The organism is Rhodoferax lacus, from assembly GCF_003415675.1.
Lineage (GTDB): Bacteria > Pseudomonadota > Gammaproteobacteria > Burkholderiales > Burkholderiaceae_C > Allorhodoferax > Allorhodoferax lacus.
Genome location: NZ_QFZK01000027.1, coordinates 1 through 41413 on the forward strand (window position 1 = coordinate 1; position 41413 = coordinate 41413).

General features: G+C 65.0%; 41 protein-coding genes. 14 read left to right on the plus strand and 27 right to left on the minus strand.

Annotation, left to right across the window (positions count from 1 at the left end; all coding sequences use genetic code 11):
- Positions 1–1321: type II toxin-antitoxin system HipA family toxin (locus DIC66_RS21020; RefSeq protein WP_147321373.1), on the plus strand; the 1321-nt coding region annotated here is incomplete at its 5' end.
- 7 nt (positions 1322–1328) lie between these two features.
- Here DIC66_RS21020 and DIC66_RS21025 read toward each other — a convergent pair.
- The 4 genes from DIC66_RS21025 to DIC66_RS21040 form a co-directional block, all read right to left on the minus strand.
- Positions 1329–3569, minus strand: a complete 2241-nt coding sequence (locus DIC66_RS21025) for a nitric oxide reductase activation protein NorD (RefSeq protein ID WP_117180146.1) — start codon at positions 3567–3569, stop codon at positions 1329–1331.
- Positions 3566–4357, minus strand: coding sequence for a CbbQ/NirQ/NorQ/GpvN family protein (locus tag DIC66_RS21030; RefSeq protein ID WP_117180184.1), 792 nt, complete (start codon positions 4355–4357; stop codon positions 3566–3568). The genes DIC66_RS21025 and DIC66_RS21030 overlap by 4 nt, the downstream gene beginning before the upstream one ends.
- A 20-nt stretch (positions 4358–4377) precedes the next feature.
- A complete protein-coding gene (locus tag DIC66_RS21035) occupies positions 4378–5757 on the minus strand; it encodes a ribulose-bisphosphate carboxylase (RefSeq protein WP_117180147.1) in 1380 nt (459 codons plus the stop codon).
- A 129-nt stretch (positions 5758–5886) separates the two neighbouring features.
- Positions 5887–6798, minus strand: a complete 912-nt coding sequence (locus DIC66_RS21040) for a LysR family transcriptional regulator (protein ID WP_117180148.1) — start codon at positions 6796–6798, stop codon at positions 5887–5889.
- A 138-nt stretch (positions 6799–6936) separates the two neighbouring features.
- On the opposite strand from DIC66_RS21040, the gene DIC66_RS21045 reads away from it, so the two are divergent.
- From DIC66_RS21045 to DIC66_RS21095, 11 genes are all read left to right on the plus strand, one after another.
- Positions 6937–7653 carry an HAD-IA family hydrolase gene (locus tag DIC66_RS21045; RefSeq protein ID WP_117180149.1) on the plus strand — a complete coding sequence of 239 codons (717 nt, stop codon included), beginning with the start codon at positions 6937–6939 and terminating at the stop codon, positions 7651–7653.
- 8 nt (positions 7654–7661) lie between these two features.
- Positions 7662–8372 carry a ribulose-phosphate 3-epimerase gene (gene rpe, locus DIC66_RS21050; protein ID WP_117180150.1) on the plus strand — a complete coding sequence of 237 codons (711 nt, stop codon included), beginning with the start codon at positions 7662–7664 and terminating at the stop codon, positions 8370–8372.
- Positions 8373–8406: 34 nt separating this feature from the next.
- On the plus strand, positions 8407–9501 hold the full coding sequence (locus DIC66_RS21055; RefSeq protein ID WP_117180151.1) for a class 1 fructose-bisphosphatase: 1095 nt from the start codon (positions 8407–8409) through the stop codon (positions 9499–9501).
- A 39-nt stretch (positions 9502–9540) separates the two neighbouring features.
- On the plus strand, positions 9541–10416 hold the full coding sequence (locus DIC66_RS21060; protein ID WP_117180152.1) for a phosphoribulokinase: 876 nt from the start codon (positions 9541–9543) through the stop codon (positions 10414–10416).
- Position 10417: 1 nt separating this feature from the next.
- Positions 10418–12493 carry a transketolase gene (gene tkt / locus DIC66_RS21065; protein WP_117180153.1) on the plus strand — a complete coding sequence of 692 codons (2076 nt, stop codon included), beginning with the start codon at positions 10418–10420 and terminating at the stop codon, positions 12491–12493.
- Between the two features lie 10 nt (positions 12494–12503).
- Positions 12504–13178 (plus strand): HAD-IA family hydrolase, encoded by a 675-nt coding sequence (locus tag DIC66_RS21070; RefSeq protein ID WP_117180154.1) that lies wholly within the window; start codon positions 12504–12506, stop codon positions 13176–13178.
- Between the two features lie 18 nt (positions 13179–13196).
- A complete protein-coding gene (gap, locus tag DIC66_RS21075) occupies positions 13197–14213 on the plus strand; it encodes a type I glyceraldehyde-3-phosphate dehydrogenase (RefSeq protein WP_117180155.1) in 1017 nt (338 codons plus the stop codon).
- A complete protein-coding gene (locus DIC66_RS21080) occupies positions 14210–15412 on the plus strand; it encodes a phosphoglycerate kinase (protein ID WP_233506043.1) in 1203 nt (400 codons plus the stop codon). Before gap ends, DIC66_RS21080 begins: the two co-directional genes overlap by 4 nt.
- Positions 15413–15440: 28 nt before the next feature.
- Positions 15441–16478, plus strand: a complete 1038-nt coding sequence (fba, locus tag DIC66_RS21085; RefSeq protein ID WP_117180157.1) for a class II fructose-bisphosphate aldolase — start codon at positions 15441–15443, stop codon at positions 16476–16478.
- Between the two features lie 97 nt (positions 16479–16575).
- Positions 16576–16950, plus strand: a complete 375-nt coding sequence (locus DIC66_RS21090) for an antitoxin Xre/MbcA/ParS toxin-binding domain-containing protein (RefSeq protein ID WP_117180158.1) — start codon at positions 16576–16578, stop codon at positions 16948–16950.
- Positions 16947–17651, plus strand: a complete 705-nt coding sequence (locus DIC66_RS21095; protein ID WP_117180159.1) for an RES family NAD+ phosphorylase — start codon at positions 16947–16949, stop codon at positions 17649–17651. Before DIC66_RS21090 ends, DIC66_RS21095 begins: the two co-directional genes overlap by 4 nt.
- A gap of 60 nt (positions 17652–17711) precedes the next feature.
- Here DIC66_RS21095 and DIC66_RS21100 read toward each other — a convergent pair whose 3' ends face one another.
- The 23 genes from DIC66_RS21100 to DIC66_RS21210 form a co-directional block, all read right to left on the minus strand.
- Entirely contained in the window at positions 17712–18722 is a 1011-nt protein-coding gene (locus DIC66_RS21100; protein WP_117180160.1) for a sensor histidine kinase, read from the minus strand.
- Between the two features lie 18 nt (positions 18723–18740).
- A complete protein-coding gene (locus DIC66_RS21105; RefSeq protein WP_117180161.1) occupies positions 18741–20192 on the minus strand; it encodes a nickel-dependent hydrogenase large subunit in 1452 nt (483 codons plus the stop codon).
- 10 nt (positions 20193–20202) lie between these two features.
- Positions 20203–21210 carry an NADH-quinone oxidoreductase subunit B family protein gene (locus DIC66_RS21110; RefSeq protein WP_199534815.1) on the minus strand — a complete coding sequence of 336 codons (1008 nt, stop codon included), beginning with the start codon at positions 21208–21210 and terminating at the stop codon, positions 20203–20205.
- A 2-nt stretch (positions 21211–21212) separates the two neighbouring features.
- Positions 21213–22670 carry a sigma-54-dependent transcriptional regulator gene (locus DIC66_RS21115; RefSeq protein ID WP_117180162.1) on the minus strand — a complete coding sequence of 486 codons (1458 nt, stop codon included), beginning with the start codon at positions 22668–22670 and terminating at the stop codon, positions 21213–21215.
- 16 nt (positions 22671–22686) lie between these two features.
- A complete protein-coding gene (locus DIC66_RS21120; RefSeq protein ID WP_117180163.1) occupies positions 22687–24420 on the minus strand; it encodes a hydrogenase maturation protein in 1734 nt (577 codons plus the stop codon).
- A gap of 59 nt (positions 24421–24479) precedes the next feature.
- Positions 24480–25529, minus strand: coding sequence for a hydrogenase expression/formation protein HypE (gene hypE, locus DIC66_RS21125; protein ID WP_117180164.1), 1050 nt, complete (start codon positions 25527–25529; stop codon positions 24480–24482).
- Between the two features lie 8 nt (positions 25530–25537).
- A complete protein-coding gene (gene hypD / locus DIC66_RS21130; protein WP_117180165.1) occupies positions 25538–26689 on the minus strand; it encodes a hydrogenase formation protein HypD in 1152 nt (383 codons plus the stop codon).
- On the minus strand, positions 26686–26943 hold the full coding sequence (locus tag DIC66_RS21135; RefSeq protein WP_117180166.1) for a HypC/HybG/HupF family hydrogenase formation chaperone: 258 nt from the start codon (positions 26941–26943) through the stop codon (positions 26686–26688). The genes hypD and DIC66_RS21135 overlap by 4 nt, the downstream gene beginning before the upstream one ends.
- Positions 26934–28109 (minus strand): Kae1-like domain-containing protein, encoded by a 1176-nt coding sequence (locus DIC66_RS21140; protein WP_117180167.1) that lies wholly within the window; start codon positions 28107–28109, stop codon positions 26934–26936. Before DIC66_RS21140 ends, DIC66_RS21135 begins: the two co-directional genes overlap by 10 nt.
- Complete coding sequence (gene hypB, locus DIC66_RS21145) at positions 28109–29185, minus strand: hydrogenase nickel incorporation protein HypB (protein WP_117180168.1); 1077 nt, start codon at positions 29183–29185, stop codon at positions 28109–28111. Before hypB ends, DIC66_RS21140 begins: the two co-directional genes overlap by 1 nt.
- A gap of 15 nt (positions 29186–29200) precedes the next feature.
- The gene (locus tag DIC66_RS21150) at positions 29201–29602 is read right to left on the minus strand and encodes a hydrogenase maturation nickel metallochaperone HypA/HybF (protein ID WP_117180169.1); all 402 of its coding nucleotides are present in this window, start codon (positions 29600–29602) and stop codon (positions 29201–29203) included.
- Positions 29595–30839: a hydrogenase formation protein gene (locus DIC66_RS21155; protein WP_117180170.1), complete on the minus strand. Its 1245-nt coding sequence runs from the start codon at positions 30837–30839 to the stop codon at positions 29595–29597. Before DIC66_RS21155 ends, DIC66_RS21150 begins: the two co-directional genes overlap by 8 nt.
- Positions 30836–31483 (minus strand): [NiFe]-hydrogenase assembly chaperone HybE, encoded by a 648-nt coding sequence (hybE, locus tag DIC66_RS21160; RefSeq protein WP_117180171.1) that lies wholly within the window; start codon positions 31481–31483, stop codon positions 30836–30838. The genes DIC66_RS21155 and hybE overlap by 4 nt, the downstream gene beginning before the upstream one ends.
- 6 nt (positions 31484–31489) lie before the next feature.
- Positions 31490–31741 carry a rubredoxin gene (locus tag DIC66_RS21165; RefSeq protein WP_117180172.1) on the minus strand — a complete coding sequence of 84 codons (252 nt, stop codon included), beginning with the start codon at positions 31739–31741 and terminating at the stop codon, positions 31490–31492.
- The gene (locus DIC66_RS21170; RefSeq protein WP_117180173.1) at positions 31738–32604 is read right to left on the minus strand and encodes a hydrogenase expression/formation protein; all 867 of its coding nucleotides are present in this window, start codon (positions 32602–32604) and stop codon (positions 31738–31740) included. Before DIC66_RS21170 ends, DIC66_RS21165 begins: the two co-directional genes overlap by 4 nt.
- Positions 32605–32653: 49 nt before the next feature.
- The gene (locus tag DIC66_RS21175; protein WP_117180174.1) at positions 32654–33166 is read right to left on the minus strand and encodes a thioredoxin domain-containing protein; all 513 of its coding nucleotides are present in this window, start codon (positions 33164–33166) and stop codon (positions 32654–32656) included.
- Between the two features lie 17 nt (positions 33167–33183).
- The gene (locus DIC66_RS21180) at positions 33184–33495 is read right to left on the minus strand and encodes a HypC/HybG/HupF family hydrogenase formation chaperone (RefSeq protein WP_117180175.1); all 312 of its coding nucleotides are present in this window, start codon (positions 33493–33495) and stop codon (positions 33184–33186) included.
- Between the two features lie 9 nt (positions 33496–33504).
- Positions 33505–34179 (minus strand): HyaD/HybD family hydrogenase maturation endopeptidase, encoded by a 675-nt coding sequence (locus DIC66_RS21185; RefSeq protein ID WP_117180176.1) that lies wholly within the window; start codon positions 34177–34179, stop codon positions 33505–33507.
- 19 nt (positions 34180–34198) lie between these two features.
- Positions 34199–34528 carry a HigA family addiction module antitoxin gene (locus DIC66_RS21190; RefSeq protein ID WP_117180177.1) on the minus strand — a complete coding sequence of 110 codons (330 nt, stop codon included), beginning with the start codon at positions 34526–34528 and terminating at the stop codon, positions 34199–34201.
- 5 nt (positions 34529–34533) lie between these two features.
- Positions 34534–35277: a Ni/Fe-hydrogenase, b-type cytochrome subunit gene (cybH, locus tag DIC66_RS21195; protein WP_117180178.1), complete on the minus strand. Its 744-nt coding sequence runs from the start codon at positions 35275–35277 to the stop codon at positions 34534–34536.
- A 61-nt stretch (positions 35278–35338) separates the two neighbouring features.
- Positions 35339–35953, minus strand: coding sequence for a HupE/UreJ family protein (locus DIC66_RS21200; RefSeq protein WP_117180179.1), 615 nt, complete (start codon positions 35951–35953; stop codon positions 35339–35341).
- Between the two features lie 34 nt (positions 35954–35987).
- Entirely contained in the window at positions 35988–37844 is a 1857-nt protein-coding gene (locus tag DIC66_RS21205; protein WP_117180180.1) for a nickel-dependent hydrogenase large subunit, read from the minus strand.
- Between the two features lie 30 nt (positions 37845–37874).
- Positions 37875–38969 (minus strand): hydrogenase small subunit, encoded by a 1095-nt coding sequence (locus tag DIC66_RS21210; protein ID WP_117180181.1) that lies wholly within the window; start codon positions 38967–38969, stop codon positions 37875–37877.
- A 403-nt stretch (positions 38970–39372) separates the two neighbouring features.
- On the opposite strand from DIC66_RS21210, the gene DIC66_RS21215 reads away from it, so the two are divergent.
- Both DIC66_RS21215 and DIC66_RS21220 read left to right on the plus strand, forming a co-directional pair.
- Positions 39373–40569 (plus strand): methyl-accepting chemotaxis protein, encoded by a 1197-nt coding sequence (locus DIC66_RS21215; RefSeq protein ID WP_117180182.1) that lies wholly within the window; start codon positions 39373–39375, stop codon positions 40567–40569.
- Positions 40570–40733: 164 nt separating this feature from the next.
- A complete protein-coding gene (locus DIC66_RS21220) occupies positions 40734–41216 on the plus strand; it encodes a GreA/GreB family elongation factor (RefSeq protein ID WP_117180183.1) in 483 nt (160 codons plus the stop codon).
- Positions 41217–41413 lie beyond the last annotated feature (197 nt).

Sequence of the window (41413 nt, forward strand, 5' to 3'; positions counted from 1 at the left end):
CAGTCTATCCATCTGGAGCAATGGCGCCAGAGTAGGAGAGTGGACCATTCCCGCGCGCGGTGACATGCAGTTGCAATACGACAAGGCTTGGGTGCAATCCAGGCTTGGCCGGCCGTTATCGCTCTCACTCCCGTTCAACCTGGAAAACCTGCCCCATAAAGGTGAGAAAGTCCTCAATTACTTTGACAACCTGTTGCCCGACAGTGACGCTATCCGCAAGCGCATCGCTGCACGCTTCAAGACGGCATCCGTCGATCCGTTTGATCTGCTCATGGCCATCGGGCGAGATTGTGTTGGCGCAGTACAGCTACTGGGTGCGGATGAAGAACCCACAGAATTCGATCAGGTGCACGGTACGCCGCTGTCGTCAGCGCAAATAGAGCAACGGCTGAACGAAGCAAGCGCAGGGGCAGGCTTCGCAGCCGCCAGGGCTGACGATGCGGACTTTCGGATTTCGCTCGCAGGCGCCCAGGAAAAGACGGCATTCTTGTGGTGGGACGGCCGGTGGCAGCAACCCCATGGGGCAACCCCAACTACACACATTTTCAAGATGCCAATGGGGTTGGTTGGCGGACGCAAAGCGGACTTCTCCACTTCAGTGGACAACGAGTGGTTGTGTCTGCGCTTGCTCAAAGCGTATGGCCTGCCCGTGGCCGATGCCGAGATTCAGACATTCGGCGTACGGCGCATACTGGTGGTTGAGCGCTTTGACCGGCGCGTAAATGCAAGCGGCCAATGGATCATGCGCTTGCCGCAGGAAGACTTCTGTCAAGTGGAGGGCGTGTCTCCATTGCAGAAATATGAGAACGACGGCGGCCCCGGACTGCAGGCCTTGTTCAAGACCTTGCGCCAATCTGAAAATGCCGAGCAGGACATGCACACCGTAATGGCCGCGCAGTTGCTCTTCTGGTTGCTTGGCGCGCCTGATGGGCATGCCAAGAACTTCAGCGTGCACCTCCTGCCAGGCGGGCGCTTTCAACTGACCAAGCTCTACGACGTGATGTCCGCATACCCGGTCATGGGAGACGGCCCAAACTTGTGGTCTCCGCTTGAAATCAAGATGGCCATGGCGCTGCTGGGCAAGAACCGGCATTACCACATGCACAACATCCTGCGGCGCCATTTCAACAGCACGGCACGCAAGGTCGGCTACGCAGACAATGCCGAGCCCATTATTGAGGACATCTTGCAGCGCACGCCTTCTGCCATTGAGGAGGTCAATGCAAATCTGCCGCCGGGCTTCAACCAGAAGGTAGCGGATACGATTCTGGGCGGGGTGCGGGATACGGCAATGAAATTGGCGGCCATGCCTGTCACCTGACAGCCACTCACCGCGTCAAGGCCATGAAGAGTTGCGGCAACTGCTCGGGCAGTCGCTCCACGTGGTCCATCACCGTGTAGTGGTGGCCGAAGATGTCTGCCACATAGGCATCGGCCTGGGCATCGAGGTTGATGCAGTAGCTGAAGATGCCCTGCTGCTCCAACTCGCGCACCGACTGGCGTGCGTCGTCAATCAGCAGGCGCGCATCGCTGCAGTCCACATCAGCCGGTTGGCCATCGGTGAGCACCAGCATCAGCTTCTTGTCGGCCGTCTGTGCACCCAGGTAATGGGCGGCATGGCGCAGGGCCGCGCCCATGCGCGTGGAGTAACCGGCCTGCATGGCTGCCAGGCGGCTCTTTACCGTATCGCCCCAGCGCTCGCCAAAACCTTTGATGTGCAAATAGCGCACCTCGTGGCGCGTATTGGAATGGAAGCCGGCAATGGCCAGCGGGTCACCCAACTGGTCCACCGCCCAGGCCAATAGCGAAACCGCCTCCTGGCTGAGTTCCAGCACGCTTTGCTGCGAACCCGGAGCACGCGCGTTGAGCGACTCCGACAGGTCCAGCACCAACATCACGGCAATGCTGCGGCCATTGCTTTGGCTGCTCTGCTGCACGCGCGTGTCGGGCTGCAGGCCGCAGCGCAGATCAATCTGGGCCTGGCAGGCGGCGTCCAGGTCCAGCTCGCTGCCTTCTTCCTGGTGGCGCAGGCGCGCACGGTCCTGCGGCTTGAGGCTGTCGAGCAGGCGCTTGAGCCGCTTGGCCAGTGCCGTGTGTTTCTCCAGCAGCTGGTCGATGTGCGCGCCGCTGCCAGAGGGGTGCAGGCGCTCGTACAGGCTGACCCAGTCTGGCCGGTAGGACTGGCTGGCGTAGTCCCACTCCGGGTAGAGCCGCGGCGGCAAGCCCCGTTCCTCCTGCGTGCTGCGTGCAACAGGAGGCGCATCAAACATCTCCTCGTCATCGCTGCGTTCATGGAACTTCCACAGATGGCGGTTGTCATCGCGGTAGGCAATTTCGGTGTCGGTAAAAAACGTGTTGGGCAGCTGGTCGCTTTGCAGCCGCGTCTTGGCCACATAGGCAATCGCCAGATTGGCCATGGCTGCTGTGCTGGACTCGCCCTGCGCCATGGTGTCGAAAAAGGCTTTGGCAAACTGCAGCAGTGTGCCATCGGTATAGGTGTGTGAAGGGTCCAGCAGGGCGCGTGAAAGCATAGCCAGGCGGTGGCGCTGGCAGGACTGCGTGGCCGGGTCGCAGGCGCCCTCGGTGGGTGTGGCGTGCAGCGCGCAAAAAATGCGGCGCAGGCCCGGGTACAGGCGCATGGCCAGCAGGTCCACCCGGGCATCCTCAAAGAACTCTACCGCCAGGCGCTGCAGCGGGCTCCAGTTGTCGGCAAACAGGGCCTGGCTCCAGCGCCGGTGCGCAGCCATATGGGCCAGCGCTGCACGGTAGCGGTCTATGCCGCTGGTGGGGCCCAGCGCGTCATACACATCCGGCAGGCGCATGCCGCTGCTGTCCCAGTAGGGCAGGTCACGTCCCGGCCTGCCGGCCTCTGCGCTGAAGGGAACCAGCTGCTCGGTGCCGTGCCACAGGCTGCGCAGATACAGCTCCAGCTGGCGCATGTGGTCCAGCAGAAGCGTGCCCTGGCGCTCGCCCTGCAGCACGGCACGGCTGTCGGGCGACTGCAGGCTGAAATAGGCCTGCTGGCGCTCGGGGTGCTCGGGGTAGTTGCGCACGCCAAAATCAATCCAGCGCTGCAGGCCCGAAAGCGAGAGTTGGCTGAGCACCTGCGGCAGGTGCTGCAAGAGCGGTGGCAGGCAGGCACTGGCATAGGTTTTGTGCGCACCGTGGATGGAGCCGCTGGTGCGCTCCATGGTCTGCAGCACGATGTCCAGGCAGGTTTGCAATGCGGACTCTTCCGGCATGGCGGCCAGGCGCGGTGCCACGTCAGCGAGCGACTGGAGCAAGGGTGCGATGGTGCGGCCGTTGGGCGAGCGCGTCATGGTCTGCACCGCGGCCAGTACGAAGGGCAGAGCGGCCTCACCCAGGTGGGACGCCAGCCCGGGCCAGGTCTTCAAAAACACCAGCAAGGGCTCGGCCCCACGGCCCAGCTTGCCCAAGCCCCGCGCCGCATCCAGATAGGCCTCCACACCTTCGGGTGAGAGCAGCTTGCGTGCCTGCGGCAGGCAGTCCTCCAGCACCTGCGCTGCCTGCGGGAAGCCGCTGTCCAGGCGCTGCAGGGCGGTGTTCACCCCAGCACCGCGTCAATGGCGTGGGTCAGTGTGGCAATCATGTCGGCGTCATCGGAGATGGGCCGCACCAGTGCCATCACGCAGGCGTCGCGCGGGCTCACGCCCCCCTGTATCAGGGTTGCGGCGTAGACCAGCAGCCGGGTCGACAGACCTTCGGCAAGCCCGTGGCCCTTGAGCCTGCGTGCGCTGCCGGCCAGTTGCACCAGCTTGGCTGCCATGCTGGCCTGCACGCCGGTCTCGGCCATCAGCACGGTGGCTTCCAGCTCGGGCTGCGGGTAGTCAAAATCAAAGCCCACAAAGCGCTGTTTGGTGGATTGCTTGAGGTCCTTCATCAGGCTCTGGTAGCCCGGGTTGTAGGAGATCACCAGCTGAAAGTCGGGGTGCGCGTGAATCAGCTCGCCGCGTTTGTCCAGAGGCAGCTGGCGCCGGTGGTCGCACAAGGGGTGGATGACGACCGTGGTGTCCTGGCGCGCCTCCACAATTTCATCCAGGTAGCAAATGGCGCCGCTGCGCACGGCGGTGGTCAGCGGCCCGTCCAGCCAGCGCGTGCCGCCGGCCTCCAGCAGGTAGCGGCCCAGCAGATCGGACGCGGTCATGTCCTCGTTGCAGGCCACGGTGATGAGTGGCCGGCCCAGCTTCCAGGCCATGTACTCCACAAAGCGCGACTTGCCGCAACCGGTGGGGCCCTTGAGCATGACGGGAAGCCGCGCTGCGTAGGCTGCGGTGTAGAGCGCTACTTCGTTGGTCTGCTCCAGGTAGTAGGGCGGTGGGGCTGTGGGGTGTGCCATGGCTTGGGCCTCGCCCAACCTTAGCGGTGCACGCCCAGCTTCTCGCGCCAGCCCGGATACAGCTTGTCCGCGTCCCCCGGAAACGAGGCAAAGGCCCGGGCAAATTCCTGGTGCTCTTTGGCAAAGGCAATCGGGTCGGCGCCGGACTTCCAGCACTCATACGACTGGCGCAGCGAGATGGCACCGGCGGCAGGTGAATCAATGTGGCCGTAAGAGCCGCCGCCCGAGGTGTTGATCACATTGCCGTGGCCCAGGTTCTCAAAAAATCCGGGCAGGCGCAGCGCATTCATGCCGCCCGAGATGATGGGCGTGGTGGGCTTCATGCCGTACCACTTCTGGTAGTACACCGGGCCCTGGCACTCGTCGCGCTCGATCATGTAGGCGATGCCTTTGTCCTCGTTCTCGCCCTCCATCTTGCCGTAGCCCATGGTGCCCACGTGGATGCCCGATGCCCCCTGCAGGCGCGACATTTTGGCCAGCACAAAGGCGGTGTAGCCGCGCTTGGCCGAAGGCGATGTGACCATGCCGTGGCCGGCGCGGTGGTAGTGCAAATACTGGTTGGGATACTGGCGCCGCGCCGTGGTGACCATGCCGGGGCCGCCGACAAAACCGTCCACCAGAAAGGCCACCTTGTCGGCGTCCGCACCAAAGGTCTCCAGCACGAAGTCGGCGCGGGCGCACATCTCGTAATGGTCGTCGGCCGTGATGTTGGCCGAGAACAGCTTGGGCTGGCCGGTCTCATCCTGCGCGCGCTTCATGGCATCGGCCACCAGCGGCATCACCTTCTTCATGGGGGCGAAAGTCTGGTTGCCCTGGGGCTCGTCGTTCTTGATGAAGTCGCCGCCCAGCCAAAACTGGTAGGCCGCGTGCGCAAAGGGCTCGGGGCGCAGGCCCAGCTTGGGCTTGATGATGGTGCCGGCGATGTAGCCGCCGTTCTGGATGGGGCGGCCCAGAATGCGCCACATGTCGGAGATGTCCTTGGACGGGCCGTCAAACAACTGGATGGCGCGCTCGGGCATATAGAAGTCGTGGATCTTGGCGTGCGCGATGTCGCCCATGCCCTGGTTGTTGCCGATCACCAGCGTGAGGAAGGACACGATCATCATGCGGCCATCGGTGATGTTGCGGTCAAACAGGTCCAGCGGGTAGGCAATGCGCATGTCCTCGGTGGCCTCGTCGATGTAGTACACCAGCGCGTCCACACCGCGGGTGAAGTCGTCGGTGGTGCTGACCTCCACGTTGGTTCCGGTGGACGACTCGGCGGCAAAGTGGGCTGCGGCCTCCAGGTAACCGTGGCCGGACTTGGGTTTCATTTTGTAGGCCACCAGAATGTGGCGTCCGCCTGCGATGAGTTCGCTTTCCTTCAGGCTGAGGTCGGCGTAGCGGTTCGATTGGTCCATGTGTTTTCTCCAGTGGTGTGCATCAGGGGCTGTCAATGGAGTGGACTATAGGGACGGCTATTCATCATGAAAATTCAAATAAACTGATCGTCGAATCAGTTTTTTCTGATGATTTGGGGCGGCGTGCCTTCAGCTCCAGGAATCCATCAACGCCCCGCCTTGCTCAATCAAGAAGTCCTTGAACGCCTGCGTTGCAGGCGACAGCTTCTTTGAACGCAAGTGCGTCACATACCAGTGCCCTGAAGGCGGCAGGCCCTGCACATCCACAAGCGCAATATGGCCGCTGGCCAGTTCATGGCGCAAGGTGCGCAGGGACAGAAAGCTCAGCCCCATGCCGGCCATCACGGCCTGTTTGATGGTCTCGTTGCTGGGCATTTCCATCTCGATGCGCAGGGCCGTCTTGTGCTGCGCAAACAGGCGCTCCATGGCCGCGCGCGTGCCCGACCCCTCTTCGCGCACCACAAACTTGTAGTCCGCCAGAGCCGAGAACGGTAGCTGGCGGCGGCGCACCAGCGCATGGTTGGGCGCGGCCACAATGGCCAGGGGGTTGCTGGCAAAGGGTGTGGCCTCGCAGTCCAGCCCGGAGGGGCTGCGGCCCATCACCACCAGATCGGCCTCGTTGCGGGCCAGCAGGCCCAGCACGTTCTCGCGGTTGTCAATTTGCAGCTGCACATGGATGCCCTCAAACAGCTTGCCAAACTGCACCAGCAGCATCGGGATGAAGTACTTGGCAGTGCTGACCACGGCCAGGTCGATGCGGCCTTTCTTCAGGCCGATATATCCGTCCATCTGCGCCTCCAGGTCCTTGAACTGGCCCATGGCGGCCTGGGCGTGGTGCAAGAACACCTCGCCCGCATGGGTCAGTCGGATGTTGCGCCCCACCGGCTCCAGCAGGGCCAGACCAAAGGCGTCTTCGAGCTGGCGGATCTGCATGGAGACGGCGGGTTGGGTCACAAACAGGCGCTCGGCCGCCTTGGATACCGACTTTTGCCGTGCCACTTCCAAAAAGGTTTGAATCTGCTTGAGTGTGTAAGGGCGCATGCGAGCCTTATTGCATTAGTTAAAGCTGATGGATTTTTAAAAAAACGTGATTAGAGTTTATGGATTCGACCGATTAAAGTAAATCCGTGGTCACCCAAACGGGGGCCTTTTTTCACAACCCAAGCGAGGTACGCTGGCATGCTCAAGGCGCTGATTTTTGATGTGGATGGCACGCTGGCCGACACCGAGTCGGCGCACCGCGCGGCCTTCAACCAGGCCTTTGCCGAGTTCGGCCTGGACTGGCAGTGGGACGAGGCCCTGTACACCGAGCTGCTGCACATCTCCGGCGGCAAGGAGCGCATGCTGCACTACTGGAAAGCCCGGCAGCCCGACATGCGCGCCCTGAACGCCACGGCCCTCTCCGACAGCATCAATCGCCTGCACGAACTCAAGACTGCCGCCTACGAGGACAGCGTCAACAGCGGCGCCGTGCAGCTGCGCCCCGGCGTGCTGGCCCTGATGTCAGAGGCCCATGCAAACGGCCTGCAGCTGGCGATTGCCACCACCACCTCGCCGGTGAACATTGCCGCCCTGCTGCGCCGCGCGCTGGGCGCGGACTGGCGCCTGAACTTCAGCGCCATTGGCGACGCCTCCACCGCGCCCGTGAAAAAGCCCCACCCCCAGGTCTACCTGCAGATGCTGGCCGCCCTGCAACTGCCGGCCAGTGAATGCCTGGCCTTTGAAGACTCCCGCAACGGCCTGCAGGCCAGCACCGCGGCCGGCCTGGCCACGGTGGTCACGCCCACCCACTACACGGCCGACCACGACTTCAGCGGTGCCCTGTGTGTGCTGCCCGATCTGGGCCATACCGACCTGGCGCGCCTGGGCAAGCTGCATACCGAATTTTTGAACTGAAAGCTTCCATGACCCCCACGACCTTCAAGCCCGGCGTCCTGCGCCTGGCACCCAGCATTCTCTCGGCCGACTTCTCCCGCCTGGGCGAGGAGGTGCGCGCCATCGAGCGCGCCGGGGCCGACCTGGTGCACTTCGATGTGATGGACAACCACTACGTCCCCAACCTGACCATAGGCCCGCTGGTGTGCGAAGCCATCCGCCCGCATGTGAACATCCCTATCGATGTGCACCTGATGGTGGAGCCCGTGGACGCGCTGATTCCCCTGTTTGCCAAGGCCGGTGCCAACATCATCACCTTCCACCCGGAGGCCTCGCGCCACGTGGACCGCACCCTGTCCATGATCCGCGAGCTGGGCTGCAAGGCCGGCCTGGTGCTCAACCCCGCCACGCCGCTGGCGTGTCTGGACCACGTGATGGACAAGCTCGACCTGGTGCTGCTGATGAGCGTGAACCCCGGCTTTGGCGGGCAGAAGTTCATTGCCTCTACCCTCACCAAACTGCGCGCCGTGCGCCAGCGTATTGACGCCCACGTGGCGGCCGGTGGCCAGCCGATCTGGCTGGAGGTGGACGGTGGCGTGAAGACCGACAACATCCAGCACATCGTGCAGGCCGGTGCCGACACCTGTGTGGCCGGCAGCGCCGTGTTCGGTGCACCCGATGCCGACGGTGGCTACCGGAGCGTGATGGCCGAACTGCGCCGCCAGGCCCTGCCAGCTTGAACGCGCAAAGAATTAAATACCAAGAAAGAGACCCATGCCCCATACCAAAAGCGTCACCCACCGCTCCACCCTGACCCAGTTCCTGATCGAGGAGCGCAGGCGTTTTCCCGACGCCAGCGGCGACTTCAATGCCCTGATCCTGGACGTCGCCATTGCCTGCAAGGCCATTGCCCGCGCCGTGGCCTTTGGCGAGCTCGGTGGCGTCATGGGCAACCACGATGCAGAGAGCGGCGGCAGCATCAATGTGCAGGGCGAGACGCAAAAAAAGCTCGACGTGCTGAGCAACCAGGTCTTCATCCAGCGCACCGAATGGGCCGGGCACCTGGCCGGTATGGCCTCCGAGGAAATGGACCTGCCCTACCAGATCCCGGCGCAGTACCCGCGCGGCAAATACCTGCTGGTGTTTGACCCCTTGGATGGCTCCAGCAACATCGATGTGAACGTGTCGGTGGGCAGCATTTTTTCCATCCTGCGCGGCCCCGACAGCGGCGCCGATGTGTGCGAGGCCGACTTCATGCAAAGCGGCGCCAAGCAGGTGGCCGCCGGTTACGCGCTCTATGGCCCGACCACCATGCTGGTGCTCAGTGTGGGCAACGGCGTGAACGGCTTCACCCTGGACCCGAATCTGGGCGAGTTCATGCTCACCCATCCCAAGCTGCAGATTCCAGAGGACACGCAGGAGTTCGCCATCAACGCCTCCAACAGCCGCTTCTGGGAGGCGCCGGTCAAGCGCTATGTCGACGAGTGCCTGGCCGGCAAAACCGGGCCGCGCGCCAAGGACTTCAATATGCGCTGGATAGCCAGCATGGTGGCCGAGGCCCACCGCATCCTGATGCGCGGCGGTGTGTTTTTGTATCCGCGCGATACCAAGGACACGAGCAAGCCAGGGCGCCTGCGCCTGCTGTACGAGGCCAACCCCATAGGCATGCTGATGGAGCAGGCGGGAGGACGCGCCTCCACCGGAGAAATGCCCATGATGGGCGTGCAACCCACCAGCCTGCACCAGCGCATAGGCCTGGTGTTTGGTTCCAAAAACGAGGTCGAGCGCATCGAGCGCTACCACGCCGAGCCACAGCAAAAGGAATCGAACACGCCCCTGTTTGCCGAGCGCAGCCTCTTCAGAGACTGAACGTCTCCAACCCTCTTTTCAACTTCAGGAGACAGTCCCATGTCTGAACGCCATCCCATCATCGCCATCACCGGCTCCAGCGGTGCCGGCACCACCTCGGTGACGCGCACCTTCGAGAATATTTTCCGGCGCGAAAACGTGGACGCCGCCGTCATCGAAGGCGACAGCTTCCACCGCCACGACCGCAAGGAAATGAAGCTGCGCCTGGCCGAAGCCGAGGCCCAGGGCAACAAGAACTTCAGCCACTTCGGCCCCGAGAACAATATGTTCCCCGAGCTCGAAGCCCTGTTTCGCGACTACGCCGCCACCGGTACCGGCAAACGCCGCAAGTACCTGCACGACACCGAGGAGGCCGCCCCCTACAAGCAGGAGCCCGGTACCTTCACACCCTGGGAGGACGTGCCGGCGAACACCGACCTGCTGTTCTACGAAGGCCTGCACGGCGCCGTGGTCACGCCCGAGGTCAACATCGCCCAGCACCCCGACCTGCTGATCGGCGTGGTGCCGGTGATCAACCTGGAGTGGATCCAGAAGCTCTGGCGCGACAAGTCCAAACGCGGCTACAGCACCGAGGCCGTGACCGACACCATCCTGCGGCGCATGCCCGACTACGTGAACTACATCTGTCCGCAGTTCATGCACACGCATGTGAACTTCCAGCGCGTGCCCATGGTGGACACCAGCAACCCCTTCATTTCGCGCGACATACCAAGCCCCGACGAGAGCATGGTGGTGATCCGCTTTGCCAAGCCCAAGGGCATCGACTTCCAGTACCTGCGCAGCATGGTGGACGGCAGCTTCATGAGCCGCGCCAACACCATCGTGGTGCCCGGCGGAAAAATGGAACTCGCCATGCAGTTGATATTCACACCGTTCATCTGGCGCATGATGGAACGCAAGAAGCGGGGAGCCTGATATGAGCCAGCAACCCACCCCCGAGATGGCCCGCAACATGGCCAACGCGATTCGCATGCTGGCTGTGGACGCAGTCGAAAAGGCCAAGTCCGGCCACCCCGGCGCGCCCATGGGCATGGCCGATATGGCCGAGGTGCTGTGGAATCGCCACCTCAAGCACAACCCGGCCAACCCGCACTGGATGGACCGTGACCGCTTTGTCCTCTCCAACGGCCACGGCTCCATGCTGTTGTATGCGTTGTTGCACCTGACCGGCTACGACCTGCCGCTGCAGGAACTCAAAAACTTCCGCCAGCTGCACAGCAAGACGCCCGGCCACCCGGAGGTGGACGTCACACCCGGCGTGGAAACCACCACCGGCCCGCTGGGTCAGGGCCTGGCCAATGCCGTGGGCATGGCGCTGGCTGAAAAATTATTGGCCGCCGAATTCAACCAGGGCGGCCACACCGTGGTGGACCACCACACCTACGTCTTCATGGGCGACGGCTGCCTGATGGAGGGCATCAGCCACGAGGTCTGCTCGCTGGCCGGCACGCTGAAGCTGTCCAAGCTGATCGCGTTCTACGACGACAACGGCATCTCGATTGACGGCCATGTGGAAGGCTGGTTCACCGACAACACGCCGCAGCGTTTTGCCGCCTATGGCTGGAACGTCATCCCCGCGGTCAACGGCCACAGCCCGGCCGACCTGGACGCCGCCGTGCGCGCGGCCCAGGCCCAGGCGGCACGTCCCGATGGACGGCCCACGCTGATCTGCTGCAAGACCATCATCGGCATGGGCTCGCCCAACAAGGCCGGCACGCACGATGTACATGGCGCAGCCCTGGGTGCGGCAGAAGTGGCGGCCACCCGTCTCGCACTGGACTGGCCTTATGCACCCTTCGAGATTCCCGAGGACATTGCCCAAGCCTGGAATGCCGTGGCACGTGGCCAGACGGCCGAGCGCGCCTGGCGCACCCGCTTCGAGGCCTATCGCTCGGAATTCCCGGCACGCGCGGCCGAGCTGGAGCGGCGCATGGCGGGCGACCTGCTGCCCGGCTTGGCCGAGCAACTGCCCGAACTGCTGGGCGCCATTGCGGCCCGCCCAGACCCGGTGGCCACCCGCAAGGCCAGCCAGAATGCGCTGGACCTTCTGGCCCCGCTGCTGCCCGAATTCTTTGGTGGCAGTGCCGACCTCACCGGCTCCAACCTCACCAACTTCAAGGGCTGCACCAAGGCCGGTGTGGACGCGCAAGGCCACTTCCAGGCCGGCAACCACATGAGCTACGGCGTGCGCGAATTCGGCATGGCCGCCATGATGAATGGCATGGCCCTGCATGGCGGCTTCATCCCCTTTGGTGGCACGTTTCTGACCTTCAGCGACTACAGCCGCAACGCCATCCGCATGGCTGCGCTCATGAAGCGCCGCGTCATCCACGTCTTCACCCACGACAGCATTGGCCTGGGCGAAGACGGCCCCACGCACCAGAGCGTGGAGCACATTCCCTCCCTGCGCATCATCCCTGGCCTGGACGTGTGGCGCCCCGCCGACGCTCTGGAGACCGCCGTGGCCTGGGCCTGTGCCGTGCAGCGCAAAGACGGCCCCAGCGCCCTGTGCCTGTCGCGCCAGAACCTGCCGCGCGTGACCACCATCGACATGCAGGCCCGCATTGGCCAGGGCGGCTATGTGCTGTCGGACATGGAGGGTGCGCGAGCCGTGATCCTCTCCACCGGCTCCGAACTGGAGCTGGCCCTGCAGGCCCAGACCACGCTGGCCGCTGAGGGCATCGCCACACGCGTGGTCTCCATGCCCTGCAGCAATGTGTTTGACCGCCAGTCCCATGCCTACCAGGACCAGGTGCTGCCCCTGGACCTGCCCGGTGTGGCGATCGAGGCCGCGCAGCCGGACTTCTGGCGCAAGTACGTGGGCCGCAGCGGCGTGGTGGTTGGCATGGCCACGTTTGGCGAGTCGGCTCCGGCCAAGGATTTGTACAAACACTTTGGCATCACGGCCGAGCGCGTGGTCACTGCCGTACACCTGCTGGTCAACCGGGCGCACAGTGCGGCCTCTGCACGCACCCTGGCCCCGTCGAACTAGGGAACACAGTATGTCTCTTCCCTATGACCTGGTCATGTTCGACCTGGATGGCACGCTGATTGCCACCGCCCCCGAAATTTGCGACGCCGTCAACGACACCTTGCGCCGCTTTGATCTGGTGGACGTGAGCCTGCAGCAAGTCAACGACTGGATAGGCCACGGCACGGCTGCGCTCCTGGTCCAGGCGCTGGCCTCCAGTGGCGGCGTGTCTGTCGCCAGCGTGCGCATGAGCGAGACCTTGCCGGCCATCGCCGCCGAGTTCGACAGCCACTACCAGCGCCGCTGTGGCACCCGCAGCCACCTCTACCCGCAAGTGCGTGAGACGCTGACCACCTTGAAAGCGCAGGGCGTGAAGCTGGCCGTGGTGACCAACAAGGAGTCGCGCTACACCCAGACCGTGCTGGACGCGCACCAGCTCATGCCGCTTCTGGACTGGGTGGTCAGCGGTGACACCCTGTCCACCAAAAAGCCCGACCCGGCCGGCATCCTGGCCTGCCTGGACAAGTTTGATGTAGCCCGCACGCGTGCGCTGTTTGTGGGCGACTCCAGCATCGACGTGGCCACGGCGCGCAACGCTGGCGTTCCGGTCTGGGCGCTGCCCTATGGCTACAACATGGGCCACCCCATTGAAGGCTGTGGGCCGGACCGCGTGATTGCCGATTGCTCGGCGCTGATTTCCATTTAAATTTCAAGGACAGGTTTCATGGCTATCCAAATTGGCATCAACGGCTTTGGCCGTATCGGCCGCAACGTGCTGCGCTCGGCGCTGCAAAACTTCAGCGACATCGAAGTGGTCGCCATCAACGACCTGCTCGAGCCCCATTACCTGGCCTACATGCTGCAGTACGACTCGGTGCATGGCCGCTTCAAGGGCGAAGTGTCTGTTGAAGGCAATACCCTGGTGGTCAATGGCAAGAAGATCCGCCTGACCCAGGAAAAAGACCCCGTCAACCTGAAGTGGAACGAAGTCGGCGCTGACGTGGTGATCGAGTCCACCGGCATCTTCCTGGACAAGGCCGGTGGCGAAAAGCACCTGGCAGCGGGCGCCAAGAAGGTCATCTTCTCGGCCCCCTCCAAAGACGACACCCCCATGTTCGTGTTTGGCGTGAACGAGAAGACCTACAAGGGTGAGGCCATCATCTCCAACGCCTCCTGCACCACCAACTGCCTGGCCCCTTTGGCCAAGGTGGTCCATGACAAGTTCGGCATCAAGCGCGGCCTGATGACCACCGTGCACGCAGCCACTGCCACACAGAAGACCGTGGACGGCCCTTCCAACAAAGACTGGCGCGGCGGCCGCGGCATTCTGGAAAACATCATCCCCAGCAGCACCGGTGCGGCCAAGGCCGTGGGCGTGGTCATCCCCGAGCTGAACAAAAAGCTCACCGGCATGTCCTTCCGCGTGCCCACCAGCGACGTGTCGGTGGTGGACCTGACGGTGGAACTCAACACCAGCGCCACGCTGGCCGAGATCTGCGCCGAGATCAAGCTGCAAAGTGAAGGCGCGCTGAAGGGCGTGCTGGGCTACACCACCGACAAGGTCGTGGCCACCGACTTCCGTGGTGACACCCGCACCTCCATCTTCGACGCCGACGCCAGCATCGCCCTGGACGGCACCTTCGTGAAGCTGGTCAGCTGGTACGACAACGAATGGGGCTACTCGAACAAGTGCCTGGAAATGGTCCGCGTGGTGGGCGCCTTCACAGGAGCCGCGCTGTGAAGGTCCTGCGTTTTGCCGATGTGGTGGCCAGCGGCTTTGCCGTCGGCCGCCGGGTTTTTATTCGTGCCGACCTGAACGTGCCCCTGGATGCGCAAGGCCGCATCACCGAAGACACGCGCATACGCGCCAGCCTGCCCTGCATCCGCATGGCGCTGGAGGCCGGTGCAGCCGTCATGGTCACCAGCCATCTGGGGCGTCCTGTCGAGGGCATCTTCAGCGAACAGGACTCGCTGGCCCCGGTCGCCCAGCGCCTGGGCGAATTGCTGGGCCGCGAAGTGCCGCTGGTGCGCAACTGGGCCGAGGCACAGGGCCCGCTGCCGGTAGAACCCGGCCAGATCGTCCTGCTGGAAAACTGCCGCTTGAACGTCGGCGAGAAGAAGAACGACGAAACGCTGGCGCGCCGTCTGGCCGCGCTGTGCGACATCTTTGTGCACGACGCCTTCGGCACCGCCCACCGCGCCGAGGCCACCACCTACGGCATGGCGCAGTACGCGCCGATTGCCTGCGCAGGCCCCTTGTTGTCCGCAGAGATTGACGCCATCCACCTGGCTCTGCAAAACCCGGCGCGGCCGCTGGTGGCCATCGTGGCGGGCTCCAAGGTGTCCAGCAAACTCAGCATCCTCAATGCCCTGGCCAGGAATGTGGACCAGCTGATTGTGGGCGGCGGCATTGCCAACACCTTCATGCTGGCGGCCGGATTGAACATCGGCAAAAGCCTGGCCGAACCCGGCCTGGTGGACGAGGCCCGCGCCGTCATCGAGGCCATGCGCGCGCGCGGCGCCGAGGTGCCCATTCCGACCGATGTGGTCACCGCCAAAAGCTTTGGTGCCGATGCCGTGGCCACCATCAAGGCCGCCAGCGCAGTGGCCGATGATGACCTGATTCTGGACATAGGCCCCGAGACCGCTCGGCGCCTGGCCGAGCAACTGCAGCGTGCCGGCAGCATTGTGTGGAACGGCCCGGTGGGAGTGTTCGAGTTCCCCGCGTTCGAGAACGGCACGCGGGTGATCGCCCAGGCGATTGCCCAGTCTGCCGCCTTCAGCATTGCCGGCGGCGGTGACACGCTGGCAGCCATTGCCAAGTACGGCATCGAAAAAGACGTGGGCTACATCTCCACCGGCGGCGGCGCTTTTCTGGAGGTGTTGGAGGGCAAGACCTTGCCGGCGTTCCAGATTCTGCAAGCGCGCGCTGCGGCTTGATTCATTTTTTTATCCAAGGAAATTTCCCATGGCTTTTGTTTCCCTTCGCCAGGTGCTGGACCACGCCGCCGAAAACGGCTACGGCGTGCCCGCCTTCAACGTCAACAACCTGGAGCAGATCCTCGCCATCATGGAGGCCGCGCAGGAGACCGACAGCCCGGTCATCCTGCAGGCCTCGGCCGGTGCGCGCAAATACGCGGGTGAGGCCTACCTGCGCCACCTGATGCTGGCGGCAGTGGAGACGCACCCCGACATTCCGGTGGTGGTGCACCAGGACCACGGCACCTCGGCCGCGGTGTGCCAGCAAAGCATTCGCTCGGGCTTTACCAGCGTGATGATGGACGGCTCGCTCATGGGTGACGGCAAGACCCCGGCCAGCTACGACTACAACGTGGACATCACCCAGCGCGTCTGCCAGATGGCGCACCCCATCGGTGTCTCGGTGGAGGGCGAACTGGGCTGCCTGGGTTCGCTGGAAACCGGCGAGGCCGGTGAAGAAGACGGCATCGGTGCCGAGGGCAAACTCAGCCATGACATGCTGCTCACCGATCCGCTGCAGGCGCGCGACTTTGTGCAGCGCACTGGCGTGGACGCCCTGGCCATTGCGATTGGCACCAGCCACGGCGCCTACAAGTTCACACGCAAGCCCACCGGCGACATCCTGGCCATGGACCGCATTGCCGCCATCCACGCCCAGATTCCCAACACCCACCTGGTGATGCACGGCTCCAGCAGCGTACCGCAGGAATGGCTGGCCATCATTCGCCAGTTTGGCGGCGACATCAAGGAGACCTACGGCGTGCCGGTGGAAGAAATCCAGCGCGGCATCCAGAGCGGTGTGCGCAAGATCAACATCGACACCGACATCCGCCTCTCCATGACCGGTGCCATGCGCCAGGTCTTCGCCCAGCAGCCCAGTGAGTTCGATCCGCGCAAAGCCCTGGTGGCAGCCAAGAACGCGGCGCGCGGCATCGTCAAGGCCCGCTTTGAAGCCTTTGGCTGCGCCGGGCAGGCGTCCAGAATCAAGCCGGTGGCGCTGGAGGCAATGGCCAGGCGGTATCTGTAGGCCCAGGCATTGGAAGCCTGAAAGGTAGCCGCTTAAAGGTGCAAATATTTGGTTTTCATGTAAGAATATTTCCTGTGAAAGACAAACAAGGCCCTGTATGAACACCCAAGTCAAACCCAAAGTCGATCCGGGCGAAGTGCTCGCCAAGGCTACGCGCCGCGCGAGTCAGTACCTGGGGCAGTCGGGGGCTGGGCTGGCACGAACCATTGGTTTGAGCGAGCCCACCGTATCGCGTCTGTTGAAAGGTGAAATCACGCTGAATCCGGACAAGAAGGAGGGTGAGCTGTCCTTGTTGCTGGTGCGCGTGTACCGCTCCTTGGATGCCCTGGTGGGCACAGACGACCAAAAGCGGGTGTCCTGGATGACTGCTTACAACAAGGCCTTGGGTGGTGTTCCATTGCAGCTGATTGAACGGGCCGATGGGCTGGTCGCGACATTGAACTATCTGGATGGCATGCGGGCGCCGGCATGAGTGAGCGTGGCGTCTGGGATCCAGCCTGGTTCGAGGGCGGCATGGCCCCCAAGTCCATGCTAGCCTGGCGCGGCGTCGAGGCCCAACACGTGGTGTCCACCATGCGCCTGGTGGACAGCCGTGCAGAGCAGGAGGCTTTGGAGTTGTTGCTGGAGCATAGCAAGCCGCCACAGCCGGCGATGCATGCGCCCAAGCACTATCTGCTCTACACGCCGTTTCGCTACCGCCCGCCGCACCCCAGCCGCTTCCGCCGTGCAGGCGAGCGTGGTCTTTGGTACGGTGCCGAGCAGCTTTACACAGCCTGTGCAGAAGTCGCTTACTGGCGCAACCGTTTCATATTGGACAGTGCGGCGCTGGTGAAAACAGAACTGTTGACCGAACACACTTTTTTTCAGGCAGAGGTTCAAGGCTTGGCGCTGGATCTGATGCAAGTCCCCTGGGTTGAAGCACGGAGTGCCTGGACCCATGGAAGCGACTACAGCGCAACCCAGGCACTCGCTGAGGCCGCCCGCTACAAAGGCGTGCAGTGGATTTGTTACGAGTCCGTGCGTGCCCCTGGCCAGCGTTGTGCCGCCGTTCTGGACGTAGACGCGCTAGCCATGGTGGATGGGGGTAAGACCATGCAGACTTGGCACTGCAAGGCGTCCAAAGACGCGGTCATGATGGTGTGTGGGGCTGACACCCAGGTCTGGAAATTTTGATTTGCAAGGCCGGGATGTTCCCGCGCAAGGCGCGTGGTTTTCCAGGGTCGCGCCGCGACGCTAGTGGGCAGGCGCCTGGTTGTCCGCCACCGGCAGTTCCAGCACAAACTCTGCCCCGCCTTGCGCATGGTTGCGCACCGTCAAGGTTCCGCCGTGCTGCTCCACGATGCCGTAGCTGATGGACAGGCCCAGGCCGGTGCCCTGGCCCACGGGCTTGGTGGTGAAGAAGGGGTCGAAGATGCGCAGGATGTGCTCGGGTGCAATGCCGGGGCCGTTGTCGCGCACGCGCAAACAGGCGCGGCCCTTGGTCACCTCCACCGTGATCCAGATCTGCGGTGTGATGCTGCCGGCGCCGCTCACCGCATCCAGCGCGTTTTGCAACAGATTCATCAGCACCTGCTGCAGCTGCGCCGCACTGCCCGTCACGGTGCAATGCGCGCCGGGCTGCCAGTGCACTTCGAATGGCAGAGGCGAGCCCTTGCTGATCCAGTGCAGGGCGCGCTCCACCACGTCATTGAGGTTGACCGGCAGGCTGACCTCGGGGTCCATGGCAGAAAAGCGCTTCAGGTCGTTGACGATGTCGGCGGTGCGCTGCGCACCTTCGAGCGTGCCCGCAATCAGCGAGGGCAAATCGTCCAGCATGTGTTCTATGCGCAGCTGCTTGCGCAGGGCCTGCACGGCCGCAGCGTCCTGGCCCTCGTGCACCGCGTTCACATAGGTGCCCAGGCGCGCGCAGTAGCGACTCAGGGCATGCACATTGCCCAGCACAAAGCTGATCGGGTTGTTGAGCTCATGCGCCACGCCGGCCACCAGGCGCCCCAGCGAGGCCATTTTTTCCGAGTGGATGAGTTGCTGCTGGGTGCGCTTGAGCGCGTCGTGGGCGTCCTGCAACTCCTGGTTGGTGCGCTCCAGCTCGGCGTTCTTTTTCTCCAGCTCGATCTCGTCGGTGATGAGCTGCGAATACACCTCGTCCATCTTCTGGATCACGTCCAGCCAGGTGGATTCGTCCACGCCTTCGAGCCCACCAGGAGAGGGCGCGTGGGGCAGTGGCGGAGAGATGCGCGGCGGCATGCGTTGCAGTCTACGGGATCAATGCACCGTGCACACCATGCACGGATCAAAGGAGCGCACGATGTGCTGCACCGCCACCGGCGTGGTCTCGCCCGGCTGCACGGGGGCCCCCACCAGCGCCTGCTCCAGCGCACCGGGGGTTCCGGCCGCATCGCGCGGTGAAAAATTCCAGGTGGTGGGCGCCACGATCTGGTAGTTGGCAATGCGGCCTTTGCTGGCCACCACCCAATGGCCCAGGCTGCCGCGCGCGGCCTCGCTCAGGCCCACGCCCACGCCTTCGGTAAACGCGGGGGTGGGCACGCAATAGGCTTCGTTGGGGCGCAGCTCCTGCAGCCACTGCTCCATCAGGGGCACCACGCGGGCCAGCTCCAGCAGGCGCGCAAGCACGCGCGTAAACACCGTGCCACCATGGTGTGCTACGGCGTCAACGATCAAGGCGTGCTGGCTGGCCAGCTGGCGCGCAATGGCGCCGGTCTCAATCACCTCACCCGCCAGCCGCGGCGCCTTGTTCCAGGTGTAGGCCGCGGGCTTGTCCATATCGGGCAGGGTGATGCCGTCCTGCGGATGGCGCGGGCCTGCCAGGTCAGAGAGCCAGGCGTGGGTGGCATCCTCGGTGATGCTGCCTGCATCCAGAGGCGACGCTGCGCCCTGGTGCCAGACGCCACCGCCCAAAGCAAAGCTGCCATCGGGCTGCGGGTAGGCACCAAAGCTCATGTAGCGCCCCGGGCCTGGGCCCAGGCCACTCAGGCCGCAGTCCTGCACCATGCTGAGAAACAGGCGCAAGTCGCCGCGCCAGGGGTCCTGGGCATGCCACTGCCACAGCGCTTCTTCACTGTGCAGGCTGCTGATGAATTCCAGCGGCTCGGCAAACAGCTCGCGCTCCAGAAAGCGGCGGAACTCGCGCACCTTGACCAGCAGACGGCCGCGCTCGGCCACCTCGATCGGCCGCGTGGAGCCGCCGGGCTCTATGCTTTGCGTATGCGGCCACTTGCCCGCCAGCGTGCCCAGCAGGGTGAACCAGCGCTGGCGCGCGGCAATCGCAGCGCGCGTCTGCTCGCCGCTCTGCGCATCAAAGCGGCGCACGGCTTCGGCATGCCAGGCCTGGTTGGCATACACCGGCCGCGTGAAGTCCGGCATGAAGAACAGATAGAAGTGCGTCAGGTGATCGGCCAGGTTTTCCGTGGCCAGCACGATGTTGGTGGCGTGCTGGCCATTGGGCGGCATATGGATGTTGGCCAGGCTGGCCAGCGCGCGTGCGCAGGCCACCGACTGCGACACCGAGCAAATGCCGCAGATGCGCGGCACATACACCAGCGCGTCCTGCGGCTGCTTGCCCTGCAGGATCTGCTCAAAGCCCCGGTACATGGGGGAGTTGACCTGGGCCGAGCGCACCCGCCCGTCCTCCAGGTCCAGGCTGACTTCCAGGTCGCCCTCCACGCGGTTAAACGGTCCTACCAGCAAACGGGTCACGGCAATGGGTTCACTTGAGACGGGTTTTGCGGGCAATGGGTGCCACCACCAGATGGTCGGCCACGGCATTGAGTTTGACGCGCCGCGGCGTGGCCGATTTGGACAGCGAGGCCAGCGCCACAAACCAGGCCTTGGGCATGTCGGTGGGCAGGCCAATCGGTATGCCGGCAATCTTGGGTGTCGTGTGAAACGGGTGGCCGGGTTCCTGAAAACCCGGCTCGGTGCAGGCGATGCAGGCATAGCCGCCGCGCGTGCACGAGCCCTCGCCATTCCAGGGCCGCAGGTTGCAGTCGGCATGCACCTGCGTGCCCTTGCAGCCCATGTGCTCCATCATGCAACCCAGGTCCGAGGGCTTCTCGGCGCTGGCTTTGTATTCGTAGTACTCGTTGCGCGAGCAGCCGTGGTGCACCAGCTGGTCGGCATAAAAACGCGGGCGGCCCAGGCTGTCCAAGTCCTCTGCCAGAAGGGTGTTGTCTGCCAGCGCCATCAGGCTGTCCAGCACCCAGCCCGGGTGCGTGGGGCAGCCGGCGATGTTGATCACCGGCAGGCCGCTGCCCGAACGAAACGCTGCACCCAGCAAACCACCCACGCGGTCGTCTTCGTACTGCAGGCCGCAGGCATCGGTGGGGTTGCTGCCGCCCGCCGTGATGCCACCCCAGGCGGCACAGCTGCCCACGGCCACCACATGGCGCGCCCTGGCTGCCAGCTGTTCCACCCAACGGACCATGGGGATGCCAGTGCCGGCCAGCACATGAAAGCGCCCTGTGCCATTCGGGCCGCGCAAGAGTGCGCCTTCTATGCACAGCGCGTCAAGCCGCAGCGTGCCGGCCTGGATGGCGCTCAGCATGGCGATGAGCTCCTGCCCGCTTTCCAGCGACAGGGAAGGGTGCCACAGCAGATTGATATTGGCATCGCGCAGCTGGCCGTGGAAGTCGGTGGTGTCGGCGCACAGCAGCGACATGCTGCAGCCGCCGCAGCCGCCGGATTGCAGCCACAGCACATTCAGGGGTGCGCCCATGGTCAACCCTCCAACCCGAAGCGGGCCATCTTGCCGCGCAGGCCCACACGCGAGAGGCCCAGCTCGGTGGCGGAGCGGGTTTTGTTCCAGCGGTGGCGCAGCAGGGTTTCGCGCAGCACCATGGCTTCGATCGCGTCCAGCCGTTCGCTCAGGGTGCCGGTGCGGGGCAGGGCGCTGCCATGGGTGCTGGCTGCGGCGCTGGCCAGACCGGCCTGGCCGTGCAGCACGCGGGAGGACAGCGACTGGGCGGCAATGGCGTCGCTGTCGCTGATGGCGATGGCGCGCGCAATCTCGTTGCGCAGCTCGCGGATGTTGCCGGGCCAGGGGTAGCCCATCAGGCAGGCCAGGGCCTCGTCGCTCAAGCTGGCATCGGGGCGGCCCAGCTCGGCGCCCACTTCGCGCACCAGGCGCCGGGCAATCGGGGCGATGTCACCGGCGCGCTCGCGCAGCGGTGGCACGGTGATGGTGATGCCGGCAATGCGGTAGTACAGGTCTTCGCGGAACAGGCCCTCGCGCACACGCTGCTCCAGGTCGCGGTGGGTGGCGGCCACCACACGCACGTCCACCGGCACCGGGTGGGCCGCACCCACCGGGCGCACCTCGCCTTCCTGCAGTACGCGCAAGAGGCGCACCTGAAAGGCCGGCGAGGTCTCGCCAATCTCGTCCAGAAACACCGTGCCGCCGTGGGCGCGCTGGAACAGGCCCGGGTGGTCCTCATAGGCGCCGGTGAAGGCGCCGCGCTTGTGGCCAAACAGTTCGGACTCCAACAGCGTGTCCGGCATGGCCGCGCAGTTCTCCACCACAAAGGCACCGGCCGCGCGCGGGCTGGCGTAATGCACGGCGCGGGCCAGCAGCTCCTTGCCGGTGCCGGACTCGCCCAGCACCAGCACGCTCAGGTCGTAGCGGGCCACGCGCATGGCGACTTCGCAGACGGCGTCCAGCGGGCTGCCGGGCGCGCGCTCGATGCGGTCGAAATCAAACACGCTGCGCGCCTTGGAGAGCTTGGCCTGCGTGCGCTGGCGCAGCACCGGGGTGCTGGTGCGCAGCTCCAGGTGCAGGCGGTTCGTGTCGCGCTGCAGGTTTTGTGCCTCCACCGCATTGCGCACCGTGGCCAGCAGGTGGTCGGGCACCCAGGGCTTGAGGATGTACTGGTAAATGCCGGCCTCGTTGATGCCGGCAATGATGTCTTCCGAATCGGTGTAGCCGGAGATGACGATGCGCACCGTGTCCGGCCAGCGCTCGCGCACCTCTTTGAGGAACAGCACGCCGGTGAGGCCCGGCATGCGCTGGTCGCACAGGATCACGCTGATGGGGTTGCGCTCCATGCAGAGCCGTGCGGCGTCGGCGTCGCTGGCGGTGAACACCATGAAGTCTTCGTCCAGGGTGCGGCGCATGGCCTCCTGGGAGCGGACCTCGTCGTCCACCACCAGCACGCTGGGCAGGTTGTCGGGCAGGTTCATGTGCGCTTGTGCGGCTTCATGGCCTGTGGGCGGCCAGGTGGCGCGGCGTCCAGGCGTGCGGCAGCTTGTGCACAAAGTGGTAGCGCGCCACATGGTAGCTGGGGTCGAATCCGTAAAAATTGCGGTGCATGCGGTTCAACTCTTCTTTTCGGTAGTCCGCCAGGGGGCGGGTGGCTTCATCGGTGGCGCGGACCTGCTGCTTTTGCTGCAGCCGGTGCTGGAAATTGTAGGCGCTCGCCAGGGCCAGCGCACGGGGAATTACCTCGGTTTCCAGGTCCGCAGGGGTGTTCAGGCAATGGTCTATCAGGCCCCTGCGCTGCGCGTCCTGGGCCAGCAAGGGCAGACGCTGGCGCATCAGCGCCTGCGCGGCCTCCAGACCCAGGCGGCGCGGCAGCAAGTAGGTCCAGTATTCCGAGCCATACAGATTACCCATGTTGCGGTAATGCGGGTTGAGCACCGTGCCCGGTGCGGCCCAGACCTCATCGGCGGCCAGGGCCAGAAACACGCCACCGGCGCCGGCATTGCCACGCAGCACGGCCACAGTCAGGCGCGTGGTGTCTTCGATGAGGGCGCGCGCCACATCGTTCATGGCGTTGATGTTTTCCCACGAGGCGTCGGCCGCGCTGCTGCCCACCTGGTGCGCTGCGGCTTCGATGCAATTGAGGTGGATGCCGTTGCTGAAGAAGTCCTGGCCACCCAACAGCAGCAGCACGCGGGTGGGGCGGGTCTTGAGGTGTTGCAGTGCCTCCAGCAGGCGCTGGCATTGCGCCGTGGACATGGCGCCGTTGTAGAAGTCGAAGGAGAGAACACCGATGCGTGTGCCACTGTCCTCGCGCTCCCAGTAACGCAGCTCGGCCCATTCATCACCCTCGCGCTCCAGCGGCAAGTCCCACACGGGCAGGTGTGCGGCCTCTTCGGCAAAGGCCAGGGTGGCGGGCAGCTTGAAGGGGGCATCCGTGCCACAGGCGCGGGCCAGGCGCACCTGGCCCATCCAGATGCCACCGTCCACGGTGCGGCGCAGGAGCGCGCCGTCGCGTTGGGCGACGATGGCGCCGGGGGCAATGGTGGCCAGCGCCTGCAGCGCCGAGCCGCTGGCCGGGTGGGCGTCAAAGACATGGCAGCTGTGGCCGAACAGGTTGTCCTGCACGCCGGGTTGGCCGTCGGCGCTGCGTATGCGCGCCAGGATGTGTGCGGTGCTGTCCTGCTGCCAGTCGATGCGGCGCGTGGCTTGCGGCATGGCGGGGCGCCAATGGGTTTGCACAGAAGCAGAAGCAGGCGGTGCTACGGATCCCGCCTGTGCTTCCACCAGCGCCACCGCCTGCAGCACCGCCGCCACCGCCGCGCGCGTCACCTCTGCGCGGTACAGGCTGCCCTTGCTGCAAGCCCGCAGGGCAAAGCCGGCATGGGCCCAGACCGGGCCGGCGTCAAAGTCGCCGTTGGCCTGCAAGACTGTCACGCCCCATTGCGGCTGCTGTTCCAGCACCGCCCAGTCCAGGGCCGCAGGCCCCTGGTCACCGGGCGGGCCGGGGTGCACCACCAGGCACAGCACCGTGCGCCAGATCGACTCCGGAATGCGGCGTTTCAAAAACGGCGCAAGCAGCAGATCCGGCTGGAACAGGGCGCAGGCTTCCTCGGTCACCGAGTCGGCAATGTCCAGCTCCACCGACAGCGTGTGGCCGCGCGCCTGCAGCTCGGCGTACAGGCGCTGCGAGAGACTGTTGAAGCTGTGGCACAGCAGAAGAATGCGCATAGGGATTGGGAAGGCAGGGCAGCGTAAACAGCGTCAGCAGGGTGGCATCGGCTGCAGGCTTAGCAAATACGCGGCAGCTGCTCACCACTGAGCCAGTCCACCACGCGCCGCCCGCCAAAGCTGGTGTTCATCTGCACGAAGTGGTGCGCGTCCTCGGTCACCACGCCAATCTGCACCGCCTGTGCGCCCAGGGGATGCGCCTGCATGGCGGCCAATACCGCGGCGGCCGATTCGGGGGAACAGATGGCCACCAGCTTGCCCTCGTTGGCCACGTACAGCGGGTCCAGCCCCAGCAGTTCGCAGGCCGCTTCCACTTGCGGTGCGACGGGAATGGCGGCTTCTTCCAGCACCATGCCCACGCCGGACTGCCCGGCGATTTCGTTCAGCGTGGTGGCCAGGCCGCCGCGCGTGGGGTCACGCAGCACGCGCACGCCGCCCGGTGCTGCTGCCAGCATGGCCGCCACCAGGGTGTGCAGGGCGGCGGTGTCGGACTCCATCGTCGTCTCAAACTCCAGCGATGCGCGCTTGGACATCACGGCCACGCCGTGGTCGCCAATGGTGCCGGAGAGCAGCAGCACATCGCCCGCGCGCGCATTGCGCCCGGAGATGTGCACGCCCTCGGCCACCACGCCCACGCCGGTGGTGCTGATGAAGACGCCGTCGCCCTTGCCGCGCTCCACCACCTTGGTGTCACCGGTGATGATGGGCACGCCGGCCTCGCGCGCGGCAGCAGCCATGCTGTCCACAATGCGCTTGAGCTCCGACAGGGCAAAGCCCTCTTCCAGAATGAAGCTGGCCGACAGGTACAGGGGTGTGGCGCCCAGCATGGCTACGTCGTTGACGGTGCCGTGCACGCTCAAGGCGCCCACATCGCCGCCCGGAAAAAACAGCGGTGAGACCACATGGCCGTCGGTGGCCATGACCATGCGCGCCCCCACGGGAATGGGGAAGCTGGCGCCGTCATCGCCCTGGCGCAAAAAGGGGTTGTCAAAGGCGGCCAGAAACAACTCTTCGGTGAGCTGCGCGGCCGAGCGGCCACCGGCACCATGGCCCATGTCGATGCGGCCGTGTTTGATGTCCAGCGGACGGATGTAGTTTTTCTTGCTCATGGATTCAGTCAGGCGGCAGCGGTTTCAGCCACGATGGCAATGTCACGGAAGCGTCCATACGAATAGTGCGCCGCGCAGGCCCCTTCGCTGGACACCATGCAGGAGCCCACCGGGTTTTCCGGGGTGCAGACGGTGCCGAAGATCTTGCAGTCCGTGGGTTTTTTGACGCCACGCAAAATCGCGCCGCACTCGCAGGCCTTGTTGTCGGCCACCGGTTCATAGGTCAGGGCAAAGCGCCGCTCGGCATCAAAGGCTGCAAAGGCCGGGCGGATCTTGAGCGCGCTGTAGGGCACCTCGCCCAGGCCGCGCCACTCAAAGCTGGTGCGCAGCTCGAACACCTGACTCACCAGAGACTGCGCGTTCTGGTTGCCTTCGCGCGTGACGGCGCGGGTGAATTCGTTCTCCACCTCGAAGCGGCCCTCGTTGACCTGGCGCACCAGCATCAGCACGGCCTGCACCACGTCCAGCGGCTCGAAGCCGGCAATCACCACCGGCTTGCGGTACTCATCGGCAAAGTGTTCATACGGGGCAGATCCGATGACGATGCTCACATGCGCCGGGCCAATGAAGCCGTCAATGGGCACGGTGCCGAACTGGCGCACCTCGGGCGATTCCAGAATGTGGGTGATGGCCGAGGGGGTCAGCACATGGCAGCACAGCACGCTGAAATTTTCCAGCGCCTCGCGTTGGGCATCGCGAATCACCAGCGCGGTGGGCGGTGTGGTGGTCTCGAAGCCGATGGCAAAAAACACCACCTGGCGCTCCGGGTTCTGGCGCGCAATGGTGAGCGCGTCGGCGGCCGAATAGACCATGCGGATATCGCCACCGCGCGCCTTGGCCTTGATCAGCGAGAGGCCGTTGGAAGCCGGCACGCGCATGGTGTCGCCATAGGTGCAGACGATCACATCGCGTTCCAGCGCCAGCATGATGGCCAGGTCAATGCGGCCAATGGGCAGCACGCACACCGGGCAGCCCGGGCCATGCACCATGCGCACATTGGCAGGCAGCAGCTCGGCAATGCCGTAGCGAGAGATGGCGTGCGTGTGGCCGCCGCAAAATTCCATGAAGCTGTAGTTGCGCGCGGGCTGTACCTCGGCGGCAATGCGCTCGGCAATCTTGCGGGCCAGCTGGCCGTCGCGGAATTCGTCTATGTATTTCATGCCGTCACCTTGTCGTGTTTTGCAGCGTCTTCTGCGCCCAGGGCCGCCATCTCGCCAAACAGGGCCAGCGTGCGCTCGGCCTCTTCGGGGTCTATGCGGCCTATGGCATGGCCCACATGAACAATCACGTAGTCGGCCACGGCCACGCCGCTGACCAGGGCGATGGAAATGGTTTTGCGGATGCCGCCCAGGTCGACGATGGCCTGGTCATGGGGCAGGAGCTCCACCACGCGGGCAGGAATGGCTAAACACATAGAGGGCTTTCGTGGAGGGGGTGCGCGCGTGGGTGCGGGCTTGGTTGGGAGAGCTGATGTGCCGCAACCCAGGCCTGGCCCAGGGCCAGACCGGCGTCGCCGCAGGAATGTGTGTGGGCCTGCAGCACGCGCAAGCCCCGTGCACGCAAGCCACTGCAGACGCGCGCGCTGAGCAACTGGTTGGCAAAGCAGCCGCCACCCAGGCAGACGGTCTCCACCTTTTTTTGCTGCGCTGCCAGGGCTGCCCAGTCGACCAGGGCATCGGCCAGGGACTGGTGGAACCACAGGGCGGCAGCGGGGGCGTCACTGGCCGGGGTGTCGAGCAGGCGGGCCAGCAGGGGCCGCAGGTCCAGTTCGTCCAAGGCCTTGATGTGCAGGCCATGCAGGGACTCTGGCGCGCCGGTTTGCTGGGTAGCCGCTGGGGTGTGCGCTTGCCATTCACTGGCCATGGCTTCCAGGGCCATGGCGGCTTCTGCCTCGTGGCTTTGGCGCAGACTGAGCCCCAGGCTGGCGGCAGCGGCGTCAAACCAGCGGCCGGTGCTGCTGCTCAAGGGGCAGTTGAATTGGCGCTCCAGTATCTGCTGCACCGTGCGGGCGGTAAAGCTGCCCACGTCCGCGCTGAAGCGCGGTGCGATCTCGGCACCGCGACCCAGTGCGTGCAGGGCAGAGGCCGCCATGCGCCAGGGTTCGCGCGCGGCCACGTCACCACCGGGCAGGGCCAGGTTGTGCAGATGGCCCAGGCGCTCCCAGCCGTAGGGGCTGACCCAGAGCAGCTCGCCGCCCCAGGCCAGGCCGTCGCTGCCCAGGCCCACGCCGTCCAGCGCCAGGCCCACCACAGCCTCCTGCACGCCATGCTCGGCCATGATGGCCGCGATGTGGGCGTGGTGGTGCTGCACGCCAATCGCCGCAATGCCGTATTCCTCGGCCAGGGTCTGCGCCAGCTGGGTGCTATAGAAGTCGGGATGCAGGTCGTGCGCAATCGCAGCCACCGGCGTCTGTGCAGTCTGCAGCAGCGCGCGGGCCGATGCGTCCAGCGCGCGGCAGGCTTCGGGGTCGCTCAGGTCGCCATGCAGGGCCGACCAGTGCAGGGCTTGGGGTTCCAGCAGGCAGGCGGCATTTTTCAGCCACGCGCCGCAGGCCAGGACCGAAGGCAGGGGAGCGGACATCAGGCGTTGTGCAGATGGGCAAACACGTTGCGCGCCGGATTGGCCTCAGGCTGCGCGCGCAAGCGGGCCACTTCCGCCTCCAGCTCGGCCACACGCTGCTGCAGCACGGCCGCCTCCTGGAGCTGTGTCTGTAGCGCCTGTTGCGTGGGCTTGGTCGCCATGGCTGCTGCCAGCCAATCCAGCCAGAGGTCCATGCCTTCGCCCGTGGTGGCCGAGAGCTGTATCACCTGGATCGCCGGATTGACCCGGCGCGCCAAGGCGATGCAGCGCTCTACGTCAAAGCGCACATGGGCCAGCAGGTCCATCTTGTTGAGCACCATCAGGGTGGAGGCGGCAAACATGTCCGGGTATTTGAGCGGCTTGTCTTCACCCTCGGTGACCGAAAGAATCGCCACCTTGGCCGCCTCGCCCAGGTCCCACACGGCGGGGCAGACCAGGTTGCCCACGTTTTCAATGAACAGCAGGCTGGGCGTGTCGCCGTGGGTATGGCCGTGCGTGTGGCTGTGCGCGTGGCCATGTGCCGCGGCATCGGGCTGTGCGTGTGCATGTGCATGCAGCTGGGCAAAGGCCTGGGCCACCATGGGTGCGTCCAAGTGGCAGCCCTTGCCGGTGTTGATCTGCACGGCCGGCGCGCCGGTGGCGCGTATGCGGTCGGCATCGAAGCTGGTTTGCTGGTCGCCCTCGATCACGGCCACCTGCAGGTCGGGCTGGCGCGCTTTGAGAGCCTCGATGGTGGCGCACAACAGGGTGGTCTTGCCCGAGCCGGGGCTGGACACCAGGTTCAGGGCGGTCACGCCATGGCCCTCAAAGTGCTGGCGGTTGTGGCGGGCGATGCGGTTGTTCTCGCCCAGGATGTCGGTCTCCAGCTTGATGGCCCGCGCCTGGCTCATGCCCGGCACCGAGACCCTGGCGGCACCGGCACCGAAGTGCAGATCGCCCTTGGCGTCCGGTGTGACTGTGGCCGCCGTATGTTGCTGTGCATGGGCATGACCGTGATCGTGATCGTGATCGTGGTCATGGCTGTGGTCATGGGCCGTTGTGGCGCCGGTTTCTGCGCATCCGCAAACTACACACATGGTGGTGTCTCCTGTTTATTCTGTGATGAAGGGGTTGGCGAGTGCGTGGGCAGCTTCGGGGGCAGGTGCCGGGTCGTCTTCCACCAGCATGTCCACAATGCGCAGCTCGGTGCCGCCGGTGGGCTGCAGCTGGTATCCGCCGCACTGGGGGCAGGCGTCGCCGCGCCGCAGCAGTGCCACGCTGGTCGAACAGGCCATGCACCAGGCCTGGCCTGCGGGCTCGTCGATCTCCACGCGCGCACCGGCCAGGCAGGTGCCAGGCGCCAGGGCTTCGAGTGCAAAGCGCAGGGCCCGGGCTTCCACGCCGGCCAGCTGCCCGGCCTCCAGGCGCAACACGGTGACGCGCGCAAAGCCTTCGCGGCGGGCCGTGTCTTCGACCACCTGCAGAATGCCGCCGGCCAGACTGGCTTCATGCATGGGCGCTCTCCCGGGCTGTGGGGCTGGCGGTGGTGTTCAATTCGTGTTGCACGCAGGGATCGTACGCGCTGAGCAGTCCATCGATGGCGCGTATCACCGCGTTGCCGGCATGGGCAGGCATGCTCTCCAGGGCCTCGGCCACTGCGCCCTGCGGATGGAAATTCCATTCGGTGGGTGCGAGCACCTGGCAGGACAGCACGCTGCTGCCGCTGGCATCCAGCTGCACCTGGTGAATCAGCAGGCCGCGCGCCATTTCAATCCAGGCCAGGCCACTGCGCGGCGCCGTGGGCAGGCTGCCCATGGCCAGCCAGTGCGCGCCGCAGCGCCGCGGTGCATCGGGCAAGGCCAGGCGAACCAATTCGGCCAGGCGTGCACCCAGGCGCAGCCAGGCGGTGTTCAGGCGCTCGGGCTGCGACTGGCTCAGCCGGGTCCAGCTGCCGGTCTCGGCACAGCGGCCACGCCACAGCGGGCGGCGTGTGAAGCCGGGGTCGCGCTGCAGGTCATCGGCCAGCATCAGCAGGCTGGTGTCGCTGCTGTGCACGCGCAGCAGGGGCGACTGGGGGCCAGCCTGGTCCAGCAGGGGGCGCGCACGCTGCAGCATCTGCGCCACGCACAAGGGCTTGCTGGCGCTCCAGTGGCGCAGCCAGCTGGCGGGATCCTGCTCCCAGCGTGCCAGCCAGGTGGCGGCGTCCATGCCCAGCAGCTGGGTGTGGAGCCAGTCTTGCAGCAAGGGTAGATCGGACAGCGCGGTGGACGCAGCCGCTTGCGGTGGTGATGTGGACGCGGCTTTGACAGCCGGGGCACCGGCGGCCACGCCGCGCAGGCCAAACAGCGGGCATTGTTGCAAAAGGACGAGCGCCTGCTGGCTCAGCGCCTGCGCATCGGCCTCTGCCTCTTCCTCTTCCTCTGCATCTGCGTGGGTCAGCAGCTGGCCCGGCCAGTCCAGGGTGATGCGTCGCACATGTTCCTGCAGGGTTTCGCGTTGCAGCGTGAGCGCGGCCTGGGCCGTGTCGCCGCGTACCGTGCCACGTGCGGCAGCCACCGCCATCTGCGCGCACAGCCGGTGTGATTCACCGCACAGGCTGAAGATGCTGGCCAGGCGCGCGGCCAGTCCATCGGCGGCCATGCCACGGGTCATCGCTGCGGCCCAGTCGCGCCGGCTGCTGTGCAGGTTGTGCGGCCGGGCCTGGCCGGGTGAGAGGCGCAGCTTGCCGGCCAGCGCGTCGCTCGGGCTCATGGTGTGGCTCCGGGGGTGGCGCTGCGGCGGCCCAACAGAAAGCCGCGACGGCCGGGCATGCTGGAGAGGCCGGGTGCAGCAGGCGCTGCGGCCTGCGGCGCGGCCGGGCGCGCGGGCGCAGCTTGCCCGGGCACAGGCACAGGCACAGGCACAGAAGCATTGGCCGACGCCAGCTCAGGTGGCTTGCGCAGCTCGGCCAGCACCGCCTCGGCCGTGGCCACCGCGGTGGCCTGGTTCTTGAACTCAAACATGGGCGAAAACAGCGAGCAGGCGGCGTAGTTGCCAAAGCGCTCTTCGTGCGCGGCAATGAAATCAAAGCGCTGGCTGCCCACGGCATGGGCGCTGCTGCTGCCCACCAGCGCGGGCTGGTCCTGGCGCGCCAGGCGGAAGCACACCAGGTTCATGAACCAGGGTGTGATGAGAATGCCCACCGCGCTGAGTGGCGCGTCGGGCGCGTCGGTGGCGGTGTCTGTGGCAGGCAAGCCCATCACCTCAAAGCCCACCGTGGCCACCCGCAGCGCCGGATTCAGAATCGGCACGCCGTGCATGCGCACCACGCACACCTCGTCAAACAGGGCGCGCAGCGCCGCAGTGCGCTGCTGCAAGGCACGCAGGGCAGAAGAGGCGGGAGATGCGTGGTCCATGGCGACTTAAGGCGTATCTGTTGCAGGGCCGTCCACCAGCACCATGAACTGCTCGGCATCGCCATCGCACTCGGGGCAGCGCCAGTGGGCTGGCAGGTCGTTGAAGGCGGTGCCGGGTTCTATCTGCCACACCGGGTCGCCCAGCTGCGGGTCGTAGACCCACCAGCAGATCTTGCACTCCAGGCGCGTGGAGGCCGGCAGCTGGGCACCGTTGCCCAGGAAGCTGCCTTCAAAGCGGGGCGGGCTGCTGGAGATCATGCGTGCTCCACCCACTCCAGCACTTCCTTCAGGCGCGCATACGAGTCGTCCAGGTCTTCCGGTGCGGCCAGGGCCACTTCGGGAATCCCGGTCACTTCCACGGTGTTCAGAATCACCAGGTCCTGCGAGTTGTAATAGACCACGCGCCAGCAGTGCGGCGTGCAGGTGTTGGTGATGCGGCAGTTGCCGTAGCCGCGCGAGAGAATCAGCACGCGCCCGGTGCCCAGGTGGTGGTCCAGAAAGCCGATGTCTTCATCGGACATGGGCAAGAGCGTGAGGTTCACCACATGCGGTGGCTGGCCAACGGTCCACGTGCGCCACTGGTCTTCAATTTCTTCCAGCAGGGACGGGGCGTTTTGCACATTGGGCGGCAGCGCGCCGCTCCAGCGCGGCACGCTGTCCCAGACATCGGACTGCGCCGTGTTGGTCAGGATTTCGGGCACGGCGCCCAGCTCCAGAAAGTCCGACACCACCACACCGCCCACCGACTGGATCACGCGCCAGACGCCGGCAAACACCGACTCCTGCACCACCAGTTCCACCTGGCCGTCGGCGGCGGCCTTGACGATGGCGCTGACCTCGCCCTCGCCCAGCACCTGGTTGATCAGGGTGCGGTCGGGTGCGCTCAGGTGGTTCAGGTCCACGCTGCGGTTGGCGCTGCCCTGGCAGACGGCCTCCAACTCCACCAGCGCTGCGCGCAGGGCCTGGTGGGCGCCCACGCGGGCTGCTATTTCTTCGGGCTCGGGCAGCACCGGTGCGCGGTAGGTCTCCATGCCCTGGGGCATGGCCATGTAGTCCAGCACATCGTCTTCAATTTGACTGCCGGGGCCTATGCTGACCACGGGAATGGGAAAGTCTTTCATTGCGCTGTGTCCTTGTCGGGGTGTGTGGGGCGGTCGGTAAAAAGGGGCTTTAGTGGCAGGCTGAATCCGAGGCGGCCGGGCCCATCACCGCAATCGGTGCGCGCGAGGTGGGCATGGCCAGGGCCTGCTGCATCTCGCGCAGAAAGTCTTCCCAGTCGTGCATGCCGCTGAGCGTGGTGACGTATTTGCCGTCGCGCAGAAACAGCAGCGTGGGCCAGCGCTGCGAGCCGTAGCGCCGGGCCAGTGCCGCCTCTTTGTCACGCTCCACCACGCCGATCTGGAAGCAGTTGTTTAACGCGCGTTGCAGCTCGGGCAGCACCACCGCCACGTCCATGCCCTGGGGGAACTGCACCGGGTCGCCGGCAAACAGCACCACGCGGTCGCCGCCCTCGGCAGACCAGGCGGCGATGTTGCTCTCGTCGACCCAGGTGGCATGGAATGCGTTCACCAGGCGCGCAATCAGGGGGGAGGTGCCGATATCGGCTTTGGGGGCCTGTACGGGCAGCTTCACCAGGGTCTCGCTGCCGGTGGTGTCGAGGGGGCTCAGAGTGGCTTGTGTCATGGGTGTCTCCGGTTTGTTCAAGGGTGGGGTGCGCCGCACAGGGCGGCCATATCGGCCTGGCTCATGGCCGAGGGCAGTGCAAAGCCCACGGACAGGTCGTGCGCTTCGCCCTGCAATGCGGCCTCCATCAGGTCCAGCGTGGCGTTGATTTCCTGGGCACGCTCGGGGCTGAGCAGTTCCTGCGCGCTGTCAATGAAGACCAGCACCCAGTCGCCCGGCTGCAGCCTGCCCACCAGCGCGGTGTTGATGCGGCGCGTCTGGCCACGGCCCAAGCACTGGGCGTGGCCGGGTTCTATGCGGCTGATTTGCATGGGGATGCCGATACACATGGCGGGCCTTCAGGCGGTGGCGGGAAAAAAGCGTTCGTCGCCGGTGCGGCAGGCCAGGGTTTCATCGGGCCGCTGGCCTTCATAGACCTGCAAATCCAGTTGCGAAAACGTGACCACCTCGCGCTCGGTCAAGGGGCTGGTGCGCGGCACCGGTTGCGCGCCCCATTCGCGCAGCGTGGCCAGGCCCAGCGCCAGGGCGTCTTCCAGGGCCAGCTTGACGCGGGGGCGCAGGCTGCCGCCGTAGTCGTCAATTTCTTCGGGCTGGCAGCCGATCAGCAGCACCTCCTGTGGGTACTTCTCGGTCAGCAGGGCCAGCATCAGCACCTCCTGGAAACCGGTCTGGTGCAGGCTCATTTTCTTGGCGCCCATGAAGCGCGGAACGGCGTCGTTGGCCACGGTTTTGAGCTCGCCCGGCTGCAGGCCGTAGTCCACCGCATCAAAGATCAGGAGGCGGGTGGCGGCCTGCACATGCTGGATCAGGTAGAGGCCCTGGGTGCCGCCATCGATGAGCTGCACGTGATCGGCAAATTCGTAGCGCGCCTGCAGGGCCTGGATGCAGCGCACGCCAAAGCCTTCATCGGCCCAGAGCACATTGCCTATGCCCAGCACGCAAATGGTTTCTGGAGTGGCGCTGTCACCACCCTGGTGACAGGTGGTATCGGGCGCAGAAGTGCGTTGGTTCATAACAATCGGTCCAGAGGGTTTAGTGGGAGCCGGCCAGCTGCGCGCGCAGCTGCTTCCAGGCGTAAAAGCTGTCCCAGGCGGCCTGCAAGGCCAGCCAGAAGTTGGCGTCGCTGTGGAACACCAGGGCGCAGCGGATGGCGGTGTCGGGTGTCATGTCGCGCTGGCCCTGCACCAGCTCATGCAGACGCCGGCGTGACACGCCCAGGCGCCGTGCCGCTTCCGACTGCGACAGGCCCAGCGGTGCCAGGTAGTTGTGGCGCAGGAAGCGCCCCGGGTGCCAGGGCGCGCGCGGCGACACACCCGGGGGCAGGCCCGGTGCGCGTGGGAGAGGATGCCGCGCGGCTTGCATGGCCCCTACTCCTTGAAGGTGCGGTGGCCGGAGACCATGGTGCTGATCACGCTGGAGCGGCCCATGATGTCTTCGCGGATGGCGGCATACACGTGCAGGATCACAAAGATCAGCATGCCCCACAGGCCCAGGTGGTGCCAGGTGTGCACGTCCTGCGACTGGCCCATGAGCGGTATGACCCAGCCAAACAGACGCTCCTGCCAGGAGCCCATTTGCGAGCCCTCACCGTACAGGGCAAAGCCGGTGAAGGTCATGAAGACCGCCATGGACAGAAAGCCGAACACCATGGCAAAACGCGCCAGCGGGTTGTGGCCGACAAAGCGCCCGGGTTGCGGCGTCAGGAAGGCGTACCACTTCAGCATGCCCAGCAGCTCCACCCAGTAGACGCGCTGGAAGATCGGCACCCAAAACAGTTCGCGCGCATGGTGGTTGCCCACGATGGCCCAGTAGATGCGGCCCAGCAGTCCCACCGCCAGCACATAGCCGGCCGTGAAGTGCGCGAAGCGGATGTAGCCCATCACGTAGTGGTCACTGGCCTCGCCGGCTACCGTGGGCAGGGGCGAGCCAATGAAGTAGCCGCTGATGGCCAGCACGGTGATGGCCAGGGCATTGATCCAGTGCCAGGCCCGTACCGGCGCCTCGTAGACATAGACCGATTTGACAGACGCGGCATGTGCCACGTCCTCGGCCTCGGTTTTCTCAAAAGAGCTGAGCCCTGGTTGGGGCGGCTGCACCAGTGTCTTGTTCATGTCGGTCTCCTGTTTTTATCAGGCCCGCCAGGGGCCTGTGCTTTCTTGTGACAGCGCTGGCTCAGAGTTGCTGCAGCAGGTACAGCCCTGCACCGCCCAGCACCAGGCCGGTGGCCGCAGTCGCCACCTTGGCGCGCTGGGCCATGAAGCGTTGCATGGACAGACCGAAGAGCACACCGCCGCCGTGCAACAGCGTGGTGGTCAGCACAAAGCCTGCTGCATAAGCACCAAAGCCTGCCAAGCCAGAGGCCGGCAGTTCCGCGCCGTGTGCCAGGCCGTGCAGCGAGGCGGCCAGCGCCACCAGACCCAGGCCAGCACCTGCCGGCAGGCGGCTGTTGGCAGCCACCAGCATCGCGCCAAACAGCACCACGCTCAAGGCAATGGCGTGCTCCAGATACGGCAGGCTCACGCCGCTGGCACCCAGCACCGCACTGAGCAGCAGGGCCAGCAGGAAGGTGGCCGGCCCTTGCCAGGTTTTGCCGGCCGGCAGTGCGCGCACCGACCAGACGCCCACGGCCACCATGGCCAGCAGGTGGTCCAGACCCAGCGGGTGGGACAGGCCTTCCATCACGGTGTGGACACCGTGACCGGTGTGTGCCTGGGCCATGCCGCAGGTGAGGGCGAGACAGGCCAGCGCGCTGCGCTTGGCCCAAGAGGTGTTGAACAGATACGTCATGCAGTCTCCAATAGGTGTGTAGGGGGGCAGGGCTTTAGCGCACGGTGACCGTGGCCATCTCTTGCCCCTCGGGGCTCATCACGTGGGTGGAGCAGGCCATGCAGGGATCGAAGGAGTGCAGGGTGCGCAGAATCTCCACCGGCTGCTCCGGGTTGGCCATGGGCGTGTTCATCAGGCTGGCCTCGAACGCGCCGATCTGGCCCTTGTGGTCACGCGGGCTGGCGTTCCAGGTGCTGGGCACCACGCACTGGTAGTTCTCGATGCGTCCGTCCTTGATCTTGATCCAGTGGCCCAGGGCACCGCGCGGTGCGGCCACGGTACCCACACCCTTGGCTTCCTTGGGCCAGGTGGCGGGGTCCCACTTCTCGACGTTGGCGGTGGCGGTGTCGCCGGCCTTGATGTTGGCCACCATTTCCTTGAAATCGTCGTACATCATCTCGGCGCAGTACTGCGACTCCAGCGCGCGCGCCAGGGTGCGGCCAATGGTGGTGGGCATCAGCTGCTTGACGCTGTAGTGGGTCTCGGCCATGCCCAGCGCCTTGGGGAAGACGCTGTTGATGATGGAGGCCGAGTAGTCCACCTGTTCCTTGACCCGCGTGCAGTGGGTGTTGCCCTGCTGTGCATGCGCGTAGCCCAGGATGTAGCGCGACAGGGGCCCCACCTCCATGGCGTGGCCGCGCCAGCGGGGCGACTTGACCCAGGAGTACTTGGCGCTTTCGTCAATCTGCTCGATGTTGGTACGGGTGCCCTTGGACTTGGCGCCGAGTTCGTAGTTGGGTTCGGTCACACCGTCCCAGCCGTGCAGGCCTTTGGTTTCGTCGCCGTACTTGTACCAGCTGTGGGTGACGAATTCCTGCACCTGCTCGGGGTCGCGCGGGTCCACCGGATAGATCTTGTCCCAGTTGCCGTCCAGGATGGCGCCGCCGGGCAGCTTTTGCGTGCTGTGGTCGCCCATGACTTTTTCATAGGTGCCGTAGTCCATCACATTGGTGGCCGAGAGGCCGCCGCCGTAGAGCCAGCCGGCGTTCTTGTAGATGGTGCCAATGGCCAGCACATCGGGGATGTAGACGTTGTTGTTGAACTCGATCATTTCCTTGATGCGGGCTTCGACAAAGTTCAGGCGCTCCATGTTCACCGGCGCGCCGGCCGCACCCTCCTTGTCCAGGTTGATGGCGCAGGGCATGCCGCCCACCAGGTAGTTGGGGTGCGGGTTTTTGCCACCAAAAATCGTGTGCACCTTGACCCATTCCTTCTGCAGGTCCAGCGCTTCGAGGTAGTGGGTCACGGCCATCAGGTTGGCTTCGGCCGGCAGCACATAGGCCTTGGAACCCCAGTAGCCATTCATGAAGGGGCCGAGCTGGCCGCTCTCCACAAACTTCTTCAGCCGGTTCTGGATGTCGCGGAAGTAGCCGGGCGAAGACAGCGGGTGGCTGGGCGAGACGGCCTGCTGCAGCTCCGAGGTCTTCTTGGGGTCGGCCTTGAGGGCCGAGACCACGTCCACCCAGTCCAGCGCATGCAGGTGGTAGAAGTGCACCGCGTGGTCATGCACCTGCAGGGTCTTGGCCATGATCTCGCGGATCAGGTAGGCGTTCTTGGGGATCACAATGCCTAAAGCATCTTCCACCGCACGCACCGAGGCCAGTGCATGGCAGCCGGTGCAGACGCCGCAGATGCGTTCCACAAAGGCCCAGGCATCGCGCGGGTCGCGGCCCTTGAGAATCACCTCCAGGCCGCGCCACATGGTGCCGGTGGAGACGGCGTTGCGGATGATGTTCTGGCTGTCCACATTCACCTCGACGCGCATATGGCCCTCGATGCGCGTGACCGGGTCAACCACAATGCGTCGGCCTGTGTCGTCCAGCTTGAAACCTTGCGTTTCGTATGCACCCATGATGTTTCCTTCTTTCTTTTGCGTTGTGGCTTAGTGCGCAGACGGGGCGGTTTCGCTGGCCCGGCTGTCGGTCTTCTGGTTGGCGCGCTTGATGGCCGACACTGCGGCGTGGGCCACGGCCGCAGCCCCGACCACGGCGGCGGCCGTGCCACCGATCTGGTCGGCATTGGCTTCAATGCCGAACTGGTGGATGTTGGTCAGGCGGTCATAGAACGAGCCCTTGTCCCAGAAGCCGTCTTCCGAGCAGCCTATGCAGCCGTGGCCGGCCTGGATGGGGAAGCTGGTGCCCTCGTTCCAGCGCGTGGTGGAGCAGGCGTTGTAGGTGGTCGGGCCCTTGCAGCCGACCTTGTACAGGCAGTAGCCCTTGCGCGCGGACTCGTCGTCAAACTTCTCGACGAACTGGCCGGCGTCGAAGTGCGGCCTGCGGTAGCACTTGTCGTGGATGCGCTGGCTGTAAAACATCTTGGGGCGGCCCTGGCGGTCCAGCTCGGGGATGCGGTCAAAGGTCAGCATGTAGGTGATGACGCCGGTCATCACCTCGGCAATCGGCGGGCAGCCCGGCACCTTGATGATGGGCTTGTCAAAGATCACCTTGTGGATGGGTGTGGCCTGCGTCGGATTGGGCTTGGCCGCCTGCACGCAACCCCAGGAGGCGCAGGAGCCCCAGGAGATGATGGCCTTGGCGTCCTTGGCCACGTGCTTGAGCTGCTCAATAAAAGGCTTGCCGCCGATGATGCAGCTCATGCCGTCCTGGTTCAGGGGCGGGTTGCCTTCCACGGCCAGGATGTAGTTGCCCTTGTACTTGGTCATGATCTCCTCCAGGATGGCCTCGGCCTGGTGGCCGGCAGCTGCCATCAGCGTGTCGTCATAGTCCAGCGAGATCATGGACAGCACCACATCCTTGGCCAGCGGGTGCGCCGAGCGGATGAACGACTCGGAGCAGCAGGTGCACTCCAGACCGTGCAGCCACAGCACCGGGGTGCGCGGTTTGGTTTCCATGGCGTGCGCAATCTGCGGCACAAAAGCCGGGCCCAGTCCCAGGGACGTGGCCGTCAGCGAGCAGTACTTCATGAAGCTGCGACGCGAGATGCCTTGGCGGCGCATGACCTGATAAAAAGTTTCCATTGGGAAATGTCTCCGGTTGATTTTTTGGGCCTGCCGTGCGCGCAGGTTTGTTCCATACCGCAAGTCACGCGCCAACCTGCAGCGCTCTACGGGTAAGCACCTACGGGCCTTTCCAAGTGGCTGTTTTCATTGGGGAACTTCAGGCGCCACAGGGCCACTTGCTGTGGCGCTGCCGTGTGTCTTGCGCGCAAGTGGAAGCTGGGCTTGCAGAAGGGGATACGGATTGCAAGCTGGGTGTCTACTGCGCTGCCGCCTTGGCGTTGCGTTTTTTGCAGGCAAGGCCGGGGCTGTGCGTGGGTGCAGGCCACGCCGTGGCTGCGTCATGCCGGCCTTGGCACAGATAGTGCGCAGGGCAGTGCCAGCGCGTTGGCGCATCACTAAAAAATAGACGGAGACACAAGCCATGGCCTTTCTTTTTCGCGCCGGCATTGCCAGGCGCCTGTACCTGCTTTCGTTCGTGCTGATTGCTGCCCTGGTGCTGGTGGCCAATGCGGCCTGGGTCAGCCTGACGGCGGTGGATGATCTGGCACGCCAGTCCCTGCTATCCCAACAGGGCGCCACCTTGCAGCAGGCGCTGGGCGCTATCAGCCGCAACGCGCTGGAGGCGCGCACCCGTGTGTCCGTCATGGTGGTGGCGGTGGCTCTGGGGCTTCTGGCCTTTTCGCGCTATATCTCGCAGCTGCTGTTGCGCCGCATTGCGCTGGCCCAGCACATGGCGGAAAAAGTGCGTGATGGCGATCTGACCCGCACCTTGGCCGATGCCAGTCGGGATGAATTCCAGCCCCTGCTGCAGGCACTTGCCAGCATGCAGCAGGCGCTCATGGGCATGGTGCTGGACGTGCGCCAGGGCGCGCTGGCCGTGGCCATGGCCAGTGCAGGGATTGCCCGCGGCAACGGCGACCTGAGCCTGCGCACCGAAGACCAGGTCCTGGCCCTGGAGCGCACCGCGCAGTCCATGTCCGAGCTGGACCACATGGTGCGTGGCAATGCCGAAGGCGCCCTGCAGGCACGCGACCTGGCGCACAAGGCCGCGGGCGCGGCCAGCAACGCGGCCACGGTGGTGGAGCAGGTGGTGGACACCATGCGCGGCATAGACGAGAGCGCGCGCAGCATCGTGCAAATCATTGCCGTCATTGACGGCCTGGCTTTTCAGACCAACATCCTGGCGCTCAACGCCGCCGTGGAGGCCGCGCGTGCCGGTGCCCAGGGCAACGGCTTTGCCGTGGTGGCCGGCGAGGTGCGCGTACTGGCCCAGCGCAGCGCCCAGGCGGCCAAGCAAATCCAGAACCTGGTCAACACCAGCGTGGCCCGCTCAGGGCAGGGCAGTGCGCTGGTGCACCGCGCGGGCAATGCCATGCTGGAGGTGGCCACGGCCATCGGCCACGTCACCCACATCGTCGAAGCCATCAGCGCCGCCAGCCAGCAGCAAAGTGCAGGCCTTACCAGCGTCAGCGAGACAGTCATGCAACTGGGCCAGTCGACACAGCAGAACGCGGCCCTGGTGGAAGAAATATCGGCAGCGGCGCAGGGACTCAGAAGCCAGGCCGATGCGCAGGTGCAGGGGGTGGCGGTGTTTCAGCTGGAGGGGGACAGGTATTGAGTTGCACCGGGTTTCATGCGGGTTGTGAGTCGCTCCCATTTGTTGCACCGCGGGGTACGCAGCCGCCTAGCTGAAGTTAACCTGAAGCCAACAGAAGCGTCCAAGGCTGGTAATGCACTTCATAATCAAGATCCACCCGCTTTTCGAGATGCATACCTTTCATCATGGATAAATTCTTGCTGCAGCAGCAGGTGCTGGAGCGGCTCGCCGAAGACCTGCTACAAGCCGAACAGGCAGTGCGTGCGGCCCATGAAACGGCGACTCACGAAGAAAACATTGCCGAAAACAAATACGACACATTGGGACTCGAAGCCGCCTACCTGGCCACCGGCCAGGCTCGGCGCGCCGAAGGCATCCGCCAGGCGATGGCCAATTGGCGCCAATTCCGCCCGCGCCCCTACGACGCCAGCAAAGGTATACAGCTCGGCGCGCTGGTCTGCCTAGTCGATTCCGACGACAAGCAGCAACTGGTCTTTCTCGGGCCGGATGGGGGCAGCATGAAGTTGGTCAACGGCGCTCAGCTCGTTCAGGTCATCAGTAGCGAAGCCCCTTTGGGCAGGGCCGTGCTTGGCAAATGTGAGGGTGATGAGGTGTGGATACAGGTCGCTCTAATCCAACAGCAATTTGAGGTGCTGCGGGTTTATTAATCCGCAAGCAAGGCCATGCCAAATTGGTTGAGGTCAGCAGTCGCGCTTGGAGGCTAGGCTTCGGCTGTGGGCCGAGGCTGTGTGGAAACACCTTGAATTTGGCGCGCAATTTGCTATGACATAGCAAGCCTTGTGGAGGATTGAGTATGTCCAGATTCGTTGAGGGTCAAGACCGGCACCAGGTCACTTTGTTGCCA

What these genes read in the sequence shown, in the direction of transcription:
- DIC66_RS21185 (WP_117180176.1), bottom strand. Translation starts at nt 34,179, where the DNA reads ATGAACCAACGCACTTCTGCGCCCGATACCACCTGTCACCAGGGTGGT.
- tkt (WP_117180153.1), top strand. Translation starts at nt 10,418, where the DNA reads ATGAGCCAGCAACCCACCCCCGAGATGGCCCGCAACATGGCCAACGCG.
- rpe (WP_117180150.1), top strand. Translation starts at nt 7,662, where the DNA reads ATGACCCCCACGACCTTCAAGCCCGGCGTCCTGCGCCTGGCACCCAGC.
- hypE (WP_117180164.1), bottom strand. Translation starts at nt 25,529, where the DNA reads ATGAGCAAGAAAAACTACATCCGTCCGCTGGACATCAAACACGGCCGC.
- DIC66_RS21060 (WP_117180152.1), top strand. Translation starts at nt 9,541, where the DNA reads ATGTCTGAACGCCATCCCATCATCGCCATCACCGGCTCCAGCGGTGCC.
- DIC66_RS21035 (WP_117180147.1), bottom strand. Translation starts at nt 5,757, where the DNA reads ATGGACCAATCGAACCGCTACGCCGACCTCAGCCTGAAGGAAAGCGAA.
- hybE (WP_117180171.1), bottom strand. Translation starts at nt 31,483, where the DNA reads ATGGACCACGCATCTCCCGCCTCTTCTGCCCTGCGTGCCTTGCAGCAG.
- DIC66_RS21190 (WP_117180177.1), bottom strand. Translation starts at nt 34,528, where the DNA reads ATGCAAGCCGCGCGGCATCCTCTCCCACGCGCACCGGGCCTGCCCCCG.
- DIC66_RS21210 (WP_117180181.1), bottom strand. Translation starts at nt 38,969, where the DNA reads ATGGAAACTTTTTATCAGGTCATGCGCCGCCAAGGCATCTCGCGTCGC.
- DIC66_RS21110 (WP_199534815.1), bottom strand. Translation starts at nt 21,210, where the DNA reads ATGGGCGCACCCCTGAATGTGCTGTGGCTGCAATCCGGCGGCTGCGGC.
- DIC66_RS21215 (WP_117180182.1), top strand. Translation starts at nt 39,373, where the DNA reads ATGGCCTTTCTTTTTCGCGCCGGCATTGCCAGGCGCCTGTACCTGCTT.
- DIC66_RS21180 (WP_117180175.1), bottom strand. Translation starts at nt 33,495, where the DNA reads ATGTGTATCGGCATCCCCATGCAAATCAGCCGCATAGAACCCGGCCAC.
- DIC66_RS21170 (WP_117180173.1), bottom strand. Translation starts at nt 32,604, where the DNA reads ATGAAAGACTTTCCCATTCCCGTGGTCAGCATAGGCCCCGGCAGTCAA.
- DIC66_RS21200 (WP_117180179.1), bottom strand. Translation starts at nt 35,953, where the DNA reads ATGACGTATCTGTTCAACACCTCTTGGGCCAAGCGCAGCGCGCTGGCC.
- DIC66_RS21070 (WP_117180154.1), top strand. Translation starts at nt 12,504, where the DNA reads ATGTCTCTTCCCTATGACCTGGTCATGTTCGACCTGGATGGCACGCTG.
- DIC66_RS21155 (WP_117180170.1), bottom strand. Translation starts at nt 30,839, where the DNA reads ATGAGCCCGAGCGACGCGCTGGCCGGCAAGCTGCGCCTCTCACCCGGC.
- fba (WP_117180157.1), top strand. Translation starts at nt 15,441, where the DNA reads ATGGCTTTTGTTTCCCTTCGCCAGGTGCTGGACCACGCCGCCGAAAAC.
- DIC66_RS21175 (WP_117180174.1), bottom strand. Translation starts at nt 33,166, where the DNA reads ATGACACAAGCCACTCTGAGCCCCCTCGACACCACCGGCAGCGAGACC.
- DIC66_RS21140 (WP_117180167.1), bottom strand. Translation starts at nt 28,109, where the DNA reads ATGTCCGCTCCCCTGCCTTCGGTCCTGGCCTGCGGCGCGTGGCTGAAA.
- DIC66_RS21040 (WP_117180148.1), bottom strand. Translation starts at nt 6,798, where the DNA reads ATGCGCCCTTACACACTCAAGCAGATTCAAACCTTTTTGGAAGTGGCA.
- DIC66_RS21045 (WP_117180149.1), top strand. Translation starts at nt 6,937, where the DNA reads ATGCTCAAGGCGCTGATTTTTGATGTGGATGGCACGCTGGCCGACACC.
- cybH (WP_117180178.1), bottom strand. Translation starts at nt 35,277, where the DNA reads ATGAACAAGACACTGGTGCAGCCGCCCCAACCAGGGCTCAGCTCTTTT.
- DIC66_RS21030 (WP_117180184.1), bottom strand. Translation starts at nt 4,357, where the DNA reads ATGGCACACCCCACAGCCCCACCGCCCTACTACCTGGAGCAGACCAAC.
- DIC66_RS21100 (WP_117180160.1), bottom strand. Translation starts at nt 18,722, where the DNA reads ATGCCGCCGCGCATCTCTCCGCCACTGCCCCACGCGCCCTCTCCTGGT.
- hypD (WP_117180165.1), bottom strand. Translation starts at nt 26,689, where the DNA reads ATGAAATACATAGACGAATTCCGCGACGGCCAGCTGGCCCGCAAGATT.
- hypB (WP_117180168.1), bottom strand. Translation starts at nt 29,185, where the DNA reads ATGTGTGTAGTTTGCGGATGCGCAGAAACCGGCGCCACAACGGCCCAT.
- DIC66_RS21220 (WP_117180183.1), top strand. Translation starts at nt 40,734, where the DNA reads ATGGATAAATTCTTGCTGCAGCAGCAGGTGCTGGAGCGGCTCGCCGAA.
- DIC66_RS21095 (WP_117180159.1), top strand. Translation starts at nt 16,947, where the DNA reads ATGAGTGAGCGTGGCGTCTGGGATCCAGCCTGGTTCGAGGGCGGCATG.
- DIC66_RS21150 (WP_117180169.1), bottom strand. Translation starts at nt 29,602, where the DNA reads ATGCATGAAGCCAGTCTGGCCGGCGGCATTCTGCAGGTGGTCGAAGAC.
- gap (WP_117180155.1), top strand. Translation starts at nt 13,197, where the DNA reads ATGGCTATCCAAATTGGCATCAACGGCTTTGGCCGTATCGGCCGCAAC.
- DIC66_RS21055 (WP_117180151.1), top strand. Translation starts at nt 8,407, where the DNA reads ATGCCCCATACCAAAAGCGTCACCCACCGCTCCACCCTGACCCAGTTC.
- DIC66_RS21205 (WP_117180180.1), bottom strand. Translation starts at nt 37,844, where the DNA reads ATGGGTGCATACGAAACGCAAGGTTTCAAGCTGGACGACACAGGCCGA.
- DIC66_RS21090 (WP_117180158.1), top strand. Translation starts at nt 16,576, where the DNA reads ATGAACACCCAAGTCAAACCCAAAGTCGATCCGGGCGAAGTGCTCGCC.
- DIC66_RS21115 (WP_117180162.1), bottom strand. Translation starts at nt 22,670, where the DNA reads ATGAACCTGCCCGACAACCTGCCCAGCGTGCTGGTGGTGGACGACGAG.
- DIC66_RS21165 (WP_117180172.1), bottom strand. Translation starts at nt 31,741, where the DNA reads ATGATCTCCAGCAGCCCGCCCCGCTTTGAAGGCAGCTTCCTGGGCAAC.
- DIC66_RS21135 (WP_117180166.1), bottom strand. Translation starts at nt 26,943, where the DNA reads ATGTGTTTAGCCATTCCTGCCCGCGTGGTGGAGCTCCTGCCCCATGAC.
- DIC66_RS21120 (WP_117180163.1), bottom strand. Translation starts at nt 24,420, where the DNA reads ATGCGCATTCTTCTGCTGTGCCACAGCTTCAACAGTCTCTCGCAGCGC.